The following is a 48,652-nucleotide window of genomic DNA, read 5'->3' on the forward strand; positions in this document are numbered from 1 at the left end:
GTGATCGAGGTGCTCAATTACGTGATGGCGGCGGCGTCATCGCTGCTCAAATCCGTGATCGTCGACAGTGAAGGCCATGGACGCGGTGAAGAGCCTGGAAATTGCAGCCGTCAAGGACTCCCCGGCGTATGGGGCGCGGAACGTATCGATAGTGGCGGCGGGAACTGGGGAGGCCCTCCCCGGCCCGGCAACCTGCGGAGATGAGTGTTGCTGGAGCGTGGCGTCCTATAACCGGTCAACGCCGGGAAATGGAGTGTCGGCCGGGTGGGCGTCGGAGGCGGCCGTAGTACTGCTGGAGCCGACCGGACAACACAACCGGCGGTTAAGGGAAGGGCCGCTGCTTCGTCGATGCGCAGCGATTGTGATGGAGGGGCCCGGTGAGTGCCGGTCAGGCTAGTCCCACCGCGTCGGGGTCACGGGAACCACGGGTTCGGCGTGATCCGGTCCGTGCCTTGCAGCATGTGCTGTACCGGGCGGCCAAGGCCGATCCCGGGGGTCGATCCCAGGCGCTGTATGACAAGGTCTGCCGCAGGGACGTGTTGCAGCGCGGGTGGGTTGCGGTGCGTGCCAACAACGGCGCACCCGGTATCGACAAGACCACTTTGGCCGAGGTCGAGGAGTACGGGGTTGCGATGGTCCGCCGGTTTGTAGTCAGGTGTCGCACTTGGGTCGAACACTTGTCTCGACGTATGTAGGAGCTGAATCTGTGGAGCCAGGGGTGCGGCCAAGATCGCCGCAGGAGAATGGTGTGACGTCGGAGCTCTGAAACTCTAATTCGACCTCCCTGCGTAGACATCGCAGGCGAGTACCTCATCTGGCCCGATGGCAAGCCCACCCGGAGCGCAGGGCCGCCAGGCCCGAGGCACCGGAAGGGGCGCGGCCGATCGCCCCACCCACGTGTGGCGGGGTCCGAAGTGAGCGATCGTCACGGTCTTAACTGGGGACTTCTGTGGGCTTCGGGTGCGCTGGCGGTGCGTGTCCGGACCGGCCGAAGAGCCGCAGCCGGACACGCAGACCGACCGGTGCGCCCGGCGGGCCGCGCAGCGGACCGCCCTTGATAACGAGAAGAAAAGTTGCTTTCGATCATGAGGCTGGGGACGGGGCTCAGCGCGCGCTAGCGGCCGGGACCGCGGTTGCCCAGACTCGTTCGAGACTGGCGAGGTAGACCGCTGCGGTGCCTTCGTCCTCGGTGGCTCGTACGTGGATGACTGGGGCTTGAGCTGCTGGGGTGCCGTAGGCGTGGATGTTGACGAGAAGGTCGTCGTCGGCGCGATAGATCGAGTTGTAAAGCACGGTCCGGTGCAGTCGGATCGCGACGCCCTCGACACCCTGCAGCTGCCGATAGAGCGTGAGGGAGTTCCTGATCCTTGCGGCCATGACATCGTGGCCGATGCCCTCGTCTTGCCCTCGGGCGGCTACCTCGGGGCTGTCTGGATCGCCGAGCAGGATCCGGACCTGAACACCTGCGCGGGCGCGCTCGCCCAGCAAGCGAACCATGCCCGCGTCCTCGGCGAGGAACAGGCCGCTGTAGGTCAGGATGTCGATCCTCTCCGCAGCTTCCTGGAAGAGACGTCGCCAGACGGATTGCGGCACGGCCCAGCGGTGCGGGTAGACGGCCCGGACGTCGTCGGAGATCACCCTGCCTGAAGCGACCTCGGGCCATAGCTCGGCCTCGTCGACCTGGAGGAGATCGGCAACCGCCCAGCGGTGGCGCGGGTAGGGGATGCGGCCTTTCATCCAGCGGTTCACGGTCTTGGGGTCGACGGCGAGAGCGGCAGCGACGTCGACGGCTTGGAGCCTGGCGGCGGCGAGGGCGCGGCGAAGGTTCTCACTCACGGGGGCGTACCTCCTGAGAGATGGCTCTGCGCGCGACGCTAACACGAGGCGTCCCTAGACGTCCCCTAGTTGTGGTGTAGAGATTCCGGACCGTGACGGAAGCTCGTCGGCACAGGGAAGCGGCCACAACCGCCTATCTCCGAGCCGAAGGAGCGTCACCGATCATGAATGTGATCAAGATTCAGCAGCGCGCCTACCAGCAACAGTTGTTGGAGGAACTGCGCGCCGAACTCAAGCGGAGGGGCATCGTCACGGTCCTGCTCGTCGACCAGAACGGGCGCCCCGCGCTGGACGTGCCGGACAACCGATTTCGTCCCCGCCGGGTCTTCGTTCACCTGGCGTTCCTGTGGTTTTACTGGGGCGACCAGGGCGACGAGCGGGTGTCGTGCCTGCGCCTTGCGCCGGCGGCCGATCGGATCGAGCAGGCCGCGCAAGAGGGCTGGCGCGAGGGGGAACAGGGTGAGATCGGCTTCGACCTGGACAAGGTCATCGGTGCGCACTCCTGACCGGCTCGCAAAGCCGTTGACCGGCTGGCGCATATACGCCCAGATCGCCGAACGGCTTCGCCACCGCATCACCTCGGGCGAGTACGCGCCGGGCTCAACGCTGCCGTCAGAGGCCGTCCTGTCGGCGGAGTTCTACGTGGCGCGGAACACGGTCCGGCGGGCGTTGACGGCCCTGGAGGAGGGCGGGTTGATCCTCACGGTCCCGTCCAAGGGGCGGATCGTGCGGCCCGCCGCCCAAGAGGCCGAAGTCTCCTATCGCTACCAGGAGATCGCGAAGAGCTTGCGCGGCCGGATCGAGCGGGGCGAACTCGGACCCGGCGACGCCCTTCCCAGTGAGGCCGAACTTCGCTGGCTGTTCTCCGCGGCCCGCAGCACGGTACGGCAGGCGTTCGCGGAGCTGGAGAGTGAGGGGCTGGTCGTGTCCCGGCATGGCAAGGGCCGGTTCGTACGCTCCTCGCAGTGACGTTCAGGGTGAGACGTCCTAGGACGTCTCACCGGACGCCCTGGGCGTGTTCGGGGGTTTGGTGCCTATTGTCGGGGACGTGACACAAGCTGAGTGGGCGCGCGACCTGGCCAGACAGCTTCTTGAGAAGCCCCTCCCTCGCCGGTGGGCGCATACGCAAGGCGTCGCCGCGCGCGCGGCTTCGCTGGCTCCGATCCTCGGCGATGACGCCGACACCCTGATCGCCGCCGCATATCTGCATGACATCGGGTACTCGCCCGATCTGGTCGACACCGGGTTTCATCCCCTCGACGGGGCGCGCTACCTGCGTGACGTCGCGCAGGCCGACGAGACGCTTTACCGCCTGGTGGCGCATCACTCCTGCGCGGTGAATGAGGCGACCGAACGGGGCCTGTTCGACGTCCTGACCAAGGAGTTCGTGCCGGAGCGGCCTGACCTGATGGACGCGCTGACCTACTGCGACATGACCACTGGCCCGGACGGACGCCGTCTCAACGTCGCCGAGCGCCTGGCCGAGATCCATTCCCGCTACGGCCCCGAGCATCTGGTCTCCCGCTCGATCACTGCTTCGACCCCGTGCATCCTGGCCGCCGTCCGGGCGACTGAAAGTGCGCTTGCCTCGGCAGGGGATACCCCTGGCTGATCGACATCGGCATGATGAGGACATGCGACTCCCCACGCCGGATGACCCCGAAATGATGGCAGTCGTCGATCAATACCTCATGCCGAGGGAACGGTATTTGAAGCTGCTTCACAGCAACTTTCTGGCGATGCCGGCAAGGGAGCGCTCACGGTTCGGGCGCGAGTTGTCAGCCTCGGCGCGTCAGATCAGTGACCAGGAACTCTCGTTGCTCTTGGACGGTGAATGGCGTTCGCGACTCACAGCGGCCTGGCTGATCGGCATCGATCGTCGCGCGCAGTTCCACAGCCGCCTCCACGCGATGCTCCTGGACAGCGAACTCGTCTATTCAGGCCAGGGGTACTGCTTCGCCTTCGCCCGGTTCGCCGACGAGCCCGCCGCCGCATCACTCGTCGCCTACCTGGACCGCTACCTCCCCGATCCGACGTGCCACTACAACCAGGATTGGGCGATGGGCGCGCTGCTCCACCTCGACGAACGACTGAGAACCGATCACGCCGCTCGCTTCCTCGCTCCACGTGGTCTGTGGGCGAGATCGGCCATGCGCGACCAGGATCCGACGGAACTGAAAGAGAAGATGGACCGGCGGTGCTCATTCGCGGAGACCATCACATCATGACCGTTGGCTGTCACCCGATGTACGACAAGCCGGTTCCGGCGAGGTAGTGGCCGATCCGCATTCGCATTGACCGGTCCATCGAGAGCGTCTCAACCTGCTCGCGCGGCACCCATCGCACTTCGCGTGACTCGTCACTCGGGGTCGGCTCGCCGTCGACCGCTCGGGCCGTGACCACGATCGAGAACTCTTGGCGAGCCTCGCCATTGGACGTGTAGAGGATCACGTGCTTCGGGTCAGTGTAGGTGCCGACCAGACCCGTGATCTCACAGACAATGCCAGTCTCTTCGAGGGTCTCGCGGACGGCGGCCTGCGGCAGCGACTCGCCCAGATCGATCGCACCACCGGGGACGGCCCAGTTGCCGTTATCCGAGCGGCGGATCATCAGGACGTCCCCGGCGTCGTTGGCGACCACCACGTTGACCGACGGGACAAGGCTGTTCGGCTTCGGGGCCTCGGGGTCGTCGTAGAAGTCGATCCTGCGCGCCATGGTCAGGACTCTACCGGCGTGGCCTGGTCCCACACCCGCTCGAAGCTGTCCGCGTACGTGGCGACCATGCCGCCGCCGAGAACCTTGCGCAGGTGCAGGACGGGCGCGTTCCCGGCGGGCACCCCGTACACGTGGGTGTTGACGAGAAACTGATCGTCCCCGCGGTAGATCGAGTTGTACAGCACGGTGCGGTGTAGCCGGATCTCCACCCCGGCGAGCCTGCGGATCGGCTGGTAGAGCACGAGGGCGTTGCGGATCTTGGCGGCCATGCCGCCGTCTATGCCCTCGTCCGCGCCGCGTTGCGCGACCTCGGGGCTGTCGGGGTCGCCGAGCAGGATCCGCACCCGTACCCCGGCGCCGGCCTTCTCACCGAGCATCCGCACAATGCCCGCGTCGTCAGCGAGGAACAGCCCGCTGTAGACGAGCACGCCGATCTCGTTCTTGGCCTGGGTGAACAGACGTCCCCATGCGTCCCTGGGTACGGCCCAGCGGTGCGGGTAGACGGTGACGATCTCGCTCTCCGACGCGGACGCCACCTGTTCCCGGGTCAGAGCTTCCGGCCAGAGGTAGCTCTCGTCCATCCCCAGGTGCGTAGCGACTGCGTATCGGTGCTTTCGGTACGGTGCGCGGCCTTTGGTGATCCACCGTTCGACCGTCTTGGGGTCCACTTCGATGGCGGTCGCCAGATCGGCGATGCTCACCCCGCGTTCCAGAAGTGCCGCGCGTAACCGCTCGTTCGCCATCTCACCTGCCACGTTCGAGGACGTCCAGGGACGTGGCAATCGTAGACGGGACGTCTTGAACATGTCCCGTCGTGTAGTGATTTCGTCCTGCCCTTTCGCCGCAATCTCGGTGTCACAACGCAGCACCGACCGCGACGAAAGGAGAGGTGATCATGACAAACACCACGATCAACCCGCCCGAGGAGACCCCCGGCTGCGACTGTGGCGCGCTCCTGGAGCAGGGGCAGATCCGGTGCCGTAAGTGCCTGGCCCGCGACCGGTGGACCCGCCGTCAGACGGCCCGGCGCAGGGAGAACAAGCGGCGCGCCGCGACCCGGCGTCCCCCGCGCGGCCCGCTCGGCTTCGCGCAGGCGGGGGTGATCTGGTCGTGAGCACCCTGCCCCTGATCTTGGCACTTCTGCTGTCCGGCGGCGCGGGCGCCGGTTACGTGACGGTCCTGTTCGGCATCCGGCGTGAGGACAAGGCGATGAGCCTGGGTGCTCCGCCGGATGGGCGGGCGGCGTCATTGGCCCGGCGGGTGACCGGCTGCCATGTTCGCCGCGAGGTCCCTACTTCGGGGATCTCCTGGACTCAGACAGCGTCGACTCGACCCGGGCGAGACGTTCCGACAAGTCCCGTACGGCGGTGCGTAGCTCGATGACCTCGCTCGCCAGGTCCGTCGCCGGCCTTTCCTCGGGCTGCTCGTCCTCTCGGACGAAGACGCCCTTGCCCTGCTGGCCGATGACCAGACCCTCGTTCCGCAGGATCCCGACGGCCATCTTCACGATGCTCAGCGAGGCGTCGTACTGCTCGGCGAGTTGGGCGGTCGACGGCAGCGGCGCGCCGGGCGCGAGAGCCCCGCCGCGGATCTGTTCGCGCAGATCGTCGGCGATCTGGAGGTAACCCGGTCGTCCCGTCTTCTTGACCATCGCTCCTATCTCAGCACAGGAGAACGACCAAGCCAACCGAGAGAACATTGACAACCAAGCCAACTAGGTTAACTATGTTGACCTACGAGTCCTAAGGAGGTCACCACCATGCGCGCCATCCCGATCCCGGTCGACACGGCCAAGCTCACCTTCACCTGCGTCAAGGACCCACGGCCCCGCCTGCTCAACCAGAACACCGGCGAGGTCAAGACCGACAAGAACGGCCAGACCGTCTACGAGGTCATCACCTCCGTCGAAGACGACTTCGGCCGCATCGAACTCGTCAAGATCGGCATCTCCGGAGAGCCCCCGATCACGCGCGGGCAGCAGATCAACCCCGTCGGGCTGATCGGCTACCCCTGGGAGCAGACCCGCGACGGCGAGGTGAAGTGGGGCATCGCCTACCGCGCCTCCGCGCTGCTCCCGGCCGAGGAGGGCGCCAATGCCTGACACGCTCGCCCAGACGCTCGGAGCCCTGGCCGCCGCGGTGGCCGGGCTCTGGGCCTGGCGGCGCTTCCACTACCGCTCGTTCTGGCTGGTCGTCGGCTTCCCGCTCGTCGCGCTGACCGTCCGGGCCACCTGGCGGAAGGTGGCTCTCGGCTGCGGGCTGACCAAGAAGCGGCAACGCTGGTGGTTCACCACCGTGCCCGGCGCAATCGCCTCAACCGGCATCGTGAAGGTACGGCGGCGCTTCCAGCGGGTCGCGGTCGACACCAAGCCGTGGATGTGGCTACCTCACCCGACCCGGCACGGCTGGCGCGTCACCCTCTGGACCCTTGAGGGCCAGATCCCCGCCGACTACGCCCAAGCTGCCGAACGGCTCGCGCACTCCTGGGGCGTTCACGCGGTCCGCGTCTCCTCGCCCCGTCCGGGGCGGGTGGTTCTGGCCGCGACCATGCGGGACCCGCTCGTACGGGTCGACCACATCCCGCCCTCGTCCGAGCTGCTCCAGGTGCCCGTGGGCCGTCTGGAGACCGGCGGCCTGTGGTCGATCGACTTCCGTACCGTCCCGCACTGGATCAACGCGGGCGCGACGCAGTCCGGCAAGTCGAACCTCGCGAACGCGCTGATCGTCGGCCTGTCACCGCAACCGGTCGCACTGGTCGGCTTCGACCTCAAGGGCGGCGTGGAGTTCACCCCCTACGCTCCCCGGCTGTCAGCGCTGGCCACCACGCGGGCCGAATCGGTCGGCCTGCTGGATGACCTGGTCGCGCTGATGGTCGACCGGATGGGCCTGTGCCGCACGGCAGGCGCGCGGAACATCTGGCAGCTTCCGCCGGGAGTGCGGCCGGTACCCGTCGTGGTCCTGGTCGACGAACTGGCCGAGCTGTATCTGATGGCCGACAAGTCCGAGAAAGACGAGGTCGCGCGTACGTCCACGGCGCTGCTGCGGGTGGGTCAGCTCGGGCGGGCGTTCGGCATCTATCTGTTCCTGTCCGGTCAGCGGATCGGCTCCGACCTCGGTCCCGGCGTGACCGCGCTGCGGGCACAGTGCTCGGGCCGCATCTGCCACCGGGTCAACGACCCGGAGACGGCCACGATGACGCTCGGCGACCTCGACCCGGCCGCCCTCGTCTCCGCGCGAGCGATCCCCGCCGAGACACCGGGCGTCGCGATCGTCGCTTCCCAGGACGGCCAGTGGTACCGCGCCCGCTCCTTCTACGTCTCCGAGCACGCCGCCGAGTACGCGGCCCGCACCTGGTCCCATCTGACGCCGGAGTGGGCCGAGATCATCCGGCCCGGCCACTCCTCCGGACTGGATGAGGCCGACCTGTCCGAACTCCTCACCGCCTGAACCCGAATCACCTGACCCGACAGAAAGGGGGTAACGATGCGACGCCTCGCCTCATGGCTGCTCGACTCCGGGCCTGTCCTGGTCCTGGCCGCTATCGCGGGTGCCGGATCGTTCACCCACATCCGCGACACCGCCACCGACCACAGACAAACCGGCTGGATGTCCTGGGCAGTGGCCGTCTGCGTCGACCTCACCTGTGTCATGGCCGCTCGGGAGCGCCAGCGGGACAAGAAGACCGGTCGAGTACGGCAGGGCTGGGCGTCCTGGCCCACGCTCGTCCTCACCGCGGGGATCGTCCTGTCCCTGGCCGCCAACCTCCACCAAGCCGAACCGACCGTCTGGGGCTGGCTCACCGCCGCGACTCCGGCGGGCGCGTTCCTCATCGCGGTTTCGATGTTGGAGCGTCGCGCCTCCGGCCCTCCTCCTGAACCGTCCCCGGCCACCGTCCCGGCGTCCTCGCTGGTAACGGTGTCACCGTTCGTGTCGCCGGCCATTACACCGGCCGTCGTCCCGTCCTCGTCCTCGTCCTCGTCCTCGTCCTCGTCCTCGTCCTCGTCCTCGTCGATCAAAGGGATATCCGCTGTGGCGGACAGCCCGTCCTCGGCGGCCGAGGGATCGTCCGCCGTACCGGTGTCTGTCCCTGCCGATGAGGACGGCGCCCCGGCACCGTCCCCGGCACTGGTCGACTACGCCCGGCGCGTGGCCGGCGAACACCACTCCAGGCACGGCAAGCCGATCACCCGTGACCTGCTCCGCGCCCGCCTGGGCGTGTCCAACCAACTCGCCTCAGACCTGCTCCGCACTCTGCGAACCGCGTCCGAACCCGCCTGACGGAAGGAGATCACCACATGAACAACGACCACCGCCCACGCCTCGTCGCCGGCCTGCGCGCCCTGGCCGACTTCCTGGAGGCCAATCCCGAGATTCCCGCCCCGCGAAACGTCACCGTGCATCACTTCCCCAAACGGGCCAACGACGCCGAGATATGCGCGGAGGTCGACGCGATCGCCGCCCGCCTCGGCTCCGAGATCGACCCGCAGGAGCGCGAGCACGGCCACTACTCCGCGTCAATCAACTTCGGCCCGGTCAGCTACAAGGCCGTGGCCATCGTCGCCGCCACTCGCGCCCGGCATGAGGCCGAGTCCAGCTATGTCGGCTGCGTCCAGCCCGACGCCCCCACCATCGACCCGGCTCACGCCGCCTGACCACCAAGGGAGGAACCGAACCATGCGAATCCGCCTCGACGGGACCCGCGCCGAAATCGTCGACGCCCTGTTCCGGCTGCGCCAGACGTTCACCGTCTCCGGCGTCTCCCGCGCCTACCTCGACCGGACCCGCCCGCATCACTGGCGGGTCTTCGTCACCACCACAGCCCGCGAGAGGAGGTAACCCGCATGAACGACACCGAGCAGGCTCCCGCCCCGGAAATCACGGAGATCACGCCCAAGCGCTGGCAGTGCTGCCACTGCGGTGGGGGCGGCCTGGACTCCTACGGCGACACATGCCGTCACTGTGACGGGCTCGGCTTCTGCTGAACCGTCAGCGCCCCCGGCCTGGCCGTACATCCGCCAAGACATGCGCCAGGTCGGGGGCCATCCCTCCACCCCAACGAGTGAAAGGAGGTCTCCATCTTGCCCGCATCTCTCACCAATGCGCACGCCATCCGCGGGGCAATCGCCCGGCTCGATGACCCGAGCTACTCCCGGTGGGCATCCCAGATCCGCCGCGCGGGCGGCTGCCGACAGCCGATCCACCTCCGGGGCCGGGTCGAGCACTGGGACCAGGCCACCGGCGAGCTCCTCCACCGCTACAGCACCCGGACCGAACCTGACGGTGTCCTTCGCGTCCCGTGCAAGACCCGCCGCGCCTCGCGCTGCCCGTCCTGCGCCGAGACGTACCGGGCTGACACCTACCACCTGATCCGCGCCGGCCTCGTCGGCGGCAAGGGCGTTCCGGAGTCGGTGACCGGTCACCCGTGCCTATTCGTGACGCTCACCGCGCCCTCCTTCGGCGTCGTTCACACCCGCCGTGAGAAGAATGGCAAGATCCATCGGTGCCATGCGCGCCGCGACGCTCAAAAGTGTCCCCATGGGCGGGTCCTGTCCTGCACCGCGCGGCACGGGGCTGATGAGGAGTGTCTTGGTGAGCCGCTGTGTCCCGATTGCTACGACTACACGGGCTCGGTGCTGTTCAATGCAACGGCTCCGCTGCTGTGGAAGCGGTTCGCTGAGGCGCTTCGCCGGCACCTGGCCAAAAGCGGCGGCCTCACCCTCGCCGAAATGCGCGCCCAGCTCGTCGTCTCCTTCGCCAAGGTCGCCGAATACCAGCGGCGCGGAGTCGTCCACTTCCACGCCGTCATCCGGCTCGACGGCCCGGACGGGCCGACGTCGACACCTCCGGCCTGGGCGACCCTGGCCCTACTGGCTCAGGCCGTCCAACACGCAGCATCGGTGGTCACCGCTACGGTCCCGGCCGTAGACGGGGAACCGGCGCGAGTGCTGCGCTGGGGCCACCAGATCGACGCCCGGCCCATCACCCTCGACGGTGACCTGACCGAACAGGCCGTGGCGGGCTACATCGCCAAGTACGCCACCAAGGCCGCCGAATGCGTCGGCACCCTCGACCGGCGCGTCTTCCCTACCGAGGACTTGGCCGCGCTGCCGGTACGCGAGCACGCCCGGCGGCTCATCGCCGAATGCCTGCGCCTGGGCGCCCTCGACGACCTGGCCGACCTCCGGCTGAGCCAGTGGGCGCACATGCTCGGCTTCCGCGGCCACTTCTCCACCCGATCACGCCACTACTCCACCACCCTCGGCGACATCCGGGCCGACCGCGCCGAACACGCCATCGGCGAGGACATCACCACCGGGCGCCTGCCGCTCTTCGAGGAAGACACCGTCCTCGTCATCTCCGAGTGGCACTACGTCGGGCGCGGCTTCACCCCCGGTGACGCCCTCCTCGCCGCCTCGTTGACAGGCACGGCCTTACCGTCGCCCTCGGCTGCCCTGGGAGGTGACGCCTGATGACGCGTAATGACCGGCTCCTCACCCTTCCCGAGGTGCTCGACGAGCTCGGTGGCGCATCCCGCCGGACCTTCTACCGCTGGCGTGAACTCGGCCACGCGCCCAAGTGCATCAAGCTCCCGAACGGAGAACTCCGCGTCTGGCGTAGCGAGCTCATGGCGTGGCTTGAAACCCTGCGGGAGGCTGCGTGAGCACCTCCTATGACGTGAAGTTCTTCGAGACCTACAGAAACAAGTCCAGCAAGACGCCGTCATACGTCGTCCGGTGGCAGGTGGCTAGAAAGCGGTCTTCGAAGACCTTCCGGACCAAGGCTCTCGCCGAGAGCTTCCTCTCGGATCTGCGGCAGGCAGCCAAGCGGGGTGAACTGTTCGAGGTCGAGAGCGGGCTACCAGCCTCGATGATCAAGGCGAAGAGCGCCCGCTCCGTCTTCGACTTCGTCCGGGCCTACATCGAAATGAAGTGGCCTCACGCGGCGGCGAAAACCAGGGACAGCATGTCTGATGCGCTCTCCACGGTGCTGCCCGCGCTGACCAAGGATCGTCCCGGCCGTCCCGATCCGGACACGCTGCGAACGGCCCTGCGCAAGTGCGCTCTCATCCCCGAGGGCAAGCGGCCGAACGCATCTCCGGAGATCGCCAAGGCCGTCCGCTGGCTCGAGTCGGCCTCCCTCGACCTGACCGAACTCAACGAGACCAAGACCGTGCGACTCGCCCTCGACGCGCTCGCGCTCCGCCTCGACGGCAAGGCGGCCAGCGCGAACACGGTCAGGCGCAAGCGGGCCGTCCTGCACGCGGTCCTTGAGTACGCCGTAGAGCTGGAAGAACTGCCGTCCAACCCGCTGCACAGGGTCAAGTGGAAGCCGCCCAAGACTACGGAGACCGTAGACCCTCGTGTGGTCGTCAACCCTCGGCAGGCCGAGGAGCTGCTGACCGCAGTGACCTACGTGGGCAAGCGGGGCCGGGGGCGGCGGTTGATGGCCTTGTTCGCCTGCATGTACTACGCGGCGCTTCGGCCCGCTGAAGCCGTCGCCCTTCGGCAGCAGGACTGCCATCTCCCGGAGACCGACTGGGGCAGGCTTCTTATTGACGTCTCGCGCCCCGAGGTCAATACGCAGTGGACCGACAGCGGCGACGCTCACGAGGAACGCGGCCTCAAGCACCGTGGCCGCGACGACGTACGACCGGTGCCTATCCCTCCCACCCTGGTCAAGATCCTTCGAGACCACATCAGGGAGTTCGGCGTCGGTGCGGACGGCAGGATCTTCCGGAGCGAACGCGGCGGAGTGGTCGCCTCGACGGCCTATACCGAGGTCTGGCAGGCCGCCCGGCTCCTCGCCTTCACACCGGCCCAGGTCGCCTCCCCCCTCGCCCGACGGCCGTATGACCTCCGGCACGCGGCCGTGTCCCTCTGGCTCAATGCAGGTGCCCCGGCCCCCGAAGTGGCTGAACGGGCGGGTCACAGCGTTGACGTTCTACTGCGCGTGTACGCCAAGTGCGTCGACGGACAGCAGGAGTTGGCCAACCGCAGGATCGACGATGCCCTGACAGCGTGAGTGGTCACTGGTCACAGGGGTCCCGGAACCCGTCCGGGACCCATTCGTTTTACATCGCCTGGACGTTTCCTACTGCGCCGCCGCCGGTCTGGTCGGCATCAGCCAGCAAGCGCTCAAACTGGTGCTGGATGCGTTGGACATGAGACTGCGGCGATTCAGCCCCTGCACGGGGCCGGGCCGGTAGATCAGGAACGACGCAGCTCCGCAGACAACCATGTGCCCCTATGGCCACGAACAGAAACAGACGTTTCCCTGATTGGATTTCAAATCGGACCAACAGGACAGAAAACTACCAAAACCTTCGGCCGGTGGCGGAGTTTGACCGAGGCCGAGTTGGCAAGCGCGTAAACTAGCTCTTTACCGAAGAGGGGTAACCCCAAGGGCTTGCCTATATCGCCGAAGGAGGCAGTCGATGAAGAAGATCGACGGCATTGCCAAGTCGGTCAGTGAGATCCTCAAAGGAAACAAGTATTCCATCGACTACTATCAGCGCGAGTACAAGTGGGAGTCGAAGCAGCTCCAGGAGCTCGTCAACGACTTGGCGAGCAAATTCGAGGAGGCATGGGAACCAACTCACGAGCGCGAGCAGGTCGAGAAGTACCCGCACTATTTTCTCGGGTCGATCATCATTTCCGAGAAGGACTCCGTCCCCTACATCGTGGACGGGCAGCAGCGCCTCACCACCCTCACATTGCTCCTCACCTTCCTGCGACGCCTGCAACAGGGCCGCGACGACGAAGTACTCATCGACGATCTAATTCTTTCGGTGAAGTACGGCAAAAAGTCGTTTAATCTCAACGTCAAGGACCGCGAAAAGTGCATGTCCGCTCTCTTTGAGCACGGCACGTTCGATCTAGACGACAGCACGTCTGAGTCGGTAAAGACACTCGTCGCGCGATACAATGACCTGGCGGACTTATTTCCGGAAGATCTACGCGACAATGCCCTACCCTTCTTTATCGACTGGGTGCAACACAGGGTCCAGATCGTGCAGATCACGGCGTATACCGACGACGATGCTTATGCCATATTTGAGACAATGAACGATCGTGGCCTCAAGTTGACCCCGGCAGATATGCTTAAGGGCTACCTGCTGGCGAACATCGCCGACGGTGAGCCGCGAGTGAAGGCCAATGACCTGTGGCGGAAACGTCTCCAAGGGCTTGCCGAGAGAGACAAGGACGCTGACTCAGATTTCCTCAAGACGTGGCTCCGGAGCCAGTACGCCCGCAGAATCCGCGAACGCAAGAAAGCAGCGAAGCCTGAGGATTGGGACCGTATCGGCACCGAGTTCCACCGCTGGCTGAGAGGTGAAGCGTCGCGAATTGGGCTCAACAAGACCGCAAAATACCTCGACTTCGTGCTGACTGACTTCGACTTCTACAGCCGGCAGTACCTCCGCATCCTCGATGCGGCTAGCTGGCGCTTCACGTCACCAGGCCTGGAGTTCATCGGCTACAACGCCGACCAGGGTTTCACTCTGCAACACCAACTCCTGCTGGCGCCCCTGCGACCGCATGACCCAAGCGGGGTCGTGGACATCAAGCTGGAGCTGGTTGCGAGGTACGTAGATATCCTACTGGCCTGGCGTATCTGGAACTACCGGAGCATCGCCTACTCGACTATGCAGTACGCCATGTTTATCGTGATGCGCGACATCCGTGGGCTGGAGATGGACGAGCTGGCGCATCGGTTACACGTGTCACTGCAGAGGGAGTCCGAGACCTTCGATAGCAACGATCGCCTGCGTGTGCACCAGCAGAACCGCCACCAATTGCATCGGCTCCTGGCTCGCATCACCGACTACATTGGCGTCCAGTCGGGAGAGGCCCCAAAGTACCGCGAACTTACGAATAACAACAAGGTTCGCTACGAGGTCGAGCACATTTGGGCGAATCGTCCGGAGCAACACACTGACGAGTTCCCCCATGCCTACGAATTCGGCGAGCATCGCAATCTCATCGGCGACCTGCTTCTCCTACCCAAGTCTTTCAACGCCAGCTACGGTGACGACACTTACGAGCAGAAACTTCCACATTACCTCTCACAGAACCTGCTAGCCCGCTCGCTACATCTCCAGTGCTACGAGAAGAACCCCGGCTTCATGCAGTTTCTGAAGTCTACCGATTTGCCGTTCAGGCCATACGGGTCATTTAAGGCAGCGGACGTGGTCGAGCGCGGAAATCTTTACCGTGAGATCGCGAAACGCATCTGGGACCCGAACGATCTTCTCGATATCGCGAAGAGGGCACACTGAGCCATTGCCGGTAACGGCTTGTTGCGCTGGGTAACGATCCTGGGCGACGACAGACAGGTGATCAGAAAGCGTAAAGCCCCTGGTAGAAGTGGTCTTGACTAGAGATCAACTTCACAACCAGAGGCTTCACGTGCCCACAAGTGTCACATACACCGCGACCTTGAGCATCCGCCGGGAGACCGTCCTGTTCCTGGCAACTCTCCTACGCGAGGAACGCCGCCGTCGAGGTACCCGCCGAGGCCGCCGCGCGATCACCTGCTTCACCCAGGCCGTGCTCATCCTGCGCTGGTTCGCAGACAACACCCGGATCACGCAGCTCGCGATCGATCACGGCATCAGCCGCACGACCGCCTACCGCTACCTGCACGAAGGCATCGACGTCCTCGCCTCCCTGGCACCCGACCTACGCGACGTCCTGGAGAAGGCGACGCACGCAGGGCTCACGCACGTCAACCTCGACGGCATCGTGATCGCCACCGACCGAGTCGCCACCCCAGGCCCCAACCGCGCCGACCTGTGGTGGTCAGGCAAGCACAAACACCATGGCGGGAACATCCAGGTCATCTCCGCCCCGGACGGCTGGCCGCTATGGGTGTCCGACGTCCGGCCCGGCCGCGAACACGACATGACCTGCGCCCGCCAGCACGGGATCATCACCACTCTCGCCACTTTCCGCCCCGATCTGCCGACCCTGGCCGACCTGGGTTACGAAGGCGCCGCCGACGTCGTACGCGTCCCCGTCAAGAAGAAGTCCGGCCAGCCCAAGCTCGGCCATGACCAGCACACCTACAACAAGCTGCTTCGAGGCCTGCGAGGAATCGGCGAGCGGGCGAACGCCCTGCTCACTGTCACCTTCAAGGCCCTACGCCGGGTAAGCCTCGACCCTTGGCGCATCGGGAAAATTGTTCAGGCCGCACTCGTCCTGCTCAACCACGAGCACAACTGGACCATGTCGGCGTCACACAGCGTGATCTTCAGTTACTGACAATGGCTCACTGAACATCACAACGACTGCCCGCCTGCAGAGCTGGCCGACCCGGCTTACAGCGGAGGCACACGACCGGAAGCCAGTTCGTGGGCCAGGATCCCGCGTTCCGTCAGCGGGTTTTGATGGCCTACAAGTACCTGCTGAGCGGATTGCGGCTACAACCGCTGACTCGACGGCACGGCGATCGGCTTGGATGGCGCCTATGTCCACTCATGGGCATTCCACGGGTCGGACGGGCTGGTCAACGGTCTGTGGCCTGGACGCGCTGCACTACAAGCTGTACGACAACGGCATGCTCAGCGCGCACCACGATCATCGTCTCGTCCAGTTTCGTCGGCCCAAACACCGTTGACCATGAGGGGCAGTGGCTGGGGTTCGCAGGCTGGGCCGCGAAGATGGGGCCCACTCGCTGAACAGGGAGGCGATGGGTGCACTCGAAGACGCAGCGCTGAAGTCCAGAACCCCTAGGGAGACTGGGCCGGAGTCGCATGGCAGTTCGTGCAGGCGGCGCATCGTTGGGAGCGAACAGTCAGGACTGGCTGTTGATCGGGAAACCGCCCTGTCGACGGCGCACGCCGCATGCATCGGACAGTGAGCAATATTCGGGTGAGCGAGCGGACCATCGTCGGCGCACGTTCTTGGGCCAGACCCCTCCCGCAAGCTACGTTGACCTGCAAGAACGCCACCAAGATCATTGCACTCATATTGGTGGACCGGTGACAAACGATCGTTCAGAGCGGCACATGGCTGCATGGGCCGGGAAAGCAAAAGAGCCCCCGAAGGGGCTCTGAGCTGCCGTTATGGCTGGTGGCAGGTCCAGGGTTCGAACCTGGGTAGGCTGAGCCGACGGTTTTACAGACCGCTCCCTTTGGCCGCTCGGGCAACCTGCCGTGTCTTCCGCTTGTCGCGGCGACAGGTAGAAGAATAGCGGACTTCGGGCGTGCGCGTGACACCGGTTTGTCCCGGCCCGAACCGGACGGCCGTACGTCTACAGGGACACCACCATGCTCGCGAGATGATTGCCTCATGATCAGATGGGCTGACAACGAGGACCTCGAAGGACTGGTCGAGGTCGAGCTCGCGGCCGACCGGACATTCGCCCCTCTGGGCATCGTCTTCCCCCCTGGCACCACAATGATCGAGGAGTGCGACGATCCCGGGCGTGCGATCGTCGCCGGTCGGCCGGCGGTGGGGTTCGCCCTTCTCGGGCGGGTCGACGGGCTGCCGCACCTCGATCAACTCGCGGTGCATCCCGACCACCACAACCAGGGCATCGGCACGCGGTTGCTCGACGCCGTCTGCGACGAGGCCGCGACCGGCGCCGCCGCGATCACTCTCACGACATTTCGTGACGTCCCCTGGAACGCACCCTGGTACGCCCGGCGCGGCTTCGCCGTACTGCCTCCGGAGAAGTGGGGGCCGGAGCTGCGGGTCCTGGTCGAACACGAGCGTGCGCTGGGCCTCGAACTGGCACCCCGCGTGGTCATGCTCAAGGACCTCTGAGCCCACGAACCGCTGATGTACGGAGGAACAAGGAGAGGCCGCCGATGGCCGACAGCGGTTTCGAGCATCGGCCCCTGACACCCCGCATGTGATCTGCGCGTTCGCCTCTCGGTGCTCCGAGCTTCCGCGGCTCGGGGCACCACGTCGTTCCGGGATGTGGCCCTCCGCCGCGTCGGCCAACCGCGGAAGGAACCGTGCCTGAAGCGCAGCCGGCCTTCTCGGCGGCACATCGCATCTGGAGTCATCTCCGCGAAAGCGCTGCCCACCGATCCTCGTGAGATCACCGGAAACCGGCCAGTTCGGTAATGCTCCCGATATTCCGGACATGGAGTTGGGTGACCGATGATCCAAGTGAGGAGGCCGGATGGGATCGGATCCCCACGGCCGGTTCGTGGACATATACGAACGTGCCTACCGCCCGATACTCGGGTACGTCCTGCGCCGCTGCGAGGATCCCGACGACGCGGCCGACGTGGTGGCGGAAACCTTCGTCACCGCGTGGCGGCGCATCGACGAGATCCCGCCGGGCGACGAGGCACGGCTCTGGCTGTACGGCGTGGCACGCAGGACCCTCGCCAACCACCAGCGCGGTGAACGACGGCACGAGCGGCGCACCGCCGCACTGCGCGAGCAACTCGCCGCCTCCCCCGCGCTGGCCGCCCCGCCGCCGGGCGAGTACACACAGTTCGGCCGGGCCTTCGCCGGCCTCAGCGACGACGACAGGGAGCTGCTGTCGCTGGTCGCCTGGGAGCAGCTCGACACCGAGCAGGTGGCGCGAACGCTCGGCATCACACGCAACGCCGTACGCGTCCGGCTGCACCGCGCGCGCAGGCGGTTCGCCCGCACCCTGGCCGCCACCGGAATCGACCTTCCGCTCGTGGAGAGGACCGCAGAGAGGACCGCACCGTGAACCTGACCGACCTCGCCAGAGTGCATGACGACGACCTGGGCGACGACCCGGCCGGGAAGACGTCCGGAGCGGGGGCCCAGGCGCTGCTGACCTCGATCCTGTCCGAGCCGCCGGGTCAGGGCGGCAGGCCGCGCTCGAAGCGACTGCGCGGGCCGGTGCCGTGGCTGGCCGCCGCGGCCGGCCTGGCCGCCGCCGCGACCCTGGTGGTCACCGTGGTGGTGGCGCCGGACGGGCCGGTTCCGAACCCGTCTCCCACCACGGCCTCGCCCGGAATCCAGCCGTCGGCGCGCCAGGTCCTGCTCGCCGCCGCGTCCGCCGCCATGAAGGCGCCGACGTCGGGCGCGTACTGGCGTACCACCACGATCTCTGGCATGGACGCGCTATCGCCTGATCGCGGCTATGTGATCAGGCGGCGTTTCTCCAAGGAGGAGTGGCTGGCGCGTCGGCCGGGAGCGCAGAGCTGGTGGATCTCGCAGTACCTCGGTGCAAAACCGCTCACGGACGAGGACGAGGCCGCCTGGCGTAAGGCGGGCTCACCTACCGAGTGGAAGTATCCGCTCGACATGACCGAATATGTCGGGGTCAACTCGTCGGAGGTGGTGCGGGCCGCCGCCGAGGAGAAGGTGGTTACGCAGCTGCGCGGCAAGTGGAAGGGCTCGGGCGGGACGCTGGCGAAGGAGCTCATCACCTGGGACGAGATCCGCCGCGTCCCGAGTGGCGAGCGGGAACTGCGCGCCTACCTCGAACAGCGCATCACCGCCCATGCCAAGGGTGGCTACGGGAACGATCCGGAATGGCGGGAGTCGGCCCTGCAGGGAAGCTGCGTGGAAGTCTTCAGCCTGCCGGTCTCGCCCGCGGTCCGTGCCTCCGCTTACCGCATCCTGGCCACCTTTCCCACGATGACGTCTCTTGGCAAGGTGAAGGATCCGCTCGGCCGTACGGGCGAGGCACTCGGGTATCAGACGCGCGACAGCATCCGGGGGGGCACCAACCAGATCGTGATGGTGATCGATCCCGAGACAGGTATGCCGCTCTCGCAGTCGTCGACGAGCATGATCGGACTCGCCGACGGGCGCACCGTGGAGGTCACGAGCTTCTGGGCCCTACGGCGGATGGGCTGGACCGACGAGAAGCCGTCCCTGCCCGCCAAGCGAAATTGACGACGGAGGGGCGAACGCGGGGGCGAATAGTGCCTGCACCCCAGCATCGGACGATGCTCGATAGGCTGATCCATACGTGAAGCTGTCACGGGTGGGTCCCGTGAAAAGCCGCGCGCATCGCTGGTGACACCTGTGTGGGCGCCTCCCGACGATGAGCCGGACCAACAGTGAGAGAGGTTTGTGCTTTGGCAGATTCGTCATTCGACGTCGTCAGCAAGATCGACCGCCAGGAGGTGGACAACGCACTGAACCAGACGGTCAAGGAGGTCGGACACCGCTTCGACTTCAAGGGCACCGGAGCGAGCATCTCCTGGTCGGGCCAGAACGACGTCGAGATCAAGGCGAACAGCGAGGAGCGCGCGAACGCCGTTCTCGACGTGTTCAAGGAAAAGCTGATCAAGCGCGGCCTGTCGCTCAAGGTCCTCGACGCGGGTGAGCCGAAGCTGTCCGGCAAGGAATACCGCCTGATGGCCGCCCTCAAGGAGGGCATCGACCAGGAGAACGCCAAGAAGATCTCCAAGCTCATCCGGGACGAGGGCCCGAAGGGCATCAAGGCCCAGATCCAGGGTGACGAACTCCGCGTCAGCTCCAAGAAGAAGGACGACCTCCAGGAGGTCATCACCCTTCTCAAGGGCAAGGACCTCGACATCGCCCTGCAGTTCACGAACTACCGGTGACGGAGCGGTGATCCGGACGGGTCACCGCTCTTCCATCTGGTACCGCGCGGAGACCGGAGCGGAGACCGGCGAGCAGGCGGGCGGGCCGCGCACGCGTGCCGCCCCGGCACGCCCGATGCTCGGGCCCCTCGGCTGCCCGGACACCTGCCCCTGAGGAGCCGCCGCGTCCGGGGGAGGAACCATCGACCGGCTGTGGCCGCCGGAGGCATGTCCCCGGCGAGGCGTGCGGGCTCCCGGCCTCCTTCACCGGCACCACCGCCCGCCCCGAGCCGTCCCTCGGGGCGGAGCCGTACGGGCTTCAGGCGCGCTTCCACCGCCATCTGCCGTTGCTGTACCGCACGCACCTGTACTTACGGCCCTTGTACTTGTCATAGCCGTACTTCCCACGCGCCGCGGCCGGGCAGTACGCCCCGGGCGTGACGCAGTTCCAGTGGTCACCGACCCGCTGTACGCCGCACGCGGCGGACACGAACGCCAGCGCCGCCACGGGCACCGCAGCATGCGCCGGCGCGGGACCGGCGAGCAGGCCGGTCGCGATGACGGCGACGGCGACGGCGGCCAACGATGCCGTGGAGAGCGGAAAGCCGCTGGATGCTCGAGAAGCCGGAGATGACGCCGAAGCGGCGGGGATCCGCATACGCACTCTTTCCGAAGGGGGATGTGAGAGTGGAATACACCCCCGACCCCGCCTTGTCCCGCTAAGTCATCAAGATTGGCATAATCTCGCTGGAGAACGTCACCGCAGGGCACATCGAGGGCACGTGAGACGACGAGAACACCGACAGCCGCGGCACCCGGCGATCACGCTCACGATTCACCGGGCGGGACGGCCGTCTGATCGGGTCCGTCCGCCCTACGCGGAGGCCCTACGAAGGGTGCTCGGGTGACCGCCCTCTCGGAGCAGGTACGGGCGGCGATCGCCGGAAACGTCCGGCACGCCCGCCGGACGAGAGGGCTCAGCATCCGTGACCTCGCCGACCGGTGCGGGTTCAGCAAGGCCCTGCTGTCGCAGATCGAACGCGGCCTGGCCAACCCGACGGTGGAAGTCCTGTCGGGGATCGCCGAGGCCCTGGAGCTCTCCTTCGCCGACATCACCCGGACCCCGCTGTACGAGCCGCAGGTGATGCGGCGCACGGCAGCCGACGCGGCGGCGCGCACGCTCCTCAGTTCGGTGGATCGCCGCCGCTTCGAGATCTACGAGTCCCTGCTGCCGCCGGAACACAGCCACGAGAGCGCGCCGCACGGCCGCGGGTCGGAGGAATTCGCCTACGTGGTGTCCGGCGCGGTGACCCTGGAGATCGCGACCTGGACGGTACGACTGCGCGCCGGAGACGCGGTCCGGTTCTCGTGCGAGGTCGAGCACAGCTACCAGACCGGCGCGCGGGCCACCCGCCTGCTGACCATGGTCTCCATGCCCTCCGACTAGCTTCGCCTTCCACCGTTCCGCCCGCCCCCCGGCTCCTTCCTCCGTATGACCGCCCGGCTCCCGCGCGCCCCTACGATGATCGCCCGGCTCCCGCGCGCCCCTACGATGATCGACATGCCCCTCACACCCTCCGACGTATCCGCCGACCCCGTACAGGCCGAGCCGGTGAACGCGCCCGTGGCCGTGGCCGACGGCACCCCTACCAGGACGAACGCCGCCACGGAACCCTCCGACGCCGAAGAGGGCACCGGTGTGGTCGACCTGCTCGAACGCGGCGGTTCGATCATCCTGCCGATCGGCATCGCCCTGTACGCCCTGCTCTACCTGGGCATCCAGCAGGTCTACGGCGTCTTCAACATCAGCCCCGAGCAGGCGGGCATCGACCAGGCGACCATGTTCGGGCGCCTCGTGGGAACGCTGATCCTCCTGACGCTCGGCGGCGCCCTGATCCTCGGAACCATCGTGGCGATCGGCTGGCTGGTGGAGAAGGCCACCCTCGGCTGGGCCGCCCGGCTGGTCCGGGCCGTACGGCAGCGCCCCTGGGCGATCGCGTCCCTCGGCGCACTGTGGTGCGGCGCGAGCTACTGGGGATTTCTCGGCTACCTCGACCTGGACGAGGGCGCGACGTTCGCCTCGATCGTGATCGTCGCGGCGATCATCGGCGTCCTCGCCTTCCTCGTGCCGTTCCGGCTGCTGCGCTCCCGCCCGGTCGGCCGGGCGGGCATGAAGATCGTGGTGGCCGCGTTCACCGGGATCGGGCTCGGTTTCGCGCTCATGGGCCAGATGGAGAGCGACGCCGCCGAACTCGCCACCACCGGGCGGTCCAGCCTTCTGCTGGGCATGGTCGGTTTCCAGGACCAGTGGACGGTCGCAGTCGATCGCGAGAGCGACAAGCCGCTGCGCGACGGCGAAGAGGTGCTGCTGCTGGGCGAGCACGAAGGCGTCTACGTCTTCTACGACTGCGCCAAGCAGGAAACCTTCCGCAGATCGATGGAGGCGACCGTCATCCGCCAGATCATGCTCGACCCCGAGCGCCCCGACGACTACCAGTGCGGGGCGCCGCAGCCCGCGGCGTGATACTCCCCGACGCGGCCTGACGCGGCGGATCAAGCCGCCCTGAGCACCACCATGCTCCGATAGCTGGGCGCGCCGTACCACGCCAGCCGATCCAGCGTCGCGGCGGGAAGGGGCAGGTCGAGGGCGTCGAGATAGGTCTCTCCCAGGTCCGCGTCCGTCCACGGGTCGTTGGCGTAGAAGATGTCACCGTCCACGCTGTGCACCGTGATCCAGTGCGGCGAGGGCTCGGCGTGCATCCCGAGTTGCTCGATCAGCACCAGCACGATGCCGCCGTCGGCCAGGACCGCGCGCAGGCGGTCCAGGTCGAACGCCGCCGTCTCCACCGCGATCCCCCGGTCGGCCAGGTCGGCGCGGAAGCCCGACTGGATGAACCGCCGCAGATCGCGCTCCTCGTCCGTACGGCACAGCTCCAGCAGGGTCGGCCGCTCGGTCGACAGCAGCACCTCGGGGACGGCGCCCCGGTCGGCGGCGGCGAGCGCCAGCCCGAGGGGATCGCATCCGGCCACGGTCGTGGCCTGGCGCCACATGCGCATCTCCTCGGCCCGGTCCGGCTGGTCCTGCAGCCCGAGCCCGCACAGCGCCAGCTGCAGCGCCACCGGCCCGCAGGTGAAGTCCGTGGTCTGCCGCATGTACGGCAGAGCCCGGTCGGGGGCCGCCCCCCGCCATCGCACCTGTCCGTAACCGGTGTCCGCCGGGTCGCTGGTGACCGGCGCCGCCCACACCGGAACCGGCATCTCCTGATAGCCGCGTTCCAGCGAACGCCGCCAGGCGGTCGTCCCACCGGCATCCACGGAAGCGTCGTTCCTCCTGGCATCGGCGCCATCACCGTGGCCCCGGCCGTCACCGGCACGGTCGTCATCGGCCCCAGGGACGTCCACGGAGCCCCCGGCCACGTCCACGGAGGCTCCGGCGACGAACCCGGGAACCTCATCACCGGCGAAGCCGTCGTTCTCACGGTCGACGGAGTCCTTGGCGGCGAACCAGCGTTTGACGGCGACCGCGCCCTCTCGCCAGGCACGCTCCTCGATGGTGTCCACCAGGATGTCGGCCACCCGCTCGTCCGGCGCCCAGATGTCCACGATCTTGCGGTAGGCGGTCAGCGGGCGGTGTACCTCGAACGCGGCCCCCACCAGCACACCGCGGGTACGGGCCGTGACGAGGGTGCGTACCTGGATCCCTCCGGCCAGCCGCCAGCGGCGCAGGATGTCCTCCGGCAGGTCCCGGATGCCGTCGGCGACCTCACCGACGTCCCCGATCACCGGCAGAACGTCGATGTCAAGCGTGTCGAGGTCCAGCGCACGACCGTCGAGCGCGCGATCATCGGCTGAGCCACCTTCAAGCGCCGGACCTTCAACCGCCAGATCTCCAACCGCACTGCCGTCGACCCCATCGGCACCCTGAGCACCACCGGCACCGACGGCGACCGTATGGACATCACGTTCAGACATGTACGCGCAACCCCTTAGTCCGCTTTGGGAGTGTTTCGAGGATCTTTGCCGTAGCGAGGATCAGCCGGATGGACGCCTCGCAAGGCGGAGGAGAAGCTCGGAGCGGAGCCTCCGGCCCGCATGCCCGGTGCCCGCGAAACACCGGGCCCACATGCCCGGTGCCCGCGCAACTCCGGGCCCACATGCCCGGTGCCCGCGCAACTCCGGGCCCACATGCCCGGTACCCGCGAAACACCGGGCCTGCGAGCAGGTGTCGTGGGTGGGGCCGACGACACCGCGAGGCGCCGTCCGAGCGACCGCGGTAGGCCGAGAAGGACCACGCCACACGACCTAGTCCGCCGCCGGGATGGAGGCCAGCAGCCGTTGGGTGTATTCATGCGCCGGAGCACCCAGTACGGAGTCGACGGGTCCCGTTTCCACCACGCGACCGTGGTGCATGACGTAGACGCGATCCGCGATCTGCCGGGCGACCGCCAGATCGTGGGTGATGAACAGCAGAGTCAGACCGAGCCTGCGCCGCAGGTCCGCGAGCAGGTTCAGCACCTGTGCCTGCACGGAGACGTCCAGCGCGGACACCGACTCGTCGCAGACCAGCAGATCGGCCCTGGGGGCGAGCGCTCGCGCGATGGCGACCCGTTGGCGCTCGCCGCCGGACAACGCCCGCGGCCTGCGACGGGCGTACGCCGCCGGAAGTCCCACGAGCTTCAGGAGCTCACCCACCTCGGACTTCGGCCGTCCGGCTGCCCGCAACGCCTCGGCGAGCGAGGTGCCGACGGTCAGTCCGGGGTTGAGCGCGGAGTACGGGTCCTGGAAGACGATCTGCACCCGCCTTGCCCCCGTGGCCGTGCCGTGGAAGTCGATCCGGCCGGTGTCCGCACGCTCCAAACCCACGACGCACCGGGCGAGGGTGGTCTTGCCCGAGCCGGACTCGCCGACCACCGCGACCGTCTCTCCCGCCGCGATCGTCAGATCGACCCCGTCCAGGGCCGGTACGGCAGAGCCCGGGAACGTCTTGGCCAGTCCTTCCACGCTGAGCAGCGGCGAGGCCGGAATCCCCTGGCCTTCCCCAGAATGGAACAGAGACACCTCGGCCTCCCTGCCTCGCCCGCTGTGCTCAGGAGAGGGCGAGACCGTCTCCGCCGGAGAAGACGGAACTGCCACCGCCGGCGAGGGCGAGATGGTCGCTGCTGGAGAGGACGGGACGTCCACCGGGAGACCCGCCGTCTCGGGACGCAGGCAGGCCGCCCGATGTCCCTCGGCCACCTCCGCCAGGGCGGGCTCCGCCGTACGGCAGGCATCGACGGCGAAGGCGCACCGTACCGCGAAGGCGCACTCGGCACCGACCGACGACGGCTGGGGGACGGACCCGGGAATCGTGGGAAGAACCGGGAGCCGGTGAGTGATCGGAGGGTCGCAGGCCGCCAGCCGCGCGGTGTAGGGATGCGCGGGCGCGTCCATCACCAGGGCGGTCGGCCCTTCCTCGACCAGCCGGCCCGCGTACATCACCATGATCCGGTCCGCCCTGCTGCGGGCGAGCCGCAGGTCGTGGGTGATCAGGATCAGCCCCATATCGCGTTCGCGCTGGAGCCTGGCGATCAGCTCCAAGACCTCGTGCTGGGTGGTGACGTCGAGTGCCGTGGTCGGCTCGTCGGCGATCAGCAGGTCGGGATCGGCGGCCAGCCCCGCGGCGATCGCGACGCGCTGGCGCATGCCTCCGGAGAGCTGGAACGGGTATTTCTCCGCGACGTCGGCGGGCAGCCCGACCTCGGCCAGCAGCTGCGCCACACGCTCGGCCCGGCCGCGCCCCGAGATCGCCCAGCCGATCTGCTCTCCGCAGCGATGCACCGGGGACAGCGACGTGAAGGGATCCTGGAGCAGCAGCGCGATCCGCGATCCCCGGACGTCACGCCAAACCGTTCCCTGCGCGGCCAGATCGATCTCACGTCCGGAGCGCCCCGCAGGCCCCACATACCCGGACGACCCCACATGCCCGGAACGCCCCGCATACCCGGACGACCCCACATGCCCGGAACGCCCCGCATACCCGGACGACCCCGCATGCCTGGAACGCCCCGTCGGCTCCGAAGGCCCCGCAGGCTTCTCCGTAAGCTCTGCACGCCCTGCCTGGCCGGAACGCCCTTCCACACGTCCTGCACGTCCTGACGGCCCGGAACTCCTCTGCGCGAGTTCTGCGCGCCCGGGGAGCTCCATCCGGCCGGTGGCGCGTACGCCTTCGGGCAGCAGTCCGGTCAGCGCCTTGACGGTCATCGACTTGCCTGACCCGGACTCCCCCACGATGGCGACCGTCTCGCCGGGCGCCACGGTGAGATCGAGCCCGGCGACGATGGTCCCGGAGGCCGACGCGACCCGGAGATCGCGTACGGCCAGCATCGGTGCCGCGACCATAGCCGCCGTCGAACCGTCGACTGCCGCCATCGGTCCATCGCCTGCCACCGCGGAACCGTCACCCGTCATCGGTCCATCGCCTGCCACCGCGGAACCGTCACCCGTCATCGGGCCATCGCCTGCCGCCGTGGAACGGTCACCGTTCATCGCGCCACCACCCGTCGGTCCAGCAGGTCGGAGAGCCAGTCGCCGAGCAGGTTCACCGCCGTGGCGGTCAGGATGATCAGCACCCCGGGAACGACGGCCGCGAGGGGGTTGTCGCCGAGCAACTGCCGCCCGTCCGCGAGCTGGCGTCCCCAGTCGGGGGCACCCGGCGGGACACCGAGGCCGAGGTACGACAACGAGGACAGCGCGACCAGTGCGAAGGCGACGTTCAGCAGCAGGTTCGCCACCACGATCGGCACGATGTTGGGCGCGATGTGCCGGAACATGATCCTGGACGGGCGGATGCCGAGCACCCGCGCCGACTCGATGTACGGCCGGGGCGCCTGCTCGATGACCGCGCCGCGCACCAGCCGTACGTCCGACGGCGAGAACAGCACGATCAGCACGACGACCGTGACCCAGTAGCCCCTGCCGACCAGTCCGGCGACGACGATGGCGAGCAGCACGGCGGGAAGCGCGAGCAGCAGGTCGGCGTAGCGACCGGCCAGCATGTCGACGATCCCGCCCCGGTATCCGGCGTACGTGCCGAGGAAGAACCCGATCAGCATCGATCCCACGGCGACGACCACCGGCCCGGCCAACGCCGAACGGGCGCCCGCCAGGGAGAGCTGGAGGATGTCCCGGCCGAGCTGGTCGGTGCCGAACAGGTGGCCGTCGACGCCGCCGCCGACCACTCCGAGATAGATGTCCTGTTCCAGCGCCTTCGGGGCGACGATCTCCTGGGCCAGGGCGCAGATCGCGACGAAGGCCAGCAGCGCGGCCGACACGATCGCGACGACCGGGATCCGCCTTCTACGTCCGTTGGCCGTGCTGTCCGGGCGCGGGCTCATCGGCGCACCGCCCTGGCTCGTACGCGCGGATCGATCAGCAGGTACGACAGGTCGACGAGGAACGCGGTCGCGGAGACCACGAAGGCGACGGCGAGCGTGAGTGCCTGCACCACAGGGATGTCCTTGAACAGCACCGACTCCTCCATCAGCGACCCGAGGCCGGGCAGGGCGAAGGTGACCTCGATGAGCACGGTGCCACCGAACAGGTAGGCGACCATCAGGCCCAGGCTCGTGACGATCGGGATGGCGGCGTTGCGCAGGACGACGCGCAGCGTCGCGCCCTCCGACAGGCCGCGGCCGCGGGCGAAGGTCACGTAGTCCTGGTCGAGCTCGCGGATCACCGCGGCCCTGGTCAGCTTGACGACGAAGGCGCCGAGCCCGAGCGCCAGCGCCACCGCGGGCAGCGCGAGGTGCCAGAGGGAGTCGAGGAATCCCTCACCGGTCCCGTAGATCGGGAACCAGCCCAGGCCGAGCGCGAAGACGTACAGCAGCAGGAGACCGATCGCGAAGCCGGGCGCGCTGACCCCGACGACGGAGACCGTGACGAGCACCCGGTCGAGCCAGCGGCCCCGGCGGACCGCCGTCGCGATGCCCGCGGGGACACCGACGAGGACGGACAGCAGGAACGCCAGTCCGGCGGTGGCCGCGGTGATCCCGGTCTTCTCCAGCATCAGCGGCCCGATGGGGCGTCCGGTGCGGATGGAGGTGCCGAAGTCGCCGGTGACCGCGTGCGTCAACCACCGCCAGTACTGCTGCAGGAACGGGTCGTCCAGGTGGTACCGGGCACGGATCTGGGCCAGTGCCTCCGGGGTGACGTTGCGGGTGCCCAGCAGGTTGCGGGCGACGTCCCCCGGCGCGAGGTACAGCAGCCCGAACACCAGCAGGGAGAGCGCGAGCAGCAACAGCAGCGTCGCGCCCGCCCTGCGCAGGACGAAGGCGAGCACCGGGCTTCTCACTTGGCCGCGTACAGGTGTTCCGGCCAGTTGGCCAGCAGGGTGTAGGAGGTGTAGTCGTGCACGCCGACGGCGCTGCTCAGCGCGATCGCGGACTGTCCCCACCACAGCGGAAGGTAGGCCACGTCGGCGGCCTGGGCGCTCTGCGCCTCGATCAGCAGCGCGGCCCTCTTGGCCGGCTCGGACTCGGCACCGGCCTTGGCCATGGTGTCGGTGATCGTGGCGTTGGTGTACTTCGCCGGGTTGCCCTCGCCGAGGAACCAGCTCGCGAGCTCGCCCGGGTCGCCGGTGGTGTTGAAGTACCACATGTAACTCAGTGGCGGGAAGGTGTTCAGCTCGGCCAGCCACTGCTCGATGGGCAGTTCCTTGACGTCGAGGGTGATCCCGATCTTCTTCAGGTCCGCGGCGAAGGCGAGCGCGGCCGTGCCTAGGTGCGGTCCGGTGTTGGGATACGAGAGGGCGGCGGTGAACCCGTTCGGCACCGACGACTGGGCGAGCTCCTTCTTGGCCTGCTCCAGGTCGTACGCGTACTGCGGGATCGCGGCGAGTTCCTTCGTCGCCTGGTCCGGCGACCACAGCCCGCCGAACTGCTCGGGCGTGGACAGCGCGGTCGCGACCTGCCCCCGTCCGTGCAGGATGTTCTTGACGATGGCGTCGCGGTTCACCGCGTGCGCGATGGCCTTGCGCACGTGGACGTCGTCGAACGGCTTGGCCGACACGTTGAAGGTCAGCCCGGCGTAGGACCGGTCGGCCGCGTAGACCACCCGGGTGCCGGCCGCCGACTCCCATTGACGCGCCTGGGCCAACGGCACGTTCAACGACATGTCGGCCTTGTTCGCCTTCCATGCCAGCAGGCGGGTGTTGTCGTCGGCGATGAACTCGAACCGGATCTTGGCGACCTTCGGCCGGGTGCCCCGCCAGGTGTCCACCCGGGTGAGCTCGACGTGCGAGTCCGGCGCGAAGTCGGTCACCTTGTACGGCCCGGAGCCGACCAGGAGGGACTGGGCCGTGCCGATCTGGTTCTTCGCCTTCTCCCAGGCGGCCTTCGGAGCGATCCACAACGCGTCGACGTTGGACGGGATCCATCCGAACGCCTCGTCGGCGGTCTTGCTGGTCAGCGTGATCTCGTTCGCGCCCGACTTGGTGGCCTTGTCGAGGTTGGCCCAGTAGCTGGCGGTGCTCGGCGACGCCTTCGCGTCCCTGGCCATCTCGATCGAGTGGAGGATGTCGTCGGCGGTGACCGGGCTGCCGTCGTGGAACCTGGCGTCGTCGCGGATGGTGTAGACGTAGGTCGTCGGCGAGGTGCGCTCGACCTTCGAGGCCAGCGCCGGGACGATCGCGCCGGAGGTGTCGACGCCGACGAGGCCCTCCATGCAGATGCCGGCCACGTAGTAGTTCAGGATGCCGGACTCCTGGCCCGGATAGAGGTTCGACAACGATCCGGGCAGTGCGACCCGCAGCAGCTCGATGTCCTTGCCGGTGTCCGCGCCCGCCGCGGCGCTCCCGCCCGATCCGGACGACTCGGGGGCCGGTGCCGCGCCGCACGCTTCCAGCAGCGTGGCGGCAGACAGGATGGTCACACCTGTGACGGCCGCCTTGAGCAGCCCGCGACGGCTGAGAACGCCGCGCTCGTCGATACCTGCCATGCCACACCTTCCCGGCACTGTGATCTGTCTACCAAAACACCCCAAATGGCTAGAAGTAGTAAACACCATCAATGTCCGGATCTTCCATAGCTTTCCCTACTGGAACAGTAGGGAAATGCTGTGACGTTCGACACACCGTGGCCTATTTGTAACGCAACCTTTCGGCCAAGCCCGGCATCTATCAGATGACGAAAGGAGCAAGCGATGACAAGGAAACTGGCGGTCCTCGCCGCCGCGGTCGCCGCGACGGCCTCCGCCCTGGCCGCCCCCACCGCCGCGGAGGCGAAGACGGGAGCCGCCTCCGCCGCGAGCGCCCAGATCCGCTACGCGTGGGTGAAGTCATGCCAGAAGAAGGACTACACCGTCCCCTGCGGGTCGTGGACCCTCGCCCTGCGCGACGGCAAGACCCGTGAACTCACCGACGCCCGAGTCAACCCCGTGACCGCCTCCGGCAAGGTCGACAAGGACATGATCTCGACGCTCGCCATCAGCGGCGACGGCCAGAACGTGGCCTACTTCCGCAAGTCGGACAACAAGCTGGTCGTCCGCGATCTCGCGGCGAACCGGGTGCGCGTACTGCCCGGCAAGGCGGCCCTCGTGCCCAAGGGCATCGGCATGGGCGACGTCGCCACCACCCTGTCCCCGGACGGCGACAGCGTCGTGATCGAGTACCAGGACGACGCGGGCAAGCTCCCGTCGCTGCTGGTCGACATGAACGCGGGCACGGTCACCAAGATCCGGGCGAATGTCGACGTCCAGGGCTTCAGCCCCGACGGCCACCACATCCTGGCGTCCCGGTACACCAGCGAGAACACCACGGAACTCGTCGTCTTCGACGAGAGCGGCGCCACCACCGGCCGCAAGGTCGTGCCGCAGGTGATCGCGAACAACATGCCGCAGGCCCTGGCGAACGACGGGACCACCGTCGCGGTGATGATCAGCACGTCGGGGGGCAAGCAGCGGGTACGCGTCTACGACCTGGCGAGCGACACCGTCGGCGACGCCGTGAACGTGAACACGCCGAAGAACGAGTCGCCCCACCGGCTCAGCTGGGACGACTCCGACAACCTGACCCTGTGGCAACTGCGCAACGACGCCGAGGGCAACACGACGGGCATCGTCCGGCGCTCCCTCGACCCGACCTCGGGCGCCACGAAGAAGGCCGACGCGTTCACAATCACTTCCAAGATGTACATGTGGTGGCTGCCGGGCGAATGACGCCGCCCGCACGTGCCACACACGGATCCGCACACGGAAACGCACACGGAAACGCACACCGAACCGGAGACGGAACGATTGACGGAACAGATGACGGACCGGTCGCGCACCCTCGCCTCGACGTGACCGGTCTGCCGGAACGCCGTTCGTGACCCGGCCTTCTGGCGCGCCGTCAGCGGACCCCTCCGACGGAACGCCGTCGATGACCCGGTCCGACGGAACGCCGTCAGTGGACCCCTCCGACTGAGCGCCGTCGGTGGACCCGTGCGGAACGGAGCGCCGTCGGCGGAACCCCCGAGCCGTCAGCGGCGGTAGCCGGCCATCCGCTCCAGCCGGGCGACCCGCTCGGCGGTCGGCGGGTGGGTGGAGAAGAGCTTGCCGATGCCCGCGCCCCGGAACGGGTTCGCGATCATCATGTGGCTCGCCGAGGCCAGCCGTCCGTTCTCCGGGAGCGGCAGCCGCCGGGCCCCCATCTCGATCTTGCGGAGCGCGGAGGCCAACGCCAGCGGATCACCGGTGAGCCGGGCACTCGACTCGTCCGCGGCGAACTCACGCGACCGGGAGATCGCCATCTGGATCATCGAGGCGGCGACCGGACCGAGGATCATCATGAGCAGCGCACCGAGGAAGCCCGGACCGTCGTCGTCATCGGAGCCGAAGAATATCCCGATGTATCCGAAATAGGTGATCATCGTGGCCAGTGCACCCGCGACCGACGAGATCAGGATGTCCCGATTGTAGACATGGGACAGCTCGTGCCCGATCACTCCCCTGAGCTCCCGCTCGTCCAGCATGACGAGGATGCCGTGGGTGACGCAGACGGCCGCGTTACGCGGGTTCCGCCCGGTCGCGAACGCGTTGGGCTGCATTGTGGGGGAGACATAGAGCCGGGGCATCGGCTGCCGGGCGTCGTTGGACAACTCCCGGACGACGCGGTAGAGGACCGGCTGCTCCACCTCGCTGACGGGCCGGGCCCGCATGGCGGAGAGGGCGATCCTGTCGGAGAAGAAGTACGCGATGCCGTTGGTCAGAAGCGCGACCACGAGGGCCAGTCGCACACCGGAGCCGCCTCCGAGCCAGGCACCCGCCGCCAGGATCAACGCAGAGAGAGCCCCCAGAAGGATCGCGGTACGCAGGCCGTTGTGGTGCACGCCTCCTCCTCACGATTTGGTGCGTTCTCCCTTACCAACGCGTGTGGCCTGGCAGAACGTTCCCAATGGGAAAGGTCAGCCGGAGGCGGAGAGAACGAGCTGCGGAGCGACGGAGAAGGCCAGCGTGACCAGGACGGCGACCCCCACGGCGACCGTGACCGGAACCGATCGGGTACGGCTCGCGCCCGCCGGGCCGGGAGCGAACAGCCGGGCCGTCCACGCGATGTAGTAGTAGAGCCCGATGACCGTGTTGACCGCCATCACGACGGCCAGCCACCCGAGGCCGCCCTCCACGATCTCGCGGAACACCACGACCTTGGCGAACAACCCGGCGAGCCCAGGGGGCAGGCCGGCCAGGCAGACGAGGAAGAAGCCGAGCGCGACGGCCGTGCCCGGCCTGCGGGAGGCCAGACCGCGATAGTCGTCCAGCTCGTTCCGCGGCGCCGTACGGGAGATCGCCATCACCACGGCGAACGCCCCCAGGTTCATCGCCGCGTAGATGACCAGGTACGACATCGACGCGGTGAACGCACGGCCGCCGACCACCGCGAGCGGGGCCAGGATGTAGCCGGACTGGGCCACCGACGACCACGCGAGCAGCCGCAACGCGGCGCGCTGGCGCAGGGCGAGGACGTTGCCCGCGGTCATGGTCGCCGCGGCCACCACCGCGACGACCGGCCCCCACAACGTCGCCTGGTCGCGCAGCCCGGTGACCAGGATCAGGATCAGCCCGGCGAACCCGGCGGCCTTGGAGACGACGGAGAGCAGTGCCGCCACCGGGACGGGCGCGCCCTGGTAGACGTCACCGGCCCAGAAGTGGAACGGCACCGCGGCCACCTTGAACGCGAACCCCGCCAGCACCAGCACGACGGCGACCGACACGACCCCGGACGCGCCCGAGCCCGCGGAGGCCGCGGAGAGGGCCGGGGAGAGCCGCTCCAGGTAGAGGGTCCCGGTCAGGCCGTACAGCAGGGAGACGCCGAACAGCATGATCGCGGTCGAGACGACGGAGACGAGGAACAGCTTGAGCGCCGCCTCCGAGGCCCGGCCGTCGTACCGCTTCAGCGCGGTCAGCGCGAACACCGGCAGGGACACCACTTCGAGCGCCACGACGAGCGTGGCGAGGTCACGCGCGGCGGGCAGCAGGACCGCCCCCGTCAGCGCGCTCAACAGCAGGAAGTACCACTCGCCGGCCGGGATCCTCCGGTCGGTCAGCTCGGCCATGGACAGCAGCACCACCACGATCCCGGCGACGAGCGCCAGCCCGGACATGACCAGGGTGAAGCGGTCCACCACGAAGGAGCATCCGCCGCCGCCCAGCGAGTCGGGCACGCAGAACGTGCGCCGCCGCCCGCCTCCGGCGGCCTGCGCCATCAGGACGCCGAACGCCGCGACGACCCCCGCCAGCGTGACGAGCCCGAGCGTCCCCGGCGTACGGCGGGGCAGGAAGGCGTCGAGCAGCAGCACCGCCCCCGCCACCAGGGCGAGGATCAGCGGCGCGGCGATCGCGACGTAGTCGATCGACTGGATCACGAGCCCACCCCCGGGAGGATCGCCTGGACGGCGGGCGTGGTGATCGCGAGCAGCGCCTTGGGCCACAGGCCGAAGAGGAGCGTCAGGAGCACCAGCGGCGTCCAGGCGGCCAGCTCGTACGCGGTCACGTCCACCGCCGGCCCGCGATCTCGCGCGGGACGGCCGTGCGTCACCCGGGACAGCATGAGCAGGAAGTACGCGGCGGTCAGCACCGTGCCGATGCCGCCGATCACCATGAACGTCAGGAACAGCGGCCGGGACAGCTCGGCGGCGGGCCGGAACGCCCCGAACAGCGCGAGCATCTCGCCCCAGAACCCGGCCAGGCCCGGCAGCCCCAGCGACGCGACGCAGGCGAAGGTCAGCAACGAGCCGATGTACGGCAGGCGGCCCAGCATCCCGCCACCCAGCCGGGCCATGTCGGCCGTGCCGTACCGGTCCTTGACCGCCCCGGCGACGAAGAAGAGCAGTCCGGTGATCAGACCGTGCGCGACGTTGCCGAAGAGCGCGGCGTTCACGCCGACCGGGGTCAGCGTCGCGAAACCGAGCAACACGAACCCCATGTGCCCGACCGACGAATAGGCGATCATCCGTTTCAGGTCGCGCTGGGCGAGGCAGGCCAGGGACCCGTAGATGATGCCGATCACCGCGAACGCCCCCAGCCAGGGAGCCACCGTGGCGGCGCCCTCGGGGAGGATCGGGATCGCGATGCGCGCGAAGCCGTACGTGCCCATCTTGAGCAGCACCCCGGCGAGCAGCACCGAGCCCACGGTCGGAGCCTCGGTGTGGGCGTCCGGCAACCACGTGTGCAGCGGCCACATCGGGGCCTTGACCGCCAGACCGGCCCCGATCGCCAGGAACGCCAGGATCTGCGTCGAACGCGCGATGCCGTTGCCCCGGGCGAGCGCCACCATGTCGAGCGTCCCGGCCTGGGACCAGACGACCAGCAGCCCCAGCAGCAGGACGGCGGATCCGAGCAGCGTGTAGAGGATGAACTTGACCGCCGCCGCCCGGCGCTCCGGCCCGCCCCAGACCGCGATCACGAAGTACATCGGGACGAGGACGACCTCGAAGAACACGAAGAACAGCAGGAGATCGAGCGCGAGGAACGTGCCGATCATGCCGGTTTCGAGGACGAGCAGCGTGAACGCCAGCGCCCGCGGCCTGCTCTGCGGGCGGCCCGCCAGGTGGACGAAACACAGGAACGTCAGCAGCGCGGTCAGCACGACCAGCGGCAGCGAGATCCCGTCCACGCCGAGGTGGAACCGCAGGTCGAGGCCCGGGATCCACGGCACGTCCGTCTGGAACTGCATCCGCGCGGTGTCCCCGTAGTCAAAGACGGCCGCCATCGCGACGGCGAGGGCCAGCGTCACCCCGGACACGGCGAGCCCGTACCCGCGCGGCACCCGTCCCGCGAACCTCGGCAGGAGGAGCACGGCGGCCCCGAGCAGGGGCACGGCGAGCATCGCGATCGGGATCCAGCTCATCGGCGGGACACCTCCGGAACCCGTACCGACCGGCCCGGAACCGGCCCCCACGGCGAAGCATCACGAGGCAACCCGATCCCGGCATCGCGGATCATGCGAGCACCACCACCCCTACCGCGATCAGCAGCACCCCGGCGAGCACGCCGGTGACGTAGAGCTGGGCGTTGCCGTTCTGCGCGAGCCGCAGGAGGCCGGACAGGCCGACCGCCGCCCGCCCCGACCCGCGCACCGCCCCGTCCACCACCCGATCGTCGGTCCGTACGACGCCCCGGGCGAGCCGCAGGACGGGACGGGCGACCAGCCGGTCGTAGACGGTGTCCAGGTAGAACGCCCGCTCGCACGGCACCCGGAACGGGCCGAGCATCCTCGCCGGATCCTGGCCGGGCGAGCCGCGCCAGAGCGAGTAGACGACCCCGGCGCCGAGCAGCGCGATCACCACGCTGATCGCGGCCGACTCCGCGTCGAACTCGCGCACCCCGGCGAACCCGAGCAGCAGGGCCGGTACGGCGAGCAGCACGACGGGCCAGAGCATCGACCGGGGAACCGCCGGACGCCCCCGCTCCTCGTGCGGTGCGCGGCCATGGCCGTGATCGTCCGCGTCGGACGGCGGCACGGGACGGCGGGAGCCGAAGAAGGTCCGCAACCAGGCGCGGGCCGAGTAGGCGCCGGTCACCCCGACGGTGACCAGCGCGCAGCCGTACAGGAAGAGCTGGGCGGGACTGCGCGAGTGCTCGATGGCCGCGATCACCGCGTCCTTGCTGAAGAACCCGCTGGCCGGAGGCAACCCGGCGAGCGCGGCGAACCCGATCGTCATCGCCCAGAACGTGACGGGCAGGCTGGTGCGGAGCCCGCCCATATGGCTCATCAGGTTCGACCCGACGTAGTGGATGACCACGCCCGCGCACAGGAACAGCAGCGCCTTGAACGCGCCGTGCGTCACCAGATGGAAGATCGCCGCGTGATCCGACCCCGCGGCCAGCGCCGCCGCCATGAACGCGAGCTGGCTGATCGTGGAGTACGCGAGCACCCGCTTGAGATCGTCCTGGGCCAGGGCGGAGAGGGCCGCGCCCAGCATGCCGACGGCGGCGATCACGCCGAGCACGTCCAGCGTGGGCTGGGCCGCGAGAAAGATCGGATAGAGCCGGGCGACGACGAAGATGCCGGCCGCGACCATCGTGGCCGCGTGGATGAGCGCGCTGATCGGGGTCGGGCCCGCCATGGCGTCCGGTAGCCAGGTGTGCAGCGGCACCTGGGCGCTCTTGCCCGCGACGCCCGCGAGGAGCAACATCGTCGCCGCGATCAGCGTGCCCGTCGGTATGTCGGCGGCGAGGACGTCGTCGATCCGGAAGCTGCCCGCCGACAGGCCGAGCGTGAATATCCCGAACAGGAATCCGACGTCACCGAGACGGGTGACGAGGAACGCCTTGACCGCCGCGCGGGAGTTGGCCCGGTCCTCCCACCAGTGCCCGATCAGCAGGTAGGAGCACAGGCCCATGATCTCCCACCCGACGTACAGGACGATCAGGTCGCCCGCGTAGACCACGAGCAGCATGGCGCTGGTGAACAGGCTGATGAACGCGCTGTACGACGGGTAGCGCGGATCGTCCCGCATGTACCCGACCGAGTACACCTGGACCGCGAGCGCCACCACGGTGACGAGGACGCCGATGAGCGCCGACAGCTCGCCTACCTGGAGTCCCACGGAGATCGGGACGGACCCGGTCTCGATCTCGGCCAGGGTGCCCGCGACGGTGTCCGCGGCCCCGTGGCCACCGGTGATCGCCTGCCGCGCGGCGAGCCACACCGCCGCGACGGCCGAGATCGCGACGGGCAGGACGGCGAACCACGCCGCCCGCCGCCGGGCCGTACGGGCCGGGGTGCGGCTGCGCGGGACCCGCGACCCGAGCAGTCCGGCGGCGGCGCCGACGAACGGCAGCAGGATGGCGAGTACGGCCAGGACGATCATCCGGCCTCCGAACGGTCAAGGACTGCCCGGCCTTCGGAGCCCGGGGCGGGAGGATCGGCGGGACCGGGCTCCGGCGAGTCACCCGGGGGCGCACCCTTCGGACCGGGACCGGAGCCGAGCGGACCGGGACCGGAGCCGAGCGGGCCGTCCGGACCGGGATCGGAGCCGACCGGAGCGTCCGGACTGGGACCGATGAGGTCACGCTCGGTGAGGTCCCGGAGCCGGTCGATGTCGATGGTCCGGCGGTTCCTGAAGACCGAGAGCACGATCGCCAGGCCCAGACCCACCTCGGCCGCCGCGATCACGATGATGAACAGCGTGAGCACCTGGCCGCCGTGCAGCCGGTCCCGCAGCCAGATGTCGAAGACGACCAGGTTGAGGTTGACCGCGTTGAGCATGAGCTCGACGGACATGAGCACGAGGATCGCGTTACGGCGGGCGAGCACGCCGTAGACGCCGATGGAGAAGAGCAACGCGGAGACGACGACGGGATAGACGACGTGCACGTCAACCGCCGTTCCGGGAGACACCGTCAGAGCCGGTCTCCTGATCGCTCCGCGGCTCGCTCCCGGAGCCGCCCTCGGGGTCGCTGCCCGTTCCGTCCGGTGAGGGATCGGAACCGGGCGAGTCGGTGACGCGGCTCGGGCCGCCGATGTCGGTACGGGAGAGGACGATGGCGCCGATCAGCGCGGCCAGCAGGAGCACGGACAGCGCCTCGAAGGGCAGCACCCACGACCGGAAGATGCTCGACCCCAGCGCGCCCGCCGCGCCGCCCCCGGGTTCCAGCGGCGTATAGGCGGTCGCGAAACCCTGGACGACCACGGTCACCAGGACCGCGGCCGTCGCGACCGCCACCAGCACGGCAGCCGCCCGGTTGCCCGAGTCGAGGTCGGCGCTACGGCCGATGGGCGCCCGGGTCAGCATGATGCCGAACAGCAGCAGCACGACGATCGCGCCGACATAGATCAGGACCTGGACCCAGGCGACGAACTCGGCGGTCAGGACCAGATAGCCCCCGGCAAGCGCACCGAAGCACACGACGAGCCAGAGAGCGGCGTGGACGAGTTGTCTGGTGGTCACCACCAGCAGGGCGGACCCGAGAGCGACGATTCCGAGCAGCAGGAACACGACTTCCTGCCCGGTCGGCGGCCACAGGTCCGGCACCTGCGATGTCACGATTCGCCTCCCTGATCGGGTGGCGCGTCCTTCTTCGGCAGTGACCCGGGCGGTCGGATCGAACGGACGTTCCGCAGAGCTCTGGGCGGCTCGCGACGGTCCGGTTGCTCCCGCTCGCCGGACGCCCCGGACCCGGACTCACCGGACGACCCGGACGCCCCGGTCCCGCCCTCGCCGGACGACCCGGGCTCGGCGGTCGGCGCTGTGGACTCGCTACCCGCTGGTCCCGAAGGCTCTGGGGGTCCCGAAGGCTCTGGGGGCTTCGCGCCCGCGCCCGGTCGTGGAGGCAGCGAGCCCGGAGGGCGGATCGCGCGGATCGCGGCCGGACTCCGTGGCGCCTCCCGACGTACGCGGGGGCCGCTGTCGGCTGCGCCGGCCCTGGCGGGGGCCTCCGCCGTCCCTGACGTGTCTTGGCCACCCGAGGCGTCGGCGGTGTCGGCTCCGCTCGCCGTGCCGGCCGTACGGGCGGCGGGACGGGCGGCGGGACCGCCGGAGCCGGCCGAACGGCCGGGTTCGCCGGGTCGATCCGCGCTTGGGCCGGTGGTCTCACCGGGTCGGTCCGCGCTTGGGCCGGTCGCCTCGCCGGGCCGCCCGGCACCCAGACGGGCGGTGTCACCGGGGCGAGCGGCGGGTCCCCGAGCCGGGCGGGACGCGGCGGCGGCCTCCTTGGGCGGCTCGGCGCCGATCTCGTGGGGCGGCGGAGGGGGCACGCTCTCGACCCACTCGCCCAATCGATCCTTTTCGTGCAGAAGGTCGCGAATGTCGTATTCGGCGTACTCGAACTCGGGCGCCCAGAACAGCGCGTCGAACGGACACACCTCGACACAGATGCCGCAGTACATGCAGAGCGAGAAGTCGATCGCGAACCGGTCGAGCACGTTCCGCGCGCGAGGGCGCCCACCCTCGGGAGCCGGAAGCGTCTCCTTGTGCGAATCGATATAGATGCACCAATCGGGACACTCGCGGGCACAGAGCATGCAGACCGTGCAGTTCTCCTCGACCAGGGCGATCACGCCCCGGCTGCGAGGAGGCAGGTCAGGCTGGACCTCGGGGTACTGCTGGGTCACCGATTTGCGCACCATGTGCTTGAACGTGACCGCCAGCCCCTTGGCCAGCCCTTCTCCTGGTATGCGCGCCACAATTCCCCATCATCGCGCACTACGGGCGACACGTGAATGCGCTGATGCGCCCCTCTGTGTTTTCCACAGTTTCCACAGGCTTCTCCACTGGTTGTCCACAAGTGGAGCGGTAGAAAGGGCTTATTCTGCCCCTATGCGGCCCCCACACCCCGGTCTTCCTCCACAGTCGCCCTACGGGCAGGCACCGCACGGTGAGGCATCCGCCGAACCGCCCACTGCCCCGCAGCGGTTGCCACGCGAACAGGCGCCCCAGCGCCCGACGCCGTACGGGCAGGGACCGGTCCCTCATGGCCACACACCATACGGCCAGCCGCTTCAGACACGACCACCACACGGCCAGGCACACCCCGGCCACCCCCCGCACGGCCAGGTACTCCCGGGCAACCCGCCGCCGGGCCAGGCTCCGCGGACGCAACCGCCGCTGGGACAGGCACCCGCCATGCCCTCCGCTCCTCCACGGCATCCGCATTACGTACAGGGGTCACCCGGGCCGGCGCCGTACCGCCAGGTGCCCGGCATGCCTCCCGCCGCCGTCCCACGTCCGCCCGGCGCACGGACGTTCCTCAGCGTCCTGTGGGCGCTGGTCCCGTTGGGGAGCGTCGGGGCTCTCACTCCGGCCGTCTTCCTGCACGCCGCGATCAAAATGCGGTCGACGCTCGCCTGGGCCGCCTTCGTGATCTACCTGGTCGGCACGGTGACGATGTTCACCACCGTCAGTTCGAACGACGCGCTGTTCAGCGCGGGCCTGATCCTCAACACCCTCGGCGGTACCGCCCACGCCTTCGCCGTCCGCCGCCGCGTGTTCCCCCGTCCCGATCCCGTGGCGTACGGGAACGATCAGGCGATCCAGTTCGCGCAGCACCGCCGCGACCTGCGCCAGGAGGCACGCGAGCTGGCCGAGCGCGACCCCGGGCTCGCCATGGAGCTGCGCATCGGGCGGCCCGACCTGCCCCGGCGCTATGACGACGGTGGCCTCGTGGACATGAACCACGCCCCCGGCGCGGTGATCGCCGGCCTCCCCGGGATGACGCCCGAACTGGTCGAGCAGATCCTCGAGGCCCGGCAGGCGGTCGGAACCTTCACCTCTGCCGTGGAAGTGTGCGTCACCGCGAACCTCCCGGCCGACCTGACCAGCCCGCTCACCGAGTACACCGTCTACCTCCCCTGACGGAGGGTTCCACGGGCCCCGCCTACCTTTGGCCGCGCCCTGCCTACACCTGAGGCGCCCCGCGCGGTTTCCCCGAAGGAGACGATTCTGGAGTTCACCGAGCACACCCTCACCCACCCCTACGAGGGGGTCATGGTGACGCCCGAGGGCGGTGGACCTGTCGGTGTCCTCGTCCTGGCGGGCTCCAGCGGACGCATCGCGACCGAACGGTCGCGGCTGCTGGCCCGGCATGGCGCCACGGCGCTGTCGATCCGCTGGTTCGGCGGTCCCGGACAGCCCGCGGGAATCTGCGAGATCCCACTGGAAACGTTCAGCACCGCGATCGACCTGCTCCTACAGACCGGTGTACGCCGGATCGGCATTGTGGGAACTTCCAAGGGCGCGGAAGCGGCGCTGCTCGTCGCCGGGATCGATCCCCGCGTCGACGCGGTGATCGCGATGTCACCCACCTCCGTCACCTGGGCGAACGTCGGGCCAGGAATCGACGGGCACACCCACCCGTACCGATCCTCATGGACGTGGCGGGGAGAGCCACTGCCCTTCGTCCCTTACGACGACGCCTGGGCTCCCGCCGAACCGCCGGAGTCTCCCGTGTCCTACCGCGCGCTCTACGAACGCAGCCGGGAAAGGTTCGCCCGATCAGCCCAGGCGGCGGCGATTCCCATCGAACGGACCTCCGCCGAACTCCTCCTCGTCGCGGGCGGGGACGACCGGATGTGGCCCTCGCTCCCCTTCGCCGAAGAGCTCGCCGCCCGCCGCTCGGCGGCCGGACGCCCAGCGCGCCTCGTCAGCGTCCCGGATGCCGGTCACGGCCCGCGTCTGCCGGGAGAATCACCCGCTCTCCCTTCGACGACCTATGCGTACGGAGGGTCGCCGACCTCGGACACCGCCCTGGGGACAGCCGCGTGGCCCCACATCCTCGAGGCCTTCCAGCTCAGCCCGTAGCTCACCGGCCACCGGGACGACTTCGCGAACCATGACGCGCGAACCCCGCCGTCAAATCCTGATCACCTCGAGGCCCGGCATGCCGTCGTAGTCCGCATCCCGAGTGACGACGGGAACTCCATGAGCGAGGGCCGTCGCCGCGATCCAACTGTCATTGACCGGGGCTTTTCTGCCCGTCGAACGAAGGCGTGAGACGAGCAACGCCCAGGCGTCGGAAACCGCTTCGTCGACAGGGATCGTCTCGAACCGCTGGGCGAGCTGATATGTCGACAGCCGACGCGAGGCGGCATCCGGGTCCCGCGCCTGCAGCACCCCGAACCGGAGTTCGCCCAGGGTTACGGCCGACACGCCCCATTCGAAGTCGACGAACCGTTCGACCTCGAATCGCGCTGATTCAAAGCCAATGAAAACCGATGTGTCGGCGAGGGCTCGCCTCACCACGAGAGGTCATCCGTCGTTTCGGGGAGAGCCTCCCGCAACTCCTCGGCCAGGCCGGTGGTGTCGGGACCGAGCCTGCCCAGCTCACCGACGATCTCTACCGCCGGAATCCATCGGCGCCGCCGGGAAAACGGGATGATCTTCGCCACCGGGCGGTTGTCCCTCAACACATCGATCTCTTCGCCGGCCTCGACACGCCGAAGCACCTCGGCAGTGTTGTTCCGGAGCTCCCGGGCAGGAATCGCTGCCATGAAGCAAGCGTAGAACTGCTACTACAGCTGTAGCAAGGATGTCAGGCGGCGATGACCTTGACGACGCCGGTGAGAGCGAGCTGGAGGAGCGCGAGCGGCACCAGGCCGACCCAGGCCAGCTTCTGGAGCTGGTCCTCACGCAGGCGCGGATAGCTCACCCGTACCCAGATCACCACGAACGCCAGGGCGAACACCTTGAGGAGCGTCCACACCGGGCCGGGAAGCAGCGGTCCGTGCCAGCCGCCGAGGAACAGCACGGTCGTCAACGCCGACAGCACCACGATCCCGGCGTACTCGGCGAGCATGAACAGGGCGAACCGGATCCCGGTGTACTCCGTCATCGGCCCCATGATGATCTCGGACTCGGCGATCGGCATGTCGAACGGGGGCCTGCGCAGCTCCGCCAGCCCGGCGACGAAGAACACCACCCCGCCGATGGCCTGCCAGGGCAGCCACCACCACTGCCACTGCTCCACAATGCCGTGCAGCGACAGAGTGCCCGCCGCCATCGCCACGCTCGACGCGGCCAGCACCAGCGGCAGCTCGTACGACATGAGCTGGGCCGCCGCCCGCATGCCGCCGAGGACGCTGTACTTGTTGGCGGACGCCCATCCGGCCATGATCGCACCGAGCACGCCGACGCCCATGACAGCGAGGACGAAGAACAGACCGGCGTCGAGGTCCACTCCGTACAGCCCGGGCCCCACCGGGATCACGATCATCACGACGAGGTACGGCACGAGCGCCACACCCGGGGCGATGGCGAAGATCCTGCGGTCGGCCGCCGCGGGGATGACGTCCTCCTTCTGGACGAACTTCACGCCATCGGCGATGAGCTGGGCCCAGCCGTGGAAACCCCCGGCGTACATGGGGCCGAGGCGCGACTGCATGTGCGCCATCGCCTTGTGCTCCATCTGCCCGACGATCAGCGGCAACGCGAGGAACACGACAACGATCACGACCAGCCGGACCGCGATGTCGAGCACCTCACTCACCACGTTCCTCCTGGTCGGGTGCGGGTCCCGTTCCCCAGCCGGACGGCACGCCCGGCGGGAGCATCTTGCGGCGGCTCGGCGACCCGTGACCGGACTCGCCCGGCTCCTTGGCCCCGGGCCACGCCTTGGCGACCCTTGCCGCCAGGACGAAGTCCTTGCGCAGCGGATGGCCCTCGAACCCGTCGGGAAGCAGGAGCGGCCGCAGGTCGGGGTGGCCGTCGAAGACGACGCCGAACATCTCGAACGTCTCCCGCTCGTGCCAGTTCGCCCCGCGGAAGACGCCGGTGGCCGTGGGCAGCCGCGGGTCCTCCTTGGGCACCCGGGTGCGCAGGAGCAGGTGTGCCATCGCGACCGGGTCGAAGACGTGCGCGACGACGGCGAAGCCGTCGGGTGGCTCGTCCACGCCGGTCAGCCAGTCGAAGAACTCGAAGCCCTCGGCCCTGGCGAAGTCCAGTAGCTCGATCCAGTCCTCCGGCGCCACGTCCACCACGGGCTCACCGAAGGAGTCGGAGAGCCGGGCGCGCGAGCCGTACCTGGACCGGATCGCGGCCGAGATCCCGGTGCCGGCGTCAGGGGAGGCGGTCACGCGCCACCGCCCTGGTAGCGGTCGCCGAGCGACTCGGCGGCGATCTTCTCCTGGAGCTTCATGATGCCGTGGAGCAGCGCCTCGGGCCGGGGCGGGCAGCCGGGGACGTAGACGTCGACCGGGATGATCTGGTCCACACCCTTGGTGACGCAGTAGGAGTCCCAGTACGGCCCCCCGCAGTTGGAGCAGGCGCCGAACGAGATGACGTACTTGGGATCGGGCATCTGCTCGTAGAGCCGTTTCACGGCCGGGGCCATCTTGTCGGTGACGGTGCCCGAGACGATCATCAGATCGGCCTGGCGGGGCCCGTTGGCGAACGGGATGACCCCGAACCGGATGAAGTCGTGCCTGCTCATCGATGTCGCGATGAACTCGATCGCGCAGCAGGCCAGCCCGAAGTTGAACACCCACAGGGAGTACCGCCGGCCCCAGTTGAGCACGAACTTCATCGGCTTGGGAGCCAGCCTGGACACCGGGCCGACCGTCGGCATCGGAAGGTTCACCGCCATGAGAGCCATTCTCCCCCTGTCCTGGCCGCCGGTACAGCGCCGGACAAACCCACACCGCCGTAAAGCCGTGCCCCATGAAGCTCCGCCGTGCCTCCGCGCCGCCGTGGCGCGCCCACCGTGAAGCCGCCCCAGGGGGTGGTGGTGCTCACTGGTAGAGCGCCGCCCGTGCCTGGTCGGTGATCTCGCGCGCGATCCGGTCGCCCGCCGTGTCCAGTTCGCCCTGGATCCGCTCCATCTCTCCCTCCGTCACGGTGACCTCCGCCGCTCCGTACGGCAGGGCCACGGCGAACGCCATGCGCAGATGAGTCGGGGGGTGGAAGGCGTCGACCCGAACCGCTTCGAGCGGGGCCAGCCGACGCAGCCGCTCCTCCTCAAGTTCGGGGAACCCGTCCATATACTCCCGGAGCCCCTCCCACAGGTCTCCGGTGCGATGGGCCGAGGACACCACGTGCCTGCCGGCGGCGGAGAACCTGGTGATGCACTTGTCCATCAAGCCGGCTGCGGCGACCGGAGAGGCGACCTGGGCCGCCCTCTCGTCGGCGGCGTATTCGGCGAGTTGCGATGACCGATACGTCATCAACTCCAACAGCATGATCGTGCCGGTGACCGGCACACGGATCAGCCACATCACGACGTTGAGCAAGAACGTCGCGGCGATCTCGATCAGTCCCCCGTCGAGCACGATGGGGGCCAGCACCTGGCGCAATTCGTAAAGCGTGTTAAGCGCGCTGCCGACATAGAGACCGTGACGGGAGTCACCGTTGGTAGAGTGCGCCAATTCGTGGCCCAGCAGGGCGACACGCTCCGCCCGGTCCAGGATCAGCCACAGCGGCAGCCCAATCGTCAGCATGTGCCTGCGGCGGAGCCCGACGGTCGCGAAGCAGGCGTTGAGGTCGCCGTCCACGACGACGATGTCCACGGGCGGCGCCCCGATCTCGCCGGCCACGCGGTCGAGCAGGTCATACAGGGTCGGCGCCTCCTGCCGGGTGAGCGTCAGGGCGTCCTTGCGCACGCGCCCCAGGCGTGGACGCACCAGATAGGCGAACGCCAGAACCGCGATTCCGAGGGCGATCCCGAAAGGGCTCGGCCACGTCGACGCCAGGAGCCAGACCCCGGCCAGCGTCAAGGACACCGCGAACAGGTGGACGATAGTGGCGAGAGCGTACGAGGCGATCCTGGCCGGATCACGGGACGGCAGGCCGGGCCCGGAGTCGAGCACCCTCCGATGCAGGTCGGCGACGTACCGGCGAGCCAGGCGGCTGCGGAAACGATCCAGCATGCCCTGCGGGCGCTGCCGCTCTCCGTTGTCCGGGCGGATGTTCCATTCGCAATCCCGGCACCAGACGACGAACCGAGGGTCGGCGCTGATCGACGCCGAACATTGCGGGCATTCCTGAACGATCGCTGAAGGCGTCATGGACCGAGAAGCGTGGCACAGTGACGACGATCACGTCCAGATCGAACCCAGGCGAATCGGGCCGGCTCCGCGTCAGCTCCAGGGCCGGGTCTGCGTCACGTCCAGGTCAGTACGCGCTTGCGCCAGGCGTACAGGATCCCGATGGCGATGAAGACCAGGAAGACGAACATCTCGACCAGCGTGGTGACGCCGAAACCGGGAGCGGAGAAGACCGTCGCCCACGGGAAGAGGAACACCGCGTCCACCGCGAAGACGACATAGAGGTACGTGAAGACGTAGTAGCGGACCTGGGACTGGGCCCAGCCCTCGCCGACCGGATCGACGCCGCACTCGTAGGTCAGCAGTTTCTCCGGGGTGGGCCGGTGCGGACGCAGCAGCCGGTTGACGAGCAGACCTCCGGCGACGATGGCCAGGCCGAGTCCGAAGAGCACCACGACAACTAGATAAGAGCTGAAATATCCGTTCATGCCCGCCTCCGAGCCCGTACGGCCTTCGCCACGATCATAACCGTGTCACCCCTTAGTCACCGTTCGCAGCCAAAAGATGCGCGGTGATCACACAAAGGGGGGGTAAAACCGGCATATCCACTCATACCCTCCACTCATGCCCCCACTCGGTTTCGTCGGCGTCATCACCTTGCTGATCATCGCCGTGACCAGCTGCGGCCTGCCCCTGCTCGGCGGCGGGCGGGACAAGGACATCGACGTCGCGTCCGAACCGACGGTGCTCACCTTCGCCGACCCGGCCAAGATTGCGGGACTCTCGGTGGCGACGATCTCCAGTGGCACGGCCAAGCCGCACGTGCACGTCAGCTATCCCACGCTCTCGGACGCGCCCGCGCTCAACAAGCGCCTCAAGGAAGAGCTGTCGGCCAAGGCGCGGCGGTTCTCCGAGAAGACCGCCAACCGGGAGGGGTTGCGCACCCCCGAATACAACGTGGACTGGGAGCTCACCGCCGCGTCCCGCGACGCCGTCGGGGTCAGGCTGAGGGAGAGCCGGTTCACCGGCCGCACCTGGGTCGACTCCTACCGCACGCTCTGGTACGACCGGCGGGGTGAGAAGGTGGTGGACTCCACCAGCTTGATCTCGAACATCAAGGAGCTCTCGACGCTGGTGCGCAAGCACCTGCCGAGCACCGCCCCGGTCCACGCCGAAAGCGTCGTCGTGGATCCCGATCTCTTCGACTCCCTCAACTTCAACACGCGGGGCGACCTGGTCGTGGAGTTCGACGGCCAGGAGTCCAGCCCGGGATCGACCGGCAGGGTGGCCGTGGCCATCCCGCGCAAGGAGGCCGACCGGCTGCTGACGACCTTCGGGCGCCAGGTCCGCACGGCGGTGGCCGAGACGACCACGCGGCCCTTGTCCGCGACCCTGGACCACAACCCGACCGCCGTCAGCGGGCTGAACGGCACGGTCGACTGCGCCGTGGCCCACTGCGTCGCCTTGGCGTTCCAGGGCGGGCCGGGGCCGTACACCGAGCGGCTGCTGTCGGCGCTGTCCACGCACGGCGCGCGGGCGACGTTCTTCATGGTCGGCTCGAACGCGGCGGCGATGCCCGGCCTCCTGCACCGGATGCGCGAGCAGGGGGATCTCGTCGCCAACCAGACGTGGACCCATCGGGACCTCACCCTGCTCTCGACCACTGTGATCTACGACCAGATCCGGCGCGCCCAGCACGCGATCGGCACGGGGAGCGGCCAGACCCCGGCCCTCCTCCTCCCGCCGTACGGTGCGACGGATGCCAGGGTGGCCGACGTCGCGCGCGAGCTGGGGCTCGCGATCGTGCAGGGGAACGTCGACGCGGGCGACGCGGCGGGAACGACCCCGGAGGCGGTCGTGAAGCGGGTCCTCGGCGACGCCCGGCGGGGGTCGATCATCCTGATGCGCGACATGGACCAGGTCACCGCCGACGCGCTCCCCCAGGTGCTCGACAAGCTCCGCGAGCGCGGGTTCGTCTTCGTGACCGTGCCCGAGCTGTACGGCTCCGGCCGCATGATGCCGGGCCTGACCTATTCCGCCCCCATCGTGCCCACCGGCGTCGCGCCTACCGGCGGGTTGCGGAGCCACCAGGTACCGTGAAACGCGCGGGGACATATAGTTGGACCTCGTGACCCGCAACATCCTCTTCGCCCGCTTGCACGTTGATCTGTGCCGGCTCGCGGCGGGGCTGTGTCGCACGAAGCGTCACCCTCGATCGTGACCATGCCGTCGATCCGGCGGCCATGGAATCCCCGAACGATCCGCGTACCGGCGGGCGCCCCTCTGAACGGGCGCCGCCCGCCGGTCGATGCGACGCACGTCACACCTTGGCGGTGAGCGGTTCACGCGACAATCGAACGCGTGCGCCTGGTGACTCCGCCGCTCCCTGAAGAGAGCGGCTTCTCGCTTTCCTCGGTTGAGGCGGGCGACGGCCAAGTCCTGACCGTTTCGAACAACCGAACCCTGACCGGGAAGCGATTCCCCTGCCGGGTGAACCGGCAGTCTCGTCGCTAGAGATGATGGATCTAGCATGGATAGAACAACGTGCCACGAGCTAAGACGCCTTGGCGCGTCGAGGAGGACTGAGCAGCTGTGACCAAGCAGGTTCAGCAACTCGATCGCGTGATCATCCGGTTCGCCGGCGACTCCGGCGACGGAATGCAGCTGACCGGCGACCGT

50 protein-coding genes, 1 tRNA gene and 1 pseudogene are annotated in these 48,652 nt (G+C 68.4%); 27 read left to right on the plus strand and 25 right to left on the minus strand.

Features of this window, described 5'->3' with window-relative positions; all coding sequences use genetic code 11:
* The coding region (locus IMZ11_RS33505) for a hypothetical protein (protein ID WP_228646407.1) at nucleotides 1-204 on the plus strand (204 nt) is incomplete at its 5' end.
* Between the two features lie 900 nt (nucleotides 205-1,104).
* Here IMZ11_RS33505 and IMZ11_RS33510 read toward each other — a convergent pair.
* The gene (locus tag IMZ11_RS33510; protein WP_228646408.1) at nucleotides 1,105-1,836 is read right to left on the minus strand and encodes an XRE family transcriptional regulator; all 732 of its coding nucleotides are present in this window, start codon (nucleotides 1,834-1,836) and stop codon (nucleotides 1,105-1,107) included.
* A gap of 164 nt (nucleotides 1,837-2,000) precedes the next feature.
* On the opposite strand from IMZ11_RS33510, the gene IMZ11_RS33515 reads away from it, so the two are divergent.
* The 4 genes from IMZ11_RS33515 to IMZ11_RS33530 all read left to right on the plus strand — a co-directional run bounded on the left by IMZ11_RS33515 (nucleotide 2,001) and on the right by IMZ11_RS33530 (nucleotide 4,064).
* Nucleotides 2,001-2,342 (plus strand): hypothetical protein, encoded by a 342-nt coding sequence (locus IMZ11_RS33515; protein ID WP_228646409.1) that lies wholly within the window; start codon nucleotides 2,001-2,003, stop codon nucleotides 2,340-2,342.
* Entirely contained in the window at nucleotides 2,329-2,805 is a 477-nt protein-coding gene (locus tag IMZ11_RS33520) for a GntR family transcriptional regulator (protein ID WP_228646410.1), read from the plus strand. Before IMZ11_RS33515 ends, IMZ11_RS33520 begins: the two co-directional genes overlap by 14 nt.
* Nucleotides 2,806-2,884: 79 nt before the next feature.
* The gene (locus IMZ11_RS33525; protein WP_228646411.1) at nucleotides 2,885-3,448 is read left to right on the plus strand and encodes an HD domain-containing protein; all 564 of its coding nucleotides are present in this window, start codon (nucleotides 2,885-2,887) and stop codon (nucleotides 3,446-3,448) included.
* Nucleotides 3,449-3,470: 22 nt separating this feature from the next.
* The gene (locus IMZ11_RS33530; protein ID WP_228646412.1) at nucleotides 3,471-4,064 is read left to right on the plus strand and encodes a DUF6000 family protein; all 594 of its coding nucleotides are present in this window, start codon (nucleotides 3,471-3,473) and stop codon (nucleotides 4,062-4,064) included.
* Nucleotides 4,065-4,074: 10 nt separating this feature from the next.
* On the opposite strand, the gene IMZ11_RS33535 is transcribed toward IMZ11_RS33530, so the two are convergent.
* The gene (locus IMZ11_RS33535) at nucleotides 4,075-4,551 is read right to left on the minus strand and encodes an NUDIX hydrolase (protein ID WP_228646413.1); all 477 of its coding nucleotides are present in this window, start codon (nucleotides 4,549-4,551) and stop codon (nucleotides 4,075-4,077) included.
* A gap of 2 nt (nucleotides 4,552-4,553) precedes the next feature.
* A complete protein-coding gene (locus IMZ11_RS33540; protein ID WP_308066884.1) occupies nucleotides 4,554-5,132 on the minus strand; it encodes an XRE family transcriptional regulator in 579 nt (192 codons plus the stop codon).
* Between the two features lie 314 nt (nucleotides 5,133-5,446).
* Between IMZ11_RS33540 and IMZ11_RS33545 the strand changes: the two genes are divergently transcribed.
* Nucleotides 5,447-5,665: a hypothetical protein gene (locus tag IMZ11_RS33545; RefSeq protein WP_228646415.1), complete on the plus strand. Its 219-nt coding sequence runs from the start codon at nucleotides 5,447-5,449 to the stop codon at nucleotides 5,663-5,665.
* 177 nt (nucleotides 5,666-5,842) lie between these two features.
* On the opposite strand, the gene IMZ11_RS33550 is transcribed toward IMZ11_RS33545, so the two are convergent.
* Nucleotides 5,843-6,202: a winged helix-turn-helix domain-containing protein gene (locus tag IMZ11_RS33550; RefSeq protein WP_228646416.1), complete on the minus strand. Its 360-nt coding sequence runs from the start codon at nucleotides 6,200-6,202 to the stop codon at nucleotides 5,843-5,845.
* 108 nt (nucleotides 6,203-6,310) lie between these two features.
* On the opposite strand from IMZ11_RS33550, the gene IMZ11_RS33555 reads away from it, so the two are divergent.
* The 11 genes from IMZ11_RS33555 (at nucleotide 6,311) to IMZ11_RS33605 (ending at nucleotide 15,814) form a co-directional block, all read left to right on the plus strand.
* Nucleotides 6,311-6,652: a hypothetical protein gene (locus tag IMZ11_RS33555; RefSeq protein WP_228646417.1), complete on the plus strand. Its 342-nt coding sequence runs from the start codon at nucleotides 6,311-6,313 to the stop codon at nucleotides 6,650-6,652.
* The gene (locus IMZ11_RS33560; RefSeq protein WP_228646418.1) at nucleotides 6,645-7,997 is read left to right on the plus strand and encodes an FtsK/SpoIIIE domain-containing protein; all 1,353 of its coding nucleotides are present in this window, start codon (nucleotides 6,645-6,647) and stop codon (nucleotides 7,995-7,997) included. Before IMZ11_RS33555 ends, IMZ11_RS33560 begins: the two co-directional genes overlap by 8 nt.
* Before the next feature lie 36 nt (nucleotides 7,998-8,033).
* On the plus strand, nucleotides 8,034-8,828 hold the full coding sequence (locus IMZ11_RS33565) for a DUF2637 domain-containing protein (RefSeq protein ID WP_228646419.1): 795 nt from the start codon (nucleotides 8,034-8,036) through the stop codon (nucleotides 8,826-8,828).
* A 17-nt stretch (nucleotides 8,829-8,845) separates the two neighbouring features.
* A complete protein-coding gene (locus tag IMZ11_RS33570; RefSeq protein WP_228646420.1) occupies nucleotides 8,846-9,202 on the plus strand; it encodes a hypothetical protein in 357 nt (118 codons plus the stop codon).
* 22 nt (nucleotides 9,203-9,224) lie between these two features.
* Entirely contained in the window at nucleotides 9,225-9,386 is a 162-nt protein-coding gene (locus IMZ11_RS33575) for a DUF3970 family protein (protein WP_228646421.1), read from the plus strand.
* A 5-nt stretch (nucleotides 9,387-9,391) separates the two neighbouring features.
* A complete protein-coding gene (locus IMZ11_RS33580) occupies nucleotides 9,392-9,532 on the plus strand; it encodes a hypothetical protein (protein WP_228646422.1) in 141 nt (46 codons plus the stop codon).
* A gap of 96 nt (nucleotides 9,533-9,628) precedes the next feature.
* Complete coding sequence (locus tag IMZ11_RS33585) at nucleotides 9,629-11,020, plus strand: replication initiator (RefSeq protein WP_228646423.1); 1,392 nt, start codon at nucleotides 9,629-9,631, stop codon at nucleotides 11,018-11,020.
* Nucleotides 11,020-11,211 (plus strand): AlpA family transcriptional regulator, encoded by a 192-nt coding sequence (locus tag IMZ11_RS33590; protein ID WP_228646424.1) that lies wholly within the window; start codon nucleotides 11,020-11,022, stop codon nucleotides 11,209-11,211. The genes IMZ11_RS33585 and IMZ11_RS33590 overlap by 1 nt, the downstream gene beginning before the upstream one ends.
* Nucleotides 11,208-12,572, plus strand: a complete 1,365-nt coding sequence (locus IMZ11_RS33595; protein WP_228646425.1) for a tyrosine-type recombinase/integrase — start codon at nucleotides 11,208-11,210, stop codon at nucleotides 12,570-12,572. The genes IMZ11_RS33590 and IMZ11_RS33595 overlap by 4 nt, the downstream gene beginning before the upstream one ends.
* Before the next feature lie 412 nt (nucleotides 12,573-12,984).
* Nucleotides 12,985-14,829 (plus strand): DUF262 domain-containing protein, encoded by a 1,845-nt coding sequence (locus IMZ11_RS33600; RefSeq protein WP_228646426.1) that lies wholly within the window; start codon nucleotides 12,985-12,987, stop codon nucleotides 14,827-14,829.
* A 130-nt stretch (nucleotides 14,830-14,959) separates the two neighbouring features.
* On the plus strand, nucleotides 14,960-15,814 hold the full coding sequence (locus tag IMZ11_RS33605) for a transposase family protein (RefSeq protein WP_228646427.1): 855 nt from the start codon (nucleotides 14,960-14,962) through the stop codon (nucleotides 15,812-15,814).
* Nucleotides 15,815-16,622: 808 nt separating this feature from the next.
* Here the strand turns inward: IMZ11_RS33605 and IMZ11_RS33610 are convergent.
* Nucleotides 16,623-16,707, minus strand: a tRNA-Tyr gene (locus tag IMZ11_RS33610).
* A 136-nt stretch (nucleotides 16,708-16,843) separates the two neighbouring features.
* Between IMZ11_RS33610 and IMZ11_RS33615 the strand changes: the two genes are divergently transcribed.
* The 4 genes from IMZ11_RS33615 (at nucleotide 16,844) to IMZ11_RS33630 (ending at nucleotide 20,067) form a co-directional block, all read left to right on the plus strand.
* Nucleotides 16,844-17,320, plus strand: a complete 477-nt coding sequence (locus IMZ11_RS33615) for a GNAT family N-acetyltransferase (protein WP_228646428.1) — start codon at nucleotides 16,844-16,846, stop codon at nucleotides 17,318-17,320.
* Between the two features lie 364 nt (nucleotides 17,321-17,684).
* Nucleotides 17,685-18,230, plus strand: a complete 546-nt coding sequence (locus IMZ11_RS33620) for an RNA polymerase sigma factor (protein ID WP_228646429.1) — start codon at nucleotides 17,685-17,687, stop codon at nucleotides 18,228-18,230.
* On the plus strand, nucleotides 18,227-19,390 hold the full coding sequence (locus tag IMZ11_RS33625; RefSeq protein ID WP_228646430.1) for a CU044_5270 family protein: 1,164 nt from the start codon (nucleotides 18,227-18,229) through the stop codon (nucleotides 19,388-19,390). The genes IMZ11_RS33620 and IMZ11_RS33625 overlap by 4 nt, the downstream gene beginning before the upstream one ends.
* A gap of 185 nt (nucleotides 19,391-19,575) precedes the next feature.
* Complete coding sequence (locus IMZ11_RS33630) at nucleotides 19,576-20,067, plus strand: YajQ family cyclic di-GMP-binding protein (RefSeq protein WP_228646431.1); 492 nt, start codon at nucleotides 19,576-19,578, stop codon at nucleotides 20,065-20,067.
* Nucleotides 20,068-20,365: 298 nt separating this feature from the next.
* Here IMZ11_RS33630 and IMZ11_RS33635 read toward each other — a convergent pair whose 3' ends face one another.
* On the minus strand, nucleotides 20,366-20,629 hold the full coding sequence (locus tag IMZ11_RS33635) for a hypothetical protein (protein WP_228646432.1): 264 nt from the start codon (nucleotides 20,627-20,629) through the stop codon (nucleotides 20,366-20,368).
* 321 nt (nucleotides 20,630-20,950) lie between these two features.
* Here IMZ11_RS33635 and IMZ11_RS46450 point away from each other — a divergent pair, with 321 nt between their 5' ends.
* Both IMZ11_RS46450 and IMZ11_RS33645 read left to right on the plus strand, forming a co-directional pair.
* Complete coding sequence (locus IMZ11_RS46450) at nucleotides 20,951-21,493, plus strand: helix-turn-helix domain-containing protein (RefSeq protein WP_228646433.1); 543 nt, start codon at nucleotides 20,951-20,953, stop codon at nucleotides 21,491-21,493.
* Nucleotides 21,494-21,607: 114 nt separating this feature from the next.
* Nucleotides 21,608-22,570 (plus strand): hypothetical protein, encoded by a 963-nt coding sequence (locus IMZ11_RS33645; protein WP_228646434.1) that lies wholly within the window; start codon nucleotides 21,608-21,610, stop codon nucleotides 22,568-22,570.
* A 29-nt stretch (nucleotides 22,571-22,599) separates the two neighbouring features.
* Here the strand turns inward: IMZ11_RS33645 and IMZ11_RS46455 are convergent, their stop codons facing one another.
* The 5 genes from IMZ11_RS46455 to IMZ11_RS33670 form a co-directional block, all read right to left on the minus strand.
* Entirely contained in the window at nucleotides 22,600-23,829 is a 1,230-nt protein-coding gene (locus IMZ11_RS46455) for a peptidase C39 family protein (RefSeq protein WP_228646435.1), read from the minus strand.
* 519 nt (nucleotides 23,830-24,348) lie between these two features.
* A complete protein-coding gene (locus tag IMZ11_RS33655) occupies nucleotides 24,349-26,454 on the minus strand; it encodes a dipeptide ABC transporter ATP-binding protein (protein ID WP_228646436.1) in 2,106 nt (701 codons plus the stop codon).
* Between the two features lie 113 nt (nucleotides 26,455-26,567).
* Nucleotides 26,568-27,419 (minus strand): ABC transporter permease, encoded by an 852-nt coding sequence (locus tag IMZ11_RS33660; protein ID WP_228646437.1) that lies wholly within the window; start codon nucleotides 27,417-27,419, stop codon nucleotides 26,568-26,570.
* Complete coding sequence (locus IMZ11_RS33665) at nucleotides 27,416-28,363, minus strand: ABC transporter permease (RefSeq protein ID WP_228646438.1); 948 nt, start codon at nucleotides 28,361-28,363, stop codon at nucleotides 27,416-27,418. The genes IMZ11_RS33660 and IMZ11_RS33665 overlap by 4 nt, the downstream gene beginning before the upstream one ends.
* A gap of 8 nt (nucleotides 28,364-28,371) precedes the next feature.
* Nucleotides 28,372-30,018: an ABC transporter substrate-binding protein gene (locus IMZ11_RS33670; protein WP_228646439.1), complete on the minus strand. Its 1,647-nt coding sequence runs from the start codon at nucleotides 30,016-30,018 to the stop codon at nucleotides 28,372-28,374.
* A 204-nt stretch (nucleotides 30,019-30,222) separates the two neighbouring features.
* On the opposite strand from IMZ11_RS33670, the gene IMZ11_RS33675 reads away from it, so the two are divergent.
* Nucleotides 30,223-31,236, plus strand: coding sequence for a hypothetical protein (locus tag IMZ11_RS33675; protein ID WP_228646440.1), 1,014 nt, complete (start codon nucleotides 30,223-30,225; stop codon nucleotides 31,234-31,236).
* Nucleotides 31,237-31,538: 302 nt separating this feature from the next.
* Here the strand turns inward: IMZ11_RS33675 and htpX are convergent, their stop codons facing one another.
* From htpX to IMZ11_RS33710, 7 genes and pseudogenes are all read right to left on the minus strand, one after another.
* Nucleotides 31,539-32,387 carry a zinc metalloprotease HtpX gene (htpX, locus tag IMZ11_RS33680; protein ID WP_061253773.1) on the minus strand — a complete coding sequence of 283 codons (849 nt, stop codon included), beginning with the start codon at nucleotides 32,385-32,387 and terminating at the stop codon, nucleotides 31,539-31,541.
* A 75-nt stretch (nucleotides 32,388-32,462) separates the two neighbouring features.
* A complete protein-coding gene (locus tag IMZ11_RS33685; RefSeq protein ID WP_228646441.1) occupies nucleotides 32,463-33,920 on the minus strand; it encodes an NADH-quinone oxidoreductase subunit N in 1,458 nt (485 codons plus the stop codon).
* Entirely contained in the window at nucleotides 33,917-35,404 is a 1,488-nt protein-coding gene (locus IMZ11_RS33690; RefSeq protein ID WP_228646442.1) for a NuoM family protein, read from the minus strand. The genes IMZ11_RS33685 and IMZ11_RS33690 overlap by 4 nt, the downstream gene beginning before the upstream one ends.
* Nucleotides 35,405-35,495: 91 nt before the next feature.
* Nucleotides 35,496-37,370 (minus strand): NADH-quinone oxidoreductase subunit L, encoded by a 1,875-nt coding sequence (locus IMZ11_RS33695; protein WP_228646443.1) that lies wholly within the window; start codon nucleotides 37,368-37,370, stop codon nucleotides 35,496-35,498.
* Between the two features lie 221 nt (nucleotides 37,371-37,591).
* Nucleotides 37,592-37,876, minus strand: a pseudogene (gene nuoK / locus IMZ11_RS46460) (NADH-quinone oxidoreductase subunit NuoK); the annotation flags it as partial.
* 1 nt (nucleotide 37,877) lies between these two features.
* The gene (locus IMZ11_RS33705) at nucleotides 37,878-38,546 is read right to left on the minus strand and encodes an NADH-quinone oxidoreductase subunit J (protein ID WP_228646445.1); all 669 of its coding nucleotides are present in this window, start codon (nucleotides 38,544-38,546) and stop codon (nucleotides 37,878-37,880) included.
* Nucleotides 38,543-39,685 (minus strand): 4Fe-4S binding protein, encoded by a 1,143-nt coding sequence (locus IMZ11_RS33710; RefSeq protein ID WP_228646446.1) that lies wholly within the window; start codon nucleotides 39,683-39,685, stop codon nucleotides 38,543-38,545. Before IMZ11_RS33710 ends, IMZ11_RS33705 begins: the two co-directional genes overlap by 4 nt.
* Before the next feature lie 517 nt (nucleotides 39,686-40,202).
* On the opposite strand from IMZ11_RS33710, the gene IMZ11_RS33715 reads away from it, so the two are divergent.
* Both IMZ11_RS33715 and IMZ11_RS33720 read left to right on the plus strand, forming a co-directional pair.
* Nucleotides 40,203-40,853 carry a helix-hairpin-helix domain-containing protein gene (locus IMZ11_RS33715; RefSeq protein ID WP_228646447.1) on the plus strand — a complete coding sequence of 217 codons (651 nt, stop codon included), beginning with the start codon at nucleotides 40,203-40,205 and terminating at the stop codon, nucleotides 40,851-40,853.
* Between the two features lie 132 nt (nucleotides 40,854-40,985).
* Nucleotides 40,986-41,798, plus strand: coding sequence for an acyl-CoA thioester hydrolase/BAAT C-terminal domain-containing protein (locus tag IMZ11_RS33720; RefSeq protein WP_228646448.1), 813 nt, complete (start codon nucleotides 40,986-40,988; stop codon nucleotides 41,796-41,798).
* Nucleotides 41,799-41,849: 51 nt separating this feature from the next.
* On the opposite strand, the gene IMZ11_RS33725 is transcribed toward IMZ11_RS33720, so the two are convergent.
* The 7 genes from IMZ11_RS33725 to IMZ11_RS33755 all read right to left on the minus strand — a co-directional run bounded on the left by IMZ11_RS33725 (nucleotide 41,850) and on the right by IMZ11_RS33755 (nucleotide 46,461).
* On the minus strand, nucleotides 41,850-42,239 hold the full coding sequence (locus IMZ11_RS33725) for a type II toxin-antitoxin system VapC family toxin (protein WP_228646449.1): 390 nt from the start codon (nucleotides 42,237-42,239) through the stop codon (nucleotides 41,850-41,852).
* The gene (locus tag IMZ11_RS33730; RefSeq protein WP_228646450.1) at nucleotides 42,233-42,487 is read right to left on the minus strand and encodes a type II toxin-antitoxin system Phd/YefM family antitoxin; all 255 of its coding nucleotides are present in this window, start codon (nucleotides 42,485-42,487) and stop codon (nucleotides 42,233-42,235) included. Before IMZ11_RS33730 ends, IMZ11_RS33725 begins: the two co-directional genes overlap by 7 nt.
* Nucleotides 42,488-42,528: 41 nt before the next feature.
* Nucleotides 42,529-43,482 carry an NADH-quinone oxidoreductase subunit NuoH gene (nuoH, locus tag IMZ11_RS33735; protein WP_228646451.1) on the minus strand — a complete coding sequence of 318 codons (954 nt, stop codon included), beginning with the start codon at nucleotides 43,480-43,482 and terminating at the stop codon, nucleotides 42,529-42,531.
* Entirely contained in the window at nucleotides 43,475-44,068 is a 594-nt protein-coding gene (locus IMZ11_RS33740) for an NADH-quinone oxidoreductase subunit C (RefSeq protein WP_228646452.1), read from the minus strand. Before IMZ11_RS33740 ends, nuoH begins: the two co-directional genes overlap by 8 nt.
* A complete protein-coding gene (locus IMZ11_RS33745) occupies nucleotides 44,065-44,559 on the minus strand; it encodes an NADH-quinone oxidoreductase subunit B (protein WP_285706127.1) in 495 nt (164 codons plus the stop codon). Before IMZ11_RS33745 ends, IMZ11_RS33740 begins: the two co-directional genes overlap by 4 nt.
* A 163-nt stretch (nucleotides 44,560-44,722) precedes the next feature.
* Nucleotides 44,723-45,994 carry a M48 family metallopeptidase gene (locus IMZ11_RS33750; RefSeq protein WP_228646453.1) on the minus strand — a complete coding sequence of 424 codons (1,272 nt, stop codon included), beginning with the start codon at nucleotides 45,992-45,994 and terminating at the stop codon, nucleotides 44,723-44,725.
* A 95-nt stretch (nucleotides 45,995-46,089) separates the two neighbouring features.
* Nucleotides 46,090-46,461, minus strand: a complete 372-nt coding sequence (locus IMZ11_RS33755) for an NADH-quinone oxidoreductase subunit A (protein WP_061253781.1) — start codon at nucleotides 46,459-46,461, stop codon at nucleotides 46,090-46,092.
* A 136-nt stretch (nucleotides 46,462-46,597) separates the two neighbouring features.
* On the opposite strand from IMZ11_RS33755, the gene IMZ11_RS33760 reads away from it, so the two are divergent.
* Nucleotides 46,598-48,073, plus strand: coding sequence for a polysaccharide deacetylase family protein (locus tag IMZ11_RS33760; protein WP_228646454.1), 1,476 nt, complete (start codon nucleotides 46,598-46,600; stop codon nucleotides 48,071-48,073).
* The last annotated feature ends 579 nt before the right edge of the window (nucleotides 48,074-48,652 follow it).

Origin of the sequence: Microtetraspora sp. AC03309 (assembly GCF_020826795.1) — a bacterium.
Classification (GTDB): domain Bacteria; phylum Actinomycetota; class Actinomycetes; order Streptosporangiales; family Streptosporangiaceae; genus Microtetraspora; species Microtetraspora glauca.

Coding starts and splice junctions, on each gene's coding strand:
- IMZ11_RS33515 (WP_228646409.1), top strand. CDS start 2,001: ATGAATGTGATCAAGATTCAGCAGCGCGCCTACCAGCAACAGTTGTTG.
- IMZ11_RS33530 (WP_228646412.1), top strand. CDS start 3,471: ATGCGACTCCCCACGCCGGATGACCCCGAAATGATGGCAGTCGTCGAT.
- IMZ11_RS33535 (WP_228646413.1), bottom strand. CDS start 4,551: ATGGCGCGCAGGATCGACTTCTACGACGACCCCGAGGCCCCGAAGCCG.
- IMZ11_RS33540 (WP_308066884.1), bottom strand. CDS start 5,132: ATGGACGAGAGCTACCTCTGGCCGGAAGCTCTGACCCGGGAACAGGTG.
- IMZ11_RS33545 (WP_228646415.1), top strand. CDS start 5,447: ATGACAAACACCACGATCAACCCGCCCGAGGAGACCCCCGGCTGCGAC.
- IMZ11_RS33550 (WP_228646416.1), bottom strand. CDS start 6,202: ATGGTCAAGAAGACGGGACGACCGGGTTACCTCCAGATCGCCGACGAT.
- IMZ11_RS33555 (WP_228646417.1), top strand. CDS start 6,311: ATGCGCGCCATCCCGATCCCGGTCGACACGGCCAAGCTCACCTTCACC.
- IMZ11_RS33560 (WP_228646418.1), top strand. CDS start 6,645: ATGCCTGACACGCTCGCCCAGACGCTCGGAGCCCTGGCCGCCGCGGTG.
- IMZ11_RS33565 (WP_228646419.1), top strand. CDS start 8,034: ATGCGACGCCTCGCCTCATGGCTGCTCGACTCCGGGCCTGTCCTGGTC.
- IMZ11_RS33570 (WP_228646420.1), top strand. CDS start 8,846: ATGAACAACGACCACCGCCCACGCCTCGTCGCCGGCCTGCGCGCCCTG.
- IMZ11_RS33575 (WP_228646421.1), top strand. CDS start 9,225: ATGCGAATCCGCCTCGACGGGACCCGCGCCGAAATCGTCGACGCCCTG.
- IMZ11_RS33580 (WP_228646422.1), top strand. CDS start 9,392: ATGAACGACACCGAGCAGGCTCCCGCCCCGGAAATCACGGAGATCACG.
- IMZ11_RS33590 (WP_228646424.1), top strand. CDS start 11,020: ATGACGCGTAATGACCGGCTCCTCACCCTTCCCGAGGTGCTCGACGAG.
- IMZ11_RS33600 (WP_228646426.1), top strand. CDS start 12,985: ATGAAGAAGATCGACGGCATTGCCAAGTCGGTCAGTGAGATCCTCAAA.
- IMZ11_RS33615 (WP_228646428.1), top strand. CDS start 16,844: ATGATCAGATGGGCTGACAACGAGGACCTCGAAGGACTGGTCGAGGTC.
- IMZ11_RS33620 (WP_228646429.1), top strand. CDS start 17,685: ATGGGATCGGATCCCCACGGCCGGTTCGTGGACATATACGAACGTGCC.
- IMZ11_RS33645 (WP_228646434.1), top strand. CDS start 21,608: ATGCCCCTCACACCCTCCGACGTATCCGCCGACCCCGTACAGGCCGAG.
- IMZ11_RS33655 (WP_228646436.1), bottom strand. CDS start 26,454: ATGGCGGCAGTCGACGGTTCGACGGCGGCTATGGTCGCGGCACCGATG.
- IMZ11_RS33660 (WP_228646437.1), bottom strand. CDS start 27,419: ATGAGCCCGCGCCCGGACAGCACGGCCAACGGACGTAGAAGGCGGATC.
- IMZ11_RS33670 (WP_228646439.1), bottom strand. CDS start 30,018: ATGGCAGGTATCGACGAGCGCGGCGTTCTCAGCCGTCGCGGGCTGCTC.
- IMZ11_RS33675 (WP_228646440.1), top strand. CDS start 30,223: ATGACAAGGAAACTGGCGGTCCTCGCCGCCGCGGTCGCCGCGACGGCC.
- IMZ11_RS33690 (WP_228646442.1), bottom strand. CDS start 35,404: ATGAGCTGGATCCCGATCGCGATGCTCGCCGTGCCCCTGCTCGGGGCC.
- IMZ11_RS33695 (WP_228646443.1), bottom strand. CDS start 37,370: ATGATCGTCCTGGCCGTACTCGCCATCCTGCTGCCGTTCGTCGGCGCC.
- IMZ11_RS33715 (WP_228646447.1), top strand. CDS start 40,203: ATGCCTCCCGCCGCCGTCCCACGTCCGCCCGGCGCACGGACGTTCCTC.
- IMZ11_RS33720 (WP_228646448.1), top strand. CDS start 40,986: ATGGTGACGCCCGAGGGCGGTGGACCTGTCGGTGTCCTCGTCCTGGCG.
- IMZ11_RS33730 (WP_228646450.1), bottom strand. CDS start 42,487: ATGGCAGCGATTCCTGCCCGGGAGCTCCGGAACAACACTGCCGAGGTG.
- IMZ11_RS33745 (WP_285706127.1), bottom strand. CDS start 44,559: ATGCCGACGGTCGGCCCGGTGTCCAGGCTGGCTCCCAAGCCGATGAAG.
- IMZ11_RS33750 (WP_228646453.1), bottom strand. CDS start 45,994: ATGACGCCTTCAGCGATCGTTCAGGAATGCCCGCAATGTTCGGCGTCG.
- IMZ11_RS33755 (WP_061253781.1), bottom strand. CDS start 46,461: ATGAACGGATATTTCAGCTCTTATCTAGTTGTCGTGGTGCTCTTCGGA.
- IMZ11_RS33760 (WP_228646454.1), top strand. CDS start 46,598: ATGCCCCCACTCGGTTTCGTCGGCGTCATCACCTTGCTGATCATCGCC.